General features: G+C 70.3%; 41 protein-coding genes and 1 pseudogene. 18 read left to right on the forward strand and 24 right to left on the reverse strand.

The window, feature by feature from the left end:
• Both NON00_RS13140 and NON00_RS13145 read left to right on the forward strand, forming a co-directional pair.
• On the forward strand, positions 1 to 397 hold a 397-nt coding region (locus tag NON00_RS13140), incomplete at its 5' end, for a thioredoxin family protein (protein ID WP_256021692.1).
• Between the two features lie 30 nt (positions 398 to 427).
• The gene (locus NON00_RS13145) at positions 428 to 1,066 is read left to right on the forward strand and encodes a redoxin domain-containing protein (RefSeq protein ID WP_256021695.1); all 639 of its coding nucleotides are present in this window, start codon (positions 428 to 430) and stop codon (positions 1,064 to 1,066) included.
• A 137-nt stretch (positions 1,067 to 1,203) separates the two neighbouring features.
• Here the strand turns inward: NON00_RS13145 and NON00_RS13150 are convergent, their stop codons facing one another.
• The 5 genes from NON00_RS13150 to NON00_RS13170 form a co-directional block, all read right to left on the reverse strand.
• Positions 1,204 to 1,947, reverse strand: a complete 744-nt coding sequence (locus NON00_RS13150) for an ABC transporter ATP-binding protein (RefSeq protein ID WP_256021697.1) — start codon at positions 1,945 to 1,947, stop codon at positions 1,204 to 1,206.
• The gene (locus NON00_RS13155) at positions 1,944 to 3,095 is read right to left on the reverse strand and encodes an iron ABC transporter permease (protein WP_256021704.1); all 1,152 of its coding nucleotides are present in this window, start codon (positions 3,093 to 3,095) and stop codon (positions 1,944 to 1,946) included. Before NON00_RS13155 ends, NON00_RS13150 begins: the two co-directional genes overlap by 4 nt.
• The gene (locus tag NON00_RS13160) at positions 3,092 to 4,243 is read right to left on the reverse strand and encodes an ABC transporter substrate-binding protein (protein ID WP_256021712.1); all 1,152 of its coding nucleotides are present in this window, start codon (positions 4,241 to 4,243) and stop codon (positions 3,092 to 3,094) included. Before NON00_RS13160 ends, NON00_RS13155 begins: the two co-directional genes overlap by 4 nt.
• 59 nt (positions 4,244 to 4,302) lie before the next feature.
• Entirely contained in the window at positions 4,303 to 4,680 is a 378-nt protein-coding gene (locus NON00_RS13165; RefSeq protein WP_256021715.1) for a hypothetical protein, read from the reverse strand.
• A 183-nt stretch (positions 4,681 to 4,863) separates the two neighbouring features.
• On the reverse strand, positions 4,864 to 6,399 hold the full coding sequence (locus NON00_RS13170) for a UxaA family hydrolase (protein WP_256021721.1): 1,536 nt from the start codon (positions 6,397 to 6,399) through the stop codon (positions 4,864 to 4,866).
• A gap of 192 nt (positions 6,400 to 6,591) precedes the next feature.
• Between NON00_RS13170 and NON00_RS13175 the strand changes: the two genes are divergently transcribed.
• Both NON00_RS13175 and NON00_RS13180 read left to right on the forward strand, forming a co-directional pair.
• Positions 6,592 to 7,581, forward strand: a complete 990-nt coding sequence (locus tag NON00_RS13175; RefSeq protein WP_256021725.1) for a sialic acid TRAP transporter substrate-binding protein SiaP — start codon at positions 6,592 to 6,594, stop codon at positions 7,579 to 7,581.
• 125 nt (positions 7,582 to 7,706) lie between these two features.
• Positions 7,707 to 8,126: a DUF805 domain-containing protein gene (locus NON00_RS13180; RefSeq protein WP_256021727.1), complete on the forward strand. Its 420-nt coding sequence runs from the start codon at positions 7,707 to 7,709 to the stop codon at positions 8,124 to 8,126.
• A gap of 57 nt (positions 8,127 to 8,183) precedes the next feature.
• Here NON00_RS13180 and urtE read toward each other — a convergent pair whose 3' ends face one another.
• The 5 genes from urtE to urtA form a co-directional block, all read right to left on the reverse strand.
• On the reverse strand, positions 8,184 to 8,876 hold the full coding sequence (gene urtE, locus NON00_RS13185; RefSeq protein ID WP_256021730.1) for an urea ABC transporter ATP-binding subunit UrtE: 693 nt from the start codon (positions 8,874 to 8,876) through the stop codon (positions 8,184 to 8,186).
• A gap of 2 nt (positions 8,877 to 8,878) precedes the next feature.
• Positions 8,879 to 9,616, reverse strand: a complete 738-nt coding sequence (gene urtD, locus NON00_RS13190) for an urea ABC transporter ATP-binding protein UrtD (protein ID WP_256021732.1) — start codon at positions 9,614 to 9,616, stop codon at positions 8,879 to 8,881.
• Complete coding sequence (urtC, locus tag NON00_RS13195; RefSeq protein ID WP_256021735.1) at positions 9,613 to 10,713, reverse strand: urea ABC transporter permease subunit UrtC; 1,101 nt, start codon at positions 10,711 to 10,713, stop codon at positions 9,613 to 9,615. Before urtC ends, urtD begins: the two co-directional genes overlap by 4 nt.
• Positions 10,710 to 12,266 (reverse strand): urea ABC transporter permease subunit UrtB, encoded by a 1,557-nt coding sequence (gene urtB, locus NON00_RS13200; protein ID WP_256021736.1) that lies wholly within the window; start codon positions 12,264 to 12,266, stop codon positions 10,710 to 10,712. Before urtB ends, urtC begins: the two co-directional genes overlap by 4 nt.
• Positions 12,267 to 12,534: 268 nt before the next feature.
• Complete coding sequence (urtA, locus tag NON00_RS13205; RefSeq protein WP_370688714.1) at positions 12,535 to 13,716, reverse strand: urea ABC transporter substrate-binding protein; 1,182 nt, start codon at positions 13,714 to 13,716, stop codon at positions 12,535 to 12,537.
• A 247-nt stretch (positions 13,717 to 13,963) separates the two neighbouring features.
• Between urtA and NON00_RS13210 the strand changes: the two genes are divergently transcribed.
• The 10 genes from NON00_RS13210 to pncA all read left to right on the forward strand — a co-directional run bounded on the left by NON00_RS13210 (position 13,964) and on the right by pncA (position 24,268).
• Entirely contained in the window at positions 13,964 to 17,299 is a 3,336-nt protein-coding gene (locus NON00_RS13210) for an ATP-binding protein (RefSeq protein WP_256021742.1), read from the forward strand.
• A complete protein-coding gene (locus NON00_RS13215; RefSeq protein WP_256021744.1) occupies positions 17,292 to 18,212 on the forward strand; it encodes a DNA-binding response regulator in 921 nt (306 codons plus the stop codon). Before NON00_RS13210 ends, NON00_RS13215 begins: the two co-directional genes overlap by 8 nt.
• Positions 18,213 to 18,406: 194 nt before the next feature.
• A complete protein-coding gene (locus NON00_RS13220; protein WP_256021747.1) occupies positions 18,407 to 19,231 on the forward strand; it encodes an urease accessory protein UreD in 825 nt (274 codons plus the stop codon).
• A gap of 62 nt (positions 19,232 to 19,293) precedes the next feature.
• The gene (locus NON00_RS13225) at positions 19,294 to 19,596 is read left to right on the forward strand and encodes an urease subunit gamma (protein WP_256021749.1); all 303 of its coding nucleotides are present in this window, start codon (positions 19,294 to 19,296) and stop codon (positions 19,594 to 19,596) included.
• Between the two features lie 11 nt (positions 19,597 to 19,607).
• On the forward strand, positions 19,608 to 19,913 hold the full coding sequence (locus NON00_RS13230; protein ID WP_256021752.1) for an urease subunit beta: 306 nt from the start codon (positions 19,608 to 19,610) through the stop codon (positions 19,911 to 19,913).
• 3 nt (positions 19,914 to 19,916) lie between these two features.
• Complete coding sequence (gene ureC, locus NON00_RS13235; RefSeq protein WP_256021754.1) at positions 19,917 to 21,629, forward strand: urease subunit alpha; 1,713 nt, start codon at positions 19,917 to 19,919, stop codon at positions 21,627 to 21,629.
• Between the two features lie 135 nt (positions 21,630 to 21,764).
• On the forward strand, positions 21,765 to 22,346 hold the full coding sequence (locus tag NON00_RS13240; RefSeq protein ID WP_256021757.1) for an urease accessory protein UreE: 582 nt from the start codon (positions 21,765 to 21,767) through the stop codon (positions 22,344 to 22,346).
• A complete protein-coding gene (locus tag NON00_RS13245; protein ID WP_256021760.1) occupies positions 22,300 to 23,019 on the forward strand; it encodes an urease accessory protein UreF in 720 nt (239 codons plus the stop codon). The genes NON00_RS13240 and NON00_RS13245 overlap by 47 nt, the downstream gene beginning before the upstream one ends.
• Positions 23,016 to 23,654, forward strand: a complete 639-nt coding sequence (ureG, locus tag NON00_RS13250) for an urease accessory protein UreG (RefSeq protein WP_256021762.1) — start codon at positions 23,016 to 23,018, stop codon at positions 23,652 to 23,654. The genes NON00_RS13245 and ureG overlap by 4 nt, the downstream gene beginning before the upstream one ends.
• Complete coding sequence (gene pncA, locus NON00_RS13255; RefSeq protein WP_256021765.1) at positions 23,651 to 24,268, forward strand: bifunctional nicotinamidase/pyrazinamidase; 618 nt, start codon at positions 23,651 to 23,653, stop codon at positions 24,266 to 24,268. Before ureG ends, pncA begins: the two co-directional genes overlap by 4 nt.
• A 107-nt stretch (positions 24,269 to 24,375) precedes the next feature.
• Here the strand turns inward: pncA and NON00_RS13260 are convergent, their stop codons facing one another.
• The 6 genes from NON00_RS13260 to NON00_RS13285 form a co-directional block, all read right to left on the reverse strand.
• Complete coding sequence (locus NON00_RS13260; RefSeq protein ID WP_256021767.1) at positions 24,376 to 25,218, reverse strand: fumarylacetoacetate hydrolase family protein; 843 nt, start codon at positions 25,216 to 25,218, stop codon at positions 24,376 to 24,378.
• Positions 25,219 to 25,240: 22 nt separating this feature from the next.
• Positions 25,241 to 25,990 carry an SDR family oxidoreductase gene (locus NON00_RS13265; RefSeq protein ID WP_256021770.1) on the reverse strand — a complete coding sequence of 250 codons (750 nt, stop codon included), beginning with the start codon at positions 25,988 to 25,990 and terminating at the stop codon, positions 25,241 to 25,243.
• Between the two features lie 9 nt (positions 25,991 to 25,999).
• On the reverse strand, positions 26,000 to 27,787 hold the full coding sequence (locus NON00_RS13270) for an IlvD/Edd family dehydratase (RefSeq protein WP_256021774.1): 1,788 nt from the start codon (positions 27,785 to 27,787) through the stop codon (positions 26,000 to 26,002).
• Positions 27,788 to 27,962: 175 nt separating this feature from the next.
• A complete protein-coding gene (locus NON00_RS13275; protein WP_256021776.1) occupies positions 27,963 to 28,169 on the reverse strand; it encodes a cold-shock protein in 207 nt (68 codons plus the stop codon).
• A gap of 187 nt (positions 28,170 to 28,356) precedes the next feature.
• Positions 28,357 to 29,394, reverse strand: a complete 1,038-nt coding sequence (locus NON00_RS13280) for an alpha/beta hydrolase (protein ID WP_256021780.1) — start codon at positions 29,392 to 29,394, stop codon at positions 28,357 to 28,359.
• Positions 29,395 to 29,704: 310 nt separating this feature from the next.
• Positions 29,705 to 31,303, reverse strand: a complete 1,599-nt coding sequence (locus NON00_RS13285; RefSeq protein ID WP_256021784.1) for an ABC transporter substrate-binding protein — start codon at positions 31,301 to 31,303, stop codon at positions 29,705 to 29,707.
• Positions 31,304 to 31,613: 310 nt separating this feature from the next.
• Between NON00_RS13285 and NON00_RS13290 the strand changes: the two genes are divergently transcribed.
• On the forward strand, positions 31,614 to 32,954 hold the full coding sequence (locus NON00_RS13290; protein ID WP_256021786.1) for an MATE family efflux transporter: 1,341 nt from the start codon (positions 31,614 to 31,616) through the stop codon (positions 32,952 to 32,954).
• Between the two features lie 82 nt (positions 32,955 to 33,036).
• Here the strand turns inward: NON00_RS13290 and NON00_RS13295 are convergent, their stop codons facing one another.
• The 6 genes from NON00_RS13295 to aspS form a co-directional block, all read right to left on the reverse strand.
• Positions 33,037 to 34,995, reverse strand: coding sequence for a methyl-accepting chemotaxis protein (locus NON00_RS13295; protein WP_256021790.1), 1,959 nt, complete (start codon positions 34,993 to 34,995; stop codon positions 33,037 to 33,039).
• 191 nt (positions 34,996 to 35,186) lie between these two features.
• Positions 35,187 to 36,464, reverse strand: coding sequence for a TRAP transporter large permease (locus tag NON00_RS13300; protein ID WP_256021793.1), 1,278 nt, complete (start codon positions 36,462 to 36,464; stop codon positions 35,187 to 35,189).
• On the reverse strand, positions 36,461 to 37,039 hold the full coding sequence (locus NON00_RS13305) for a TRAP transporter small permease (protein ID WP_256021795.1): 579 nt from the start codon (positions 37,037 to 37,039) through the stop codon (positions 36,461 to 36,463). The genes NON00_RS13300 and NON00_RS13305 overlap by 4 nt, the downstream gene beginning before the upstream one ends.
• Before the next feature lie 217 nt (positions 37,040 to 37,256).
• Positions 37,257 to 38,261, reverse strand: coding sequence for an asparaginase (locus tag NON00_RS13310; protein WP_256021798.1), 1,005 nt, complete (start codon positions 38,259 to 38,261; stop codon positions 37,257 to 37,259).
• Positions 38,262 to 38,400: 139 nt separating this feature from the next.
• The gene (locus NON00_RS13315; protein WP_256021801.1) at positions 38,401 to 39,261 is read right to left on the reverse strand and encodes an EipB family protein; all 861 of its coding nucleotides are present in this window, start codon (positions 39,259 to 39,261) and stop codon (positions 38,401 to 38,403) included.
• Between the two features lie 141 nt (positions 39,262 to 39,402).
• Positions 39,403 to 41,205 (reverse strand): aspartate--tRNA ligase, encoded by a 1,803-nt coding sequence (aspS, locus tag NON00_RS13320; RefSeq protein ID WP_256021805.1) that lies wholly within the window; start codon positions 41,203 to 41,205, stop codon positions 39,403 to 39,405.
• Positions 41,206 to 41,357: 152 nt separating this feature from the next.
• Between aspS and rnd the strand changes: the two genes are divergently transcribed.
• Together rnd and NON00_RS13330 are read left to right on the forward strand one after the other, a co-directional pair.
• A complete protein-coding gene (gene rnd, locus NON00_RS13325; RefSeq protein ID WP_256021808.1) occupies positions 41,358 to 42,542 on the forward strand; it encodes a ribonuclease D in 1,185 nt (394 codons plus the stop codon).
• A gap of 217 nt (positions 42,543 to 42,759) precedes the next feature.
• Positions 42,760 to 43,752 carry a diguanylate cyclase domain-containing protein gene (locus NON00_RS13330; protein ID WP_256021812.1) on the forward strand — a complete coding sequence of 331 codons (993 nt, stop codon included), beginning with the start codon at positions 42,760 to 42,762 and terminating at the stop codon, positions 43,750 to 43,752.
• An 87-nt stretch (positions 43,753 to 43,839) separates the two neighbouring features.
• Here the strand turns inward: NON00_RS13330 and purN are convergent, their stop codons facing one another.
• Together purN and purM are read right to left on the reverse strand one after the other, a co-directional pair.
• Positions 43,840 to 44,496 carry a phosphoribosylglycinamide formyltransferase gene (gene purN, locus NON00_RS13335; RefSeq protein WP_256021816.1) on the reverse strand — a complete coding sequence of 219 codons (657 nt, stop codon included), beginning with the start codon at positions 44,494 to 44,496 and terminating at the stop codon, positions 43,840 to 43,842.
• Complete coding sequence (gene purM, locus NON00_RS13340; protein ID WP_256021819.1) at positions 44,493 to 45,587, reverse strand: phosphoribosylformylglycinamidine cyclo-ligase; 1,095 nt, start codon at positions 45,585 to 45,587, stop codon at positions 44,493 to 44,495. The genes purN and purM overlap by 4 nt, the downstream gene beginning before the upstream one ends.
• A 213-nt stretch (positions 45,588 to 45,800) precedes the next feature.
• Here purM and NON00_RS13345 point away from each other — a divergent pair.
• Positions 45,801 to 46,435: pseudogene (locus NON00_RS13345) on the forward strand (hypothetical protein); the annotation flags it as partial.

Raw genomic sequence — 46,435 nt, forward strand, 5'->3', positions numbered from 1 at the left:
GCTCGGCCCCGCCAGCGCCGCCCCCTCCACGGGCCGCGCCGGCGCGGAGGGCGCCCTGCCCGCCGAGCCGTGGTCCGAGGCGCGGCTGGCCGCGCTGCGCGCCGAGGGCCGCCCCGTCTTCGTCAACATGACCGCCGCCTGGTGCATCACCTGCAAGGTGAATGAGCGCATGGCCCTCTCCGGCGCGGCGGTGCGCGAGGCTTTCGCACAGCGCAACATCGCCTATCTGAAGGGCGACTGGACCGATGGCGGCCCCGCCATCGCCGCCGTGCTGCGCGCCAATGGGCGGGAGGGCGTGCCGCTCTACCTCGTCTATCCGCCCGGCGGCGGCGCCCCCATGGTGCTGCCGCAGATCCTCACCGAGTCCCTGGTGCTGGAGGCCCTGCCTCCGGGCTGACCCCCCCTCTCTCTGACGGAGTGACCGACCATGGCCAAGCTGCTGTCCCGCCGTGCCACTCTTGCCATCCCGCTGGGCGCCGTGCTGATGCCGGCCCTGCCCCGGCTGGGCCACGCCGCCCCGGCGGTGAACGCCCCCGCCCCCGATTTCTCCGCCGCCGACCAGGAGGGGCGCACCCGCTCCCTCGCCGAGTTCCGCGGCAAGGTCGTCGTGCTGGAATGGACCAACCACGACTGCCCCTTCGTGCGGAAGCACTACAACAGCAACAACATGCAGTCCCTGCAACGGCTGGCGGCGGAGAAGGGCATCGTCTGGCTCTCCATCGCCTCCTCCCCGCCCGGCGAGCAGGGGCATGTGACGCCGGAGCAGGCCCGCGCCCTGACCGCCCAGCGCGAGGCCGCCCCCGCCGCCGTGCTGCTGGACCCGCAAAGCCGCATCGCCCGCGCCTATGCCGCCACCACCACGCCGCATATGTATGTGATCGACCCCCAGGGGGTGCTGCGCTACATGGGCGGCATCGACAGCATCGCCTCCAACAAGGTGGAGGACGTGCCCAAGGCCGAACCCCTGGCGAAAAATGCCATGCTCGCCGTGCTGGCAGGACAGCCCGTGGCCCAGCCGGTGACACGCAATTATGGCTGCGCCATCAAATACGCGCCGAGTGTTTAATTATTTTAGAATCTTCTTTTTCTGAAGAAAAAGAAGCAAAAAGACTCTTCCAGTTTAGCGTCCCGCCTCAGGCCTGAAGCGGGACGCCAACTGAAAAAAGTTTTTTGGTTCTTTTTTTAAAAAAGAACGTTTTTTTTCTAAAACACGGCTTCCAGCGGAATCACCGCCGGCAAGCCATCCCGCGCCGGGCGGATCTCCGCCACCACGCCGAACACCGCTTCCACCATGGCCGGCGTCAGCATCGCCGCCGGGCTGGCGCAGCCGCGCAGGCGGCCTTCCTGCATCACCGCGATGCGGTCGGCGCAGCGGGCGGCGGCGTTGAGGTCGTGCAGCACCACCAGCACGGGCAGGCCGCGCGCCCGCGCCGCGCCGCGCACCAGTTGCAGCACATGCAGCCCGTGGCGGATGTCGAGGGCGCTGGTCGGCTCGTCCAGCAGCATGGCCTCGGGCTCGCCGGCCAGCACCTGGGCCAGGAAGGCCATCTGCCGCTGCCCGCCGGAGAGCGCGGCCAGGGGCCGCTCCGCCAGATGGGCGATGCCGATTTCCTCCAGCGCGGCGGCGGCGATGGCCAGGTCCTCCTCCGCCACCACGGCGCCGAGATGCCGCAACCGGCCGAGCAGCGCCACTTCCAGCACCGTCAGCGCGCCGCCGGTGGCGCCATTGTCCTGCGGCATATAGCCCAGCCGCGCCGGCACCGCCCGCCGCCCGCCATGCGGCAGCATCCCCGCCAGGGCGCGCAGCAGGCTGGACTTGCCGCTGCCATTCGGCCCGAGCAGCGCCACCACCTCCCCCGGCGCCACGGCGAGGTCCACGCCCTTCAGGATCTCCGCCCCGCCGAGGCGCAGGGTGATGCCCTCGGCGCGGATGTCAGCCGGGCTCACCAATGCCGCCTCCGCACCGAGAGGATGAGCCACAGGAAGAAGGGAATCCCGATCAGCGCCGTGACGATGCCGATGGGAAACACCGCGCCGGGCGAGAGCGTCTTGCTGGCCACCGAGGCGGCGGAGAGCAGCAGGGCCCCGCACAGCGCCGCGCCGGGCAGGAGAAGGCGCTGGTCCTCCCCCAGCAGCAGCCGCGCGATATGCGGCGCCACCAGCCCGATGAAGCCGATGGTGCCGGTGAAGGCCACCGCAGCCGCCGTCAGCACCGAGACGATGCCGAAGGCGCGCAGCCGCAGCGCCCCCACCTTCACCCCCAGGCCCGCCGCCCGCTCCTCCCCCAGGCGCAGCGCGGTGAAGGCCCAGGCATCGCGCAGCAGCAGCGGCAGGGTCAGCGCCAGGGCCAGCGTCACGAGGCCGAGCTTCTGCCAGTTCGCCTTCAGCAGGCTGCCGAAGAGCCAGAAGACGATCTGCGCCAGCGCCTCGGGCGAGGCGAGGTATTGCAGCAGGGATTGCAGCGCCTGGAACAGGAAGAGCAGCGCGATGCCGGCCAGGACCAGCATTTCCGCCCCCGCCCCGCGCAGCCGGCCAATGCCAGCCACCGCCGCGCAGGCGGAGAGGGCAAAGAGGAAGGCCAGCAGCGGCACCCCCACCGCCTCCGGCCAGGGGAAGGCCGCGGCGGCGACGATGGCCAGCGCGGCGCCGAAGCCCGCCCCGGCCGAGACGCCCAGCGTGTAGCAGCTGGCCAGCGGGTTGTTCAGGATGGTCTGCATCACCACGCCCGAGACGCCCAGCGCCGCGCCCACCACCAGCGCCATCAGCGCCATGGGCAGGCGGATGGAAAACAGGATGACCCGCGTGGTCGGGTCCGCCTCCAGCCCCAGCAGGGCGCGGGCCACCTCGGCGAGCGGCAGCATCGCCGGGCCGGTGGCGGCATCCACCACCAGGGCCAGGGCGAGGGCCAGGCCGAGCAGGCCCAGCAGCAGCAGCCGGCGGCGGGCGGTGCGGCGATAGGCCCGGGCCAGATCCGAGGCCAGATCGGGGGCCAGATGGGGGGCCAGATGGGGGGCGGCGCCCCCTGCCCTGGCCGCCAGAGACCCCGCCGGGGGGAGCGCCTCCCCCCTCACCCTGGCGCGCGTCAGGGCCGTCAAAGCCGCGCCATCCAGGTGCCGGTATAGGGCACCGGCAGCCATTTGTTCTGGTAGTCGCGCAGCGTCGCCACCGGGTCCACCCCGGCGAACTGCGCCGGATAGAGGCGCTGGGCGATGTACTGCATGGGGGCGATGTCCATCAGCGTGCGGCACAGGCCATGCTCCACCGCGTGCAGCTCGCCCTTGCGCAGGGCCGGCAGCGCCGCCCAGCCCTCGCGCGCGGCATAGGGGGCGAGGCTGGCGCGCGTCTCCTCCAGGCTGGCGCCATGGCCGGTGCGCACGCAGTTGGGGCGGTTCACCCAGGAGGAGCCGGCGATGAAGATGAAGTCCGGCTTCGCGGCCAGCACCATCTCCGGGTTCAGCGGCCCCCAGGCGCCGGGGATGCGGCCGGCGGCGATGTTCTCGCCCCCCAGCGTCTCGATGATCCGGCCCCACATCGTGCCGTTATAGGTGTTGCCGATGACGCCCGCGCCACCCTGGCCCAGCTCGACATAGACCTTGGGCTTCGGCGCGCCGGCGGCCCTGGCGGCCTGCACGCGGCGCAGGATGTCCTGGTAGCCGGCCTCGTACCAGGTGGCCAGCGTCTCGGCCCGCGCCGCCGCCTCGCCGCCCAGCGCCGCGCCGAGCAGCCGCGTGCTGGCCAGATGCCGCTCCAGCGTCTGCGCGTTGTAGTCGAGGGCGAGGATGGGGATGCCCAGCGCCTCGATGCGGCCCGGGATATCGCCCAGCGCCTTGTAATGGCCCTCGGAGAGGATCAGCAGGTCCGGCTTCAGCGCGACCAGCTTTTCCAGGCTGAAATTGTTGTCGTCGCTGGCGCCGAAATCGGCCAGCGTCTCCAGATGCGGGTGGACCTTGACGTAGCGCGACCAGATGGCCGGGCGCCACCCGGCCCAGAGGTTGCGGCTGAGGCCCACCAGGCGGGAGAGGCCCTCCGCCCCGCCGATGGCGGTGTATTCCTCGAAATAGAAGCCCAGCGCCACGCGGCGCGGCGGCGCGGCCAGGGTGACGCGGCGGCCCATCACATCGGTCAGCGTGACGGGGGTGAGCGTGACGGGGGCGGCGCCCTGCGCCAGGGCGGGGGCGCGGGTGGCGAGAACCAGCCCGGCCGCGAGCAGCGGCAGGCGACGGCGGGAGATCATGGCGGGCATGGGATGCCCCTTCTTGCAAAGGCCAGAAACGTCGAGGGGTGGAGGCAGCGCGGCCGCGATCAGGCGGCGGGCGGTGCCCTGGCCAGGAAGAAGAAGGGCAGTTCGGCCCGCTCGGCCGGGCCGGAAGGCGCCGGGAGCGGCAGGGCCAGCGCCGGCTGGCGGCGCAGCGGCAGGGCCAGCGGCACGGGCGGCGGGGCCGCCTGCGGCGCCAGCATCAGCGCGCAATGCACGAGGCAGGGCGGCGCCTTGGGCTGAGCCCCGGCCTCACCGCCCAGTTCGATGCTGCGCAGCCCGTCCGGCGTGCAGATCTCCAGGTGCAGGGAGGCCGCGGGCGCCGCCGCCTCCGCCGCCAGGGGCGCGAAAACGGCCAGCCACTGCATCAGCAGGGCCGCCGCGATCAGGCGCGCGAGGCGGGGGGAGAAACGAAAGGCGTGCACCCTTCGCCTAGACCACAAAGCACCCCCCGCCGGCAAGCCCGCCCTGCGTCCTCTTGAGAGGGGCTTCGCCCCTCTCAAACTCTCCCCACCAAAGGCCTGAGGCCTTTGGAAACCCTTTCTGAAGGCGGGTGCAGGGGACCCCGTCCCCTGCTGGGGGTGAGGGGGCAAAGCCCCCTCAAGGCCTCACATCGTGGCGCCGATCGGCCAGGGGGCGAATTCCGCCGTGCCGAAGTCGAACTGCTCGCTCTTCGTCCGCTCGCCCGAGGCCACGCGCAGGATCAGCTGGAAGATGCGTTCGCCGCATTCCTCCACGCTCTCACGCCCCGAGAGGATGGTGCCGCAATTGACATCCATATCCTCCTCCATCCGCTCATACATGGCCGAGTTGGTGGCGAGCTTGATGGAGGGCGCCGGCTTGCAGCCGAAGACGCTGCCCCGCCCGGTGGTGAAGCAGACGAGGTTGGCCCCCCCCGCCACCTGCCCGGTGGCCGCCACCGGGTCGTAGCCCGGCGTGTCCATGAAGACGAAGCCCTTCTCCGCCACCGGCTCGGCATAGTTGTAGACGGCGGTGAGGTTGGTGGTGCCCGCCTTGGCCATGGCGCCGAGCGACTTCTCCAGGATGGTCGTCAGCCCGCCCGCCTTGTTGCCGGGCGAGGGGTTGCTGTTCAGTTCCGCCTGGCCGCGCGCCGCGTATTCCTCCCACCAGCGCATCAGCCCCACCAGCTTCTCCCCCACCGCCTGGGAGGTGGCGCGGCGCGTCAGCAGGTGCTCGGCCCCATAGGTCTCCGGCGTCTCGGAGAGGATGACGGTGCCGCCATGCCGCACCAGCAGGTCCGAGGCATGGCCCAGCGCCGGGTTGGCGGTGATGCCGGAATAGCCGTCCGAGCCGCCGCATTGCAGCGCCACCGTCAGGTGGCTGGCGGGCACCGGCTGGCGGTGGACCTGGTTGGACTCGGCCAGCACCTCCTTCACGAAGGCGATGCCGGCCTCCACCGTCTTCCGCGTGCCGCCCATCTCCTGGATGTCCATGTTGCGCAGCCGCCCGGCCAGGTTCTGCTCGGCCAGCAGGCCGGAGATCTGGTTCACCTCGCAGCCCAGGCCGATGGCGATGACATGGCTGAAATTGGCGTGGCGGGCATAGCCGGCCAGGGTGCGCCGCAGGATGCGCAGCCCGTCATTGTCGCCCATGCCGCAGCCGGTCTTGTGCGTCAGCGCCACCACGCCATCGACATTGGGGAAATCGGCCAGCGGGTCGGTGCCAGTGAAGGGGTTGCGCTTGAAGGCATCGGCGATCAGCGAGGCGACATGGGCCGAGCAGTTCACGCTGGTGACGATGCCGATGTAATTGCGCGTGGCCACCCGCCCATCCGGCCGGATGATGCCCTGGAAGCTGGCCGGCTGCGGCACGTAGAGGGTGGGCCGCGCATCGACGCCCCAGGCATAGTCCTTGGCGAAATCGCCCATGCCGCAATTCTGGGTGTGCACCCACTCCCCCGGCGCGATGGGGGCGGTGGCGAAGCCGATGATCTGGCCATAGCGCCGCACCGGCTCGCCCACCGCATGGGCGCGCGCCGCCACCTTGTGCCCGGGCGGGATGCGCGCGGCGGCCACGACGCCCGGCGCCACCGGCGTGCCCTCCGGCGCGGCACGGCGGGCGATCAGCACGCTGTCCTCGGCGTGCAGGCGGATGAAGGGGGTGGGGTCGGCCAGGACGTCCATTGTTCTGTTTCCTCCAGGGGCGGCGGCCATCCTAGGCCAGCCGGCGGGGGCCGCAACAGCGCGGGCAGGCCAGGCCTCCCCGCCGAGCCTCTTGCGGAATGAAACCGCCTCCATTCATAGTGCCATCATACAAGTCCAGGCCCTCCAGGGCCGGACAAGCACAGGGCCTCGGAAAGAGGCCGGGGGGAGAGAATGATCCGAGCCATCCTGACGGCCGCGGCGCTGGCGGCGTCCACGCTGCTCGCCATGCCGGCCGAGGCGCAGCAGCGCCTGCGCTGGGCCCATGTCTACGAGGCCAACGAGGCCTACCACACCGAGGCGCTGTGGGCCGCGCAGCAGATCAAGGAGCGCACCCAGAACCGCTGGAATATCGAGGTCTTCCCGGCCAGCGCGCTCGGCAATGAGCCGACGATCAACCAGGGCCTGACGCTCGGCACGGTGGATATCATCTACACCGGCGTCGCCTTCGCCGGCGCCACCTACAAGCCGATCTCGATCAGCAACGCGCCCTATATCTTCCGCGACTACAGCCACTTCGCCGCCTACCGCAACAGCGACCTGCTGCGCGACCTGATGGCGGGCTATGAGAAGCAGAACGGCCACCCGCCCGTCGCCCTGACCTATTACGGCGAGCGGCACCTGACGGCGAACCGCGCCCTGAACCGGCCCGAGGATGTGCGCGGCATGAAGCTGCGCGTGCCGCAGGCGCCGCTCTTCCTGATGTTCACCCGCTCCGTCGGCGCCAATGCCACGCCGATCGCCTTCGCCGAGGTCTACCTGGCTCTCCAGCAGGGTACGGTGGACGGGCAGGAAAACCCGCTGCCCACCATCCAGGCCAAGAAATTCTATGAGGTGCAGAGCCACATCATGCTCTCCGGCCATATCACCGAGAGCATCCTGACCATTGTCGGCCGCGCCACCTGGGCGCGGCTGAACGAGGCGGACCGCATCGTCTTCCGCGAGGTGCTGCGCGAGGCCTCGGACCGCGCCAGCAGGCAGATCCGCGACGCCGAGCTGGCCCTGCCCGACTGGTTCCGCCAGCAGGGCAAGACGGTGATCACGCCCGACCGCGCCGCCTTCCGCGCCGCCGCCATCCCGCTGCACAACGACACCGCCGCCGGCGCGGGCTGGACGAAGGAACAGTATGACCGGCTCCAGGCGCTGGGCTCAGCCACCAACTGAAGGCGCTGGGGAGGCTCCGCCTCCCCAGACGGGAAAGAAAACTCTCTGGGGAGGCTCCGCCTCCCCAGACCCCTCCGCCGGGGGAACAGGGTTCCCCCGGACCCCGCCATCTGTAGACTCGTCACATGATCGCGACGATTCGGGACTGGCTGTCCTTCAAGGGAAGGCTGCCGCTGGGGCCATACTGGCGGCGCTACCTGCTGCCGCTGCTGGCGCTGCACATCCTGGCCTTCGTGGCGGATGGCCTGCTCTTCGGGTGGGCCAGCGTCCTGCCCGGGCCCTCCATCCCCAGCGCCGAGGCCGCCACCTACAGCATCAGGATCGCCACCAAGGCCGGCAAGGTGGGGCAGGTGGTCTTCTGGCTGTCCTGGTGGCCCGGCCTGGCGGGGATGGCGAAGCGCTGGCACGACCGGGGCCGCAGCGGCTGGTGGTCGCTGCTCCTGCTGGTGCCTCTGCTGGGCTGGCTCTGGATCTTCATCAGCCTGTGCTGCCGCGATGGCGTGCGCGGCCCCAACCGCTACGGCCCCGACCCCCTCTCCCCCTGACAGCGGGGTCCGGGGGGACCTTGTCCCCCCGGCGGGGGTGCTGGGGCGGCGCACCCGCTACACCGTCAGCAGCCGCCGCACCGATTCCTCATCGAGCGAACCGGAAAGCCCCGCCAGCGCGACTTCCCCGCGCACCATGATGGCGAGCTGATCGCCCAGTTCCCGCGCGAACTCGTAATACTGCTCCACCAGCACGACGGCCATGTTGCGGCTGCGCGCCAGCAGGGCGATGACGCGGGCGATATCCTTGATGACGTTGGGCTGGATACCCTCCGTCGGCTCATCGAGGATGAGCAGGCGCGGCCGTGCCGTCAGCGCGCGGGCGATGGCGAGCTGCTGCTGCTGCCCGCCCGAGAGATCCCCCCCGCGCCGGCGCAGGAACTGCTTCAGGATCGGGAAGAGTTCAAAAATGTCATCCGGCACCTTGGCGCCGCGCGGCGCCGCGGCCAGGGCCGTCTCCAGGTTTTCCCGCACGGTCAGGAAGGGAAAAATCTCCCGCCCCTGCGGCACATAGCCGATGCCGGCGCGGGCGCGGTCGGCGGCGGAGAGGCCGGAGACATCCTTGCCCTCCCAGACGATGCGCCCGCCCCTGATGCGCTCCAGCCCGACGATGGCGCGCATCAGCGAGGATTTGCCGACGCCGTTGCGCCCCAGCACGCAGGTGATGGCCCCCGGATCGGCACTGAGGGAGACGCCGCGCAGCGCCCGGCTGGCGCCATAGAAGAGATCGATGTTCTCGACACGCAGCATGATCAGCGCCCCAGATAGACTTCGATGACGCGCGGGTCGTTCTGCACGTGGTCGATGCTGCCTTCCGACAGCACCGAGCCTTCGCAGAGCACCGTGACCTTTTCCCCCAGCGCGCGGACGAATTCCAGGTCGTGCTCGACCACGACGACGCTGCGCGTGCCGGCGATGCGGCGCAGCAGCGCGGCGGTGTGCTCGGTTTCCTGGTCCGTCATGCCGGCCACCGGCTCGTCCACCAGCAGGAGCTGCGGCTCCTGCATCAGCAGCATGCCGATTTCCAGCCATTGCCGCTGGCCGTGGGAGAGAATGGCGGCACGGTCCTGCGCGCGGTCGGAGAGGCCGATTTCCTCCAGCGTCGCCTCGATCCTGCGCCGCGCCTCGCCGGAGAGCGTCCAGCGCAGGCAGGACCACGGGTCGCGCGGCGCCTTCAGGGCGAGTTCGAGATTCTCGAAGACCGTCAGCGCGTCGAACACCGTCGGCTTCTGGAATTTCCGGCCGATGCCGAGATTGGCGATGCTGGCCTCGTCCATCTTCGTCAGGTCGCGCGCGCCGAAGGTGACGGTGCCGGCGGTGGGGCGCGTCTTGCCGGTGATGATGTCCATCATCGTCGTCTTGCCGGCGCCATTCGGGCCGATGATGGCGCGCAGCTCCCCCGGCTCGACGATGAGGGAGAGGTTGTTCAGCGCCCGGAAGCCGTCGAAGACGACAGAGACGCCATCGAGATAGAGCCGCCCCTCACTCATCGCCCGTCTCCCTTCTGCAGCAGGCCGACCAGGCCGCGCGGCAGGAACAGCGTCACCGCCACGAAAAGCCCGCCGAGCACGAAGAGCCAGAGATCGGGGGCGAAGGAGGTCAGCCAGGTCTTGATCGCATTCACCGAGAAGGCGCCGACCAGCGCCCCCGCCAGCGTGCCGCGCCCGCCCACGGCCACCCAGACCACGGCCTCGATCGAGTTGCCGGGGCTGAACTCGCCGGGATTGATGATGCCGATGAGCGGCACGTAGAGCGCCCCCGCCAGCCCCGCCAGCATGGCGGAGAGCACGAAGACGGAGAGCTTCACCCGCGTGGTGTCGTAGCCGAGGAAGCGCACGCGGCTTTCCGCGTCGCGCACCGCGAGGAGCACGCGGCCGAGCTTGGAGCGCGTGATGTGGCGGCAGAGCAGCAGGGAGCCGCCGAGCGCCACCAGCGCCGCGTAGAACAGCGCCGCGCGCGCGCCCGGCGTGTTCAGCGGCATGCCGAGCAGTTCCTTGAAGTCGGTGAAACCGTTATTGCCGCCAAAGCCCATATCGTTGCGGAAGAAGGCCAGCATCAGCGCGTAGGTCATGGCCTGGGTGATGATGCTGAGATAGACGCCGGTGATGCGGCTGCGGAAGGCGAGATAGCCCACCACCCCGGCCAGCAGCCCCGGCACCACCAGCGCCATCAGCAGGGCGAAGGGGAAGAACTGGAAGCCCTGCCAGTACCAGGGCAGTTCCGTCCAGCCGAGGAAGACCATGAAATCCGGCAGCACCGGGTGGCCATAGACACCGCGCGGGCCGATCAGCCGCATCAGGTGCATGCCGATGGCATAGCCGCCCAGCGCGAAGAAGGCGCCATGGCCGAGCGAGAGGATGCCCGCATAGCCCCAGGCGAGGTCGATGGCCAGGGCGAGGATGGCGTAGCACACCCACTTGCCCGAGACCGAGACGACGAAGTCCGAGACATAGAGCGCGGAGTCCGGCGGCAGGCGGTTGAGCACCGGCAGCAGGGCCAGCGCGGCGAGGCCGAGCAGCAGCAGGCCGCGCAGCAGCGCGCCCTGCCCCAGGCGCAGGCGGTTCTGGATGGACAGGCTGGCGCTCATTGCTCCGCGGCCCTCCCCTTCAGCGCGAACAGGCCCTTCGGCCGCCGCTGGATGAACAGCATGATGCCGACCAGCACGGCGATCTTGGCGAGCACCGCGCCGGCCCAGGGCTCCAGCATCTTGTTGACGATGCCGAGGGTGAGGGCGCCGATCATCGTGCCGGCCAGGCTGCCGACGCCGCCGAAGACGACGACCATGAAGCTGTCGATGATGTAGCCGGTGCCGAGATTGGGCGAGACATTGTCGATCTGGCTCACCGCCACCCCGGCGATGCCGGCGATGCCGGAGCCGAAGGCGAAGGTCATGGCGTCCACCCGCCCGGTGCGGATGCCCATGGTGGCGGCGATGCGCCGGTTCTGCACCACGGCGCGCATCTCCAGCCCGAAGCGGGTGAAACGGATGGCGGCCACGGTCAAACCGAGAACCACCAGACTGAAGAAAATAATCCAGAGGCGGTTCTGCGTCACCTCGATGCCGCCGGGCAGTTGCAGCGTGCCCTGCATCCAGGCGGGGCTGACCACCTCGCGGTTCTGCGCGCCGAAGATCAGGCGCACGGATTGCTGGAGGATCATGCCGACGCCGAAGGTCATCAGCAGGGTTTCCAGCGGGCGGCCGTAGAGATGGCGGATCAGCCCGCGTTCCAGCGCCACGCCGACGGCGGCGGTGACGAGGAAGGCGGCGGGGACGGAGAGCGGCAGCGAGAGCGGCGCGAGGGCCGGGATGCCGCGCAGCGCCTCCTGCACCACGACGGTGGTGTAGGCGCCGAGCATCACCATCTCGCCATGCGCCATGTTGATGACGCCCATGACGCCGAAGGTGACGGCGAGGCCGAGCGCGGCGAGCAGCAGGATGGAGCCGAGGGAGAGGCCCTGGAAGGCGGTCTCGGCCGCGCGCTTCAGCTGCAGGCGGCGGTCGATGGCGGCCACGGCCTGGTCGATCTCGGCGGCGAGGCCGGCATTGGCGGCGCGCGCCTCCAGCAGCACCGCGCGCGCCTCGGGCGAGGAGGAACCACCCAGCAGGATGATGCCCTGGCGCTTCGCGCTGTCCTCGCCGGCGGCGAGGCGGGAAGCGGCCAGCGCCAGTTCCATCACCGGCCTGACACGGGCGGAGGCTTCGCGCCCCAGCGCATCCTCCAGCATGGCGACATTCTCGGCGCTGCGGCTGCGGAACAGGCCATCGGCGGCGGCGAGGCGCTCCGCCTCCACCGGCGAGAGAAGTTGCAGCCGGCCAAAGGCACCGCGCAGCGCGCCGCGCACGCGGTTGTTGATGCGCAGCACCTCGCCCGCCTCGGTGGAGGCGCCGCCGGAGAGGGCTTCGCGCAGGGCCTCGCCCTGGCGCAGCAGCAGCACGCCATCGGCGCGCTTCAGCAGGCGGCCCTCACCAAGCGCCTGGAGGATGGGCAGGGCGCGCGGGTCGCCCAGCGCGCCGAGGCGCTCGACCGCTTCAGCCTGGGCGGTGAAATTGCCCGACAGCCCGGCCAGCGCGGTGGTGAAGGCGTCCTGCGCGCGCGCCGGCACAGCCAGCACGAGCAGGACCAGCAAGACCCTCAACATATCTCTCTCCGGCTGTCGCCGTCTCCCTGCCAGAAATTCGGGATGGGCTGGGGGCTGTTTGAGAAGAGCGGGCGCCTGTTGGCTTGAGGGGGTCCTGCCCCCTCAAACTCTCCCCCTTCTTTCCCTTGGGCAGGGGAAAGAGCCCCCTGCACCCGCCTGCACAGAAACCCCTCAGAAAAGACGCCGCACCGGGCAGGGTTCTCCCGCTCCGGTGCGGCGCCGCCGTGTGGGCCATGGCCGGCGGAACTGGCGGCCATGGCCTTGCACCTCAGCCCTTGCGGCGGTTGGCGTTCTCAGGGATGTAGGGCGACCAGTTCTCGGCGGGGATCGCCGTCGGCGTCTTGTAGACGATGTTGAACTGGCCGTTCTCCATGATCTCGCCCAGCATCACCGGCTTGGAGAGATGGTGGTTCTCGAACATCTGCTCGGTGTAGCCGGAGGGCGCGGCGACCTGCTGGCCATACATCGCCTGGCGCACGGCATCGACCGCGGTGGTGCCGGCCTTGGTGACGGCCTGGCTCCACATCTTGAAGCCGGTATAGGTGGCCTCCATCGGGTCGTTGGTGACGCGCTTCGGGTTCTTGATGTAGCTGGCCCACATCTTCTTGAACTCGGTGTTCACCGGGCTGTCCACCGACATGAAGTAGTTCCACGCCGCCAGATGGCCGACCAGCGGCTTGGTGTCGATGCCGGCCAGCTCTTCCTCGCCCACCGAGAAGGCAACGGAGGGAATATCCTCAGCCTTGATGCCCTGGTTGCCCAGCTCGCGGTAGAAGGGAACGTTGGCGTCGCCATTGATGGTGGAGACGATGGCGGTCTTCTTGCCCTCGCCGGCGAAGCGCTTCACGCGGCTGACGATGCCCTGCCAGTCGGAATGGCCGAAGGGCGTGTATTCCTCGAGGATATCGGCATCGGCGATACCCTTGCTGTTCAGGTAGGCGCGCAGGATGCGGTTGGTGGTGCGCGGATAGACATAGTCGGTGCCGAGCAGGGCGATGCGGCGCGCCTTGCCGCCGTCGTCGCTCATCAGATACTCGACCGCCGGAATGGCCTGCTGGTTCGGCGCCGCGCCGGTGTAGAAGACGTTCTTCGACTGCTCCTCGCCCTCATACTGCACCGGGTAGAAGAGCAGGCCGTTCAGCTCCTCATAGACCGGCAGGACGGACTTGCGGGAGACGGAGGTCCAGCAGCCGAAGGTGACATCGACCTTGTGCACCTGCAGCAGCTCGCGCGCCTTCTCGGCGAAGAGCGGCCAGTTGGAGGCGGGGTCGACGACCACGGCCTCGACCTTGCGGCCGAGCAGGCCGCCCTTGCTGTTGATGTCCTCGACCATCATCAGCACGGTGTCGCGCAGCGCGGTCTCGCTGATCGCCATGGTGCCGGAGAGGGAGTGCAGCACGCCCACCTTGATCGGCGCGCCCTGGGCGAAGGCCGGGCGGATCGCCGGCATGGCCAGCGCGCCGGCGGCGCCGGCCAGCAGGGCACGGCGGGAGACGATGAGCCTCTGGGTCATGGATCGCTTCTCCTGGGTGCCGGGGCTGCGGTGCCGTCCGGCCGGGGTGGCGCGATCCTCGCCCCGCCGCTCGCGGAAGCGTTATACGTCAAATGACGTAGGCCGGGCGCGCTTGACCCCGCCCGCCCCCCTGCCCCACTCTCCGCCCCATCCCGAGAGCAGCAGGCGAGGACCACCAGCCCGCATGGCGACCCGCCAGCGCATCCTCCGCATCCGGCGCGACTACAACCGCTGGGTGGCCGATGAGACGATGGAGGACTACGCCCTCCGCTTCACCGCGGAGAGCGCGCGCAAATGGTCGGCCTTCCGCGTGGCGGGCACGGCGCTCGGCTCCATCTCCTTCCTGGCGCTGGAGGCGATCGGCGGCGCGCTGACGGTGGCGCATGGCTTCACCAACAGCGTCGCCGCCATCCTCTTCGTCTCGGTGCTGATCTTCATCGCCAGCCTGCCGATCTGCCTGCACGCCGCGCGCGCCGGGGTGGATGTGGACCTGCTGACGCGCGGCGCCGGCTTCGGCTATATCGGCTCCACCATCACCTCGCTGATCTACGCCAGCTTCACCTTCATCTTCTTCGGCATCGAGGCGGTGATCCTCGCCGCCATGCTCGACAGTTTCTTCGCCGTGCCGCTGTGGATCGGCTACATCCTCTGCGCCGTGGTGGTGGTGCCGCTGGTGACGCATGGCATCACCTTCATCAGCCGCGTGCAGACCTGGACGCAGCCGGTCTGGCTGGTGCTGAACGTCCTGCCGCTGATCGCCCTGCTGCTCGCCCACCCGGAATGGGTGGAAGGCTGGGCGGACTATGGCGGGGAACAGGGCAAGGCGGGGTTCGACCTGCTCTCCTTCGGCGCCGCCGCCTCGGTGCTCTTCGCGCTGATCACCCAGACGGGGGAGCAGGTGGACTACATCCGCTTCATGCCCCCGCGCGCCAGCCAGAAGCCCTGGGTGTGGTGGGTGGCGCTGCTGGCCGGCGGGCCGGGCTGGATCGTCTTCGACGTGCTGAAGCTGCTGGCCGGCTCCTTCCTCGCCTATGCCGCGCTGCAGGCCGGGCTTTCCGCCGCCCAGGCGGTGCAGCCGGCGGAGATGTACCGCCTGGCCTTCGGCAAGCTGCTCGACTCCCCCGTGCTGGTGCTGGTCATCACCTCGATCTTCGTCGCGCTGTCGCAGATCAAGATCAACGTCACCAACGCCTATGCCGGCTCGCTCGCCTGGTCCAATTTCTTCTCGCGCCTGACGCACAGCCATCCCGGCCGGGTGGTCTGGCTGGTGTTCAACATCGCCGTGGCGCTGCTGCTGATGGAGCTCGGCGTCTACAACACCATCGAGCAGGTGCTGTTCGTCTATTCCAACGTCGCCGCCGCCTGGATGGGGGCGCTGGTGGCGGATCTCGCCATCAACAAGCCGCTCGGCCTCAGCCCGCCGGGCATCGAGTTCAAGCGCGCGCATCTCTACGACGTCAACCCGGTCGGCGTGGGCAGCATGCTGCTCTCGGTGCTGGCCTCCTTCCTCGCCTATTACGGCCTGCTGGGGGCGCTGGCGCAGGCGCTCTCCACCTTCATCGCCTTCGGCGTGGCCTTCGCCGCGGCGCCCGCCATCGCCTGGGCCACCGGCGGGCGCTACTACCTCGCGCGCAAGCCGCGCGCCGCCTGGGCCCGGCGCCCCGCCCTGCAATGCGTCATCTGCGAGCATGATTTCGAGCCGCGCGACATGGCCTATTGCCCGGTCTATACCGGCCCCATCTGCTCGCTCTGCTGCTCCCTCGATGCACGCTGCGGCGATGGCTGCAAGCCGCATGCCCGCCTCTCGGCGCAGATCATGACGCCGCTGCGGGCCAGCCTGCCGGCGCCCGTCATCCAGGCGCTGACCACGCCGGTCGGCTCCTTCATGGTGGTGTTCCTGCTCTTCGCCGGCACCATCTCCATCGTCTTCCTCGGTATCCGGGCACAGACGCCGCCCAGCCACGACCTCGACACCGCCTTCTGGAAAGCCTTCTTCGTGCTCGCCGTCATCGGCGGCATCGTCGCCTGGGCGCTGGTCCTGGCCCGGCAGAGCCGGCTGGTGGCCCAGGAGGAAACCCGCCGCCAGACCAGCCTGCTGATGAGCGAGATCCGCGCCCACAAGCGCACCGACGCCGCCCTTCAGAAGGCCAAGGAAGCCGCCGAGGCCGCCAACCTCGCCAAGAGCCGCTACGTCATCGGCATCAGCCACGAGCTGCGCTCGCCGCTCAATGCCATCCTCGGCTACGCGCAGCTGCTGGAGCGTGACAGCGCCATCCCCGAGCGGCGGCGCGACGGCGTGCGCACCATCCGCCGCAGCGGCGAGCATCTGGCCGCGCTGATCGAGGGGCTGCTGGACATCTCCAAGATCGAGGCCGGGCGGATCGAGCTCTACCGCGATGAGATCCGCTTCCCCGACTTCCTCGACCAGATCGTGCAGATGCTGCGCCTGCAGGCGGAGGCGAAGAGCATCGCCTTCACCTTCGACGCGCCGGAGCGCATGCCGGAGGTGGTGCATGTCGATGAACGGCGGCTGCGGCAGATCCTCATCAACCTGCTCTCCAACGCCATCAAGTTCACCCGCAGCGGCAGCGTCACCTTCCGCCTGCGCTTCCGCTCCGAGGTCGCCGAGTTCGCGGTGATCGACACCGGCATCGGCATCGCCGAGGACGACCTCGCGCGCATCTTCGAGCCCTTCCAGCGCGGCGCCAACTCGCACGCCCCCTCGACGCCGGGTGTGGGCCTCGGCCTCACCATCACCAAGACCCTGGTCGAGGTCATGGGCGGCGAGATCTCGGTGCACAGCCGCCTCGGCGAGGGCAGCACCTTCAAGGTGCGGCTGCTGCTCTCCGGCAAGACGATGCGGCCGGTGGAGGCGGAACGCCCCGTCACCGGCCGCGCCGATGCCGCGCGCGCGCTGCGCGTGGTGGTGGCCGATGACGACGCGGCGCACCGCGCCCTGGTGGCCGACCTGCTGACGCCGCTCGGCTTCCGCGTGCGCGAGGCCGCCAATGGCGCCGAATGCCTGGCCCTGGCGCAGGAGGAGGCGCCGGACCTCTACCTGCTCGACATCGCCATGCCGGGGATGACGGGCTGGGAACTCGCCCGCCGCCTGCGCGAGGCGGAGGGACCGCGCGTGCCGATCCTGATGATCTCGGCCAATGCCCTCGAACTCGGCCCGCCGCGCGAGGGGCAGCACCATGACGACGTGCTGCCCAAGCCGCTCTCCCTCGCCGCGCTGCTGGAGAAAATCGGCCATCTGCTCGGCGTCACCTGGACCTTCGCCGATCCCGTGCCGGCCGCCCCCGCCGCCGGCGGCGCGCGGCTGAGCCCCGCCCAGGCCGCGCCGCTGCGCCAGCTCGCCGCCATCGGCTATGTCGGCGGCATCCGCGAGAAGCTGGACGCGCTGGAGGCCGAGGCGCCCGAACTCGCCGCCACCCTGGCCGAGCTGCGCGGCTATATCTCGGAATACCGGCTGGATGCCTTCATGGCCGCGCTGCCGGAGGAGTCGCCCGATGCCTGACCGTGTCCTCGCCGGCGAGCGCCGCGACATCGTGCTGGTGGTGGACGACGCACCCGGCACGCTTGGCCTGCTGAACGACACGCTGGAAAGCGCCGGCTACATGGTGCTGGTGGCGCAGTCCGCCGCCGCGGCGATGACGGTGATCGACCGCATCACCCCCGACATCGTGCTGATGGACGCGGTGATGCCCGGCATGGACGGCTTCGAGGCCTGCCGCCGCATGAAGCGCAATGCCGCGCTGATCTCCGTCCCCGTCATCTTCATGACCGGGCTGACGGAGAGCGAGGATGTGGTGCGCGGCTTCGATGCCGGCGGCGTCGATTACGTCATCAAGCCGGTGGCGCCGGATGAGGTGCTGGCGCGCATCGGCGCGCATCTCGCCAATGCGCGGCTGACGCGCAGCGCCCATGCGGCGCTCGATGTCGCCGGGCGCTACCTGCTGGCGGTGGATCGCGAGGGCGCCGTGCTCTGGGCCACGCCGCAGGCCACCGCCCTGCTGCGCGCCGTCTGCCCGGAGGACGAGGATTCCCCGGTGATGATGCGCCTGCCCGGCTGGGCGCCGCTGGCCGAACAGGAGGTGCCGCGCCTCGCCCCCGTGGTGCTGGCCGATGCGCGGCAGGTGGAGTTCCACCATGTCGGCCAGATCAGCGCCGAGGAATTGCTGCTGCGCGTGACCGCCACCGCGCCGGGGCGGGATGAGAGCGTCCTGCGCGACCGCCTCGGCCTGACCGCGCGCGAGGCGGAGGTGCTGCTCTGGATCGGCCGCGGCAAGTCCAACCGCGACATCGCCGAGATCCTGATGATGAGCCCGCGCACGGTGAACAAGCATCTGGAGGGGATCTTCGCCAAGCTCGGCGTCGAGAACCGCGCCGCCGCCGCCGCCCTGGCCGTGCGCGTGCTCGGCAATGGCTGAGCACGCGGTGGGGCTGGTGGCCTTGAGGGGGCTTTGCCCCCTCAAACTCCCCCAGCAGGGGACGGGGTCCCCTGCACCCGCCTTCAGAAAGGGTTTCCAAAGGCCTCAGGCCTTTGGTGGGGAGAGTTTGAGAGGGGCGAAGCCCCTCTCATGCCCCCCTGGCCACGGCCCGCGCCTTGCATGATGCTGGCCGCATGAGCCTTGCTTCACCCCGCCACCAGCGCGCCCATGGCCGCGCGGAACTGCATGTCGCGCAGACGCCGCGCGGGCCAGAACTGCGCCACCTCTTCCAGGCCGCGCCGCTGCGCATCCTCTTCCCGCGCCCGGAGCCGGGCGAATGGCCACAGCCCGCGCTGGTCAATGTCGGCGGCGGCCTCGCCGGGGGCGACAGGCTGGAAATGGTGGCGCGGATCGAGGCAGGCGCTGCCGCCACCCTGACCACGCCGGCGGCGGAAAAACTCTACCGCAGCCTGGGCGAGCCCAGCCGCATCGACACCGAGCTGCACCTGGAGGACGGCGCCACGCTGGAATGGCTGCCGCGGGAGACCATCCTCTTCGATGGCGCGCGGCTGCAACGGCGCATGCGCGCGCATCTGGCGCCCGGCGCGCGGCTGCTGGCGGCGGAAATGCTCGTCTTCGGCCGCGCCGCGCGCGACGAGGCCATGACCCAGGGCAGCCTGCTCGATTCCTGGCGCCTCTGGCGCGGCGGCCGGCTGCACTGGGCCGATGCCACCGCCTTCGACGACCCCGCCACGGCCCTCGCCCGCCCCTTCGGCTTTGGCGGCGCCGGCGCCTCGGCCCTGCTGCTGCTGGCCGGCAGCGAGGCGGAAGCCCGCGCCGCGCGCGACATCCTGCGCGAACAGGGCCATGCCGCCACCCTCGCCCGCCCCGGCCTGATGCTGGCGCGCTGGACCGGCGCGGCGACGCCGGTGCGCGAGGCCCTCTGCGCCGCCCTCCCCGCCCTGCGCGCCGGCGTGCTGGGCCGGCCGCCCCGCCTGCCCCGGCTGTGGACGACATGAGCGCGGGCACGGCAGAATGAGCCAGAGCAGATGACAAAACTCACCGGCAGCAGGACCTCCCCATGCTTCTGACCCCGCGCGAGAAGGACAAGCTTCTCATCGCCATGGCCGCGGAGGTGGCGCGCAGGCGCCTGGCGCGCGGCGTGAGGCTGAACTACCCGGAGGCGGTGGCGCTGATCACCGACTTCGTCGTGGAAGGCGCGCGCGATGGCCGCAGCGTCGCCGAGCTGATGCGCGACGGCGCCAGCGTCCTCACCCGCGCGCAGGTGATGGAGGGCATCCCCGAGATGGTGCACGAAATCCAGGTGGAAGCGACCTTCCCGGACGGCACCAAGCTCGTCACCGTCCACAACCCGATCCGCTGAGGAGAGGCGCCATGATTCCGGGCGAGATCATCACCGCCCCCGGCGAGATCGAACTGAATGCCGGGCGCGACAGCATCGAGATCGAGGTCGCCAATACCGGCGACCGGCCGGTGCAGGTGGGCAGCCACTACCATTTCGCCGAGACCAACCCGGCGCTGCGCTTCGACCGCGCCCTGGCGCGCGGCATGCGCCTCGACATCGCCGCCGGCACCGCCGTGCGCTTCGAGCCGGGGCAGAGCCGCAAGGTGCGGCTGGTCGGCTTCACCGGCGCGCGCATCATCCACGGCTTCCGTGGCGAGACGGAAGGGAGCGTCTGACCCATGACCACCCGTATCTCCCGCGCCGCCTATGCCGGCATGTATGGCCCCACCACGGGCGACAAAATCCGCCTCGCCGACACCGAACTCTTCGCCGAGGTGGAGCGCGACCTCACCACCTATGGCGAGGAGGTGAAGTTCGGCGGCGGCAAGGTGATCCGCGACGGCATGGGCCAGTCCCAGCGCACCCGCGCCGAGGGCGCGATGGACACGGTGATCACCAACGCCGTGATCATCGACCACTGGGGCATCATCAAGGCTGATGTCGGGCTGAAGGACGGGCGCATCGCCGCCATCGGCAAGGCCGGCAACCCGGACACCCAGCCGGGCGTGGATATCGTCATCGGGCCGGGCACGGAAATCATCGCCGGCGAGGGGCGCATCCTGACGGCGGGCGGCATCGATCCGCACATCCATTTCATCTGCCCGCAGCAGATCGAGGAGGCGCTGGCCTCCGGCGTCACCTCCATGTTCGGCGGCGGCACCGGCCCGGCGCATGGCACGCTGGCCACCACGGTCACGCCCGGGCCATGGCATCTCGCAAGAATGCTGCAGGCGGCCGAGAGCTTCCCGATGAATCTCGGCTTCCTGGGCAAGGGCAACGCCGCCCTGCCCGCCGGCATCGAGGAAACCATTCGCGCCGGCGCCTGCGGCCTCAAGCTGCATGAGGACTGGGGCACCACCCCCAAGGCCATCGACAACTGCCTCTCCGTCGCCGATGCCTTCGACGTGCAGGTGGCCATCCACACCGACACGCTGAACGAAAGCGGCTTCGTCGAGGACACGGTCCGCGCCATCGGCGGCCGCGCCATCCAGGCCTTCCACACGGAGGGCGCGGGCGGCGGCCATGCGCCGGATATTCTGCGGGTGATCGGCGAGCCGAATTTCCTGCCCAGCTCGACCAACCCGACCATGCCCTACACCGTCAACACGGTGGATGAGCATCTCGACATGCTGATGGTGTGCCACCACCTCGACCCGCGCATCGCCGAGGACGTGGCCTTCGCCGAAAGCCGCATCCGCAAGGAAACCATCGCGGCCGAGGACATCCTGCACGATATGGGCGCCATCTCCATGATGTCGTCCGACAGCCAGGCGATGGGCCGCGTGGGCGAGGTCATCATCCGCACCTGGCAGACCGCGCATAAAATGAAAGTGCAGCGCGGCCGCCTCGCCGGGGAGAGCGGCGACAACGACAATCTGCGCATCCGCCGCTACATCGCCAAATACACCATCAACCCGGCCATCTCGCAGGGCGTCTCCGCCCATGTCGGCAGCGTGGAAGTGGGCAAGCTGGCCGATCTCGTGCTGTGGAGCCCGGCCTTCTTCGGCGTGAAGCCCGACTTCGTGCTGAAATGCGGCAGCATCGCCATGGCGCCGATGGGCGACCCCAACGCCTCCATCCCCACGCCGCAGCCGGTGCATTACCGCCCGATGTTCGGCGCCTATGGCACCGCCATGCGCGCCAGCGCCGTGACCTTCGTCTCCGCCGCCTCGCTGGAGAGCGGCGACCTCGCCGGGCGGCTCGGCCTCGCGCGCACCCTGCTGCCGGTGCAGAACACCCGCGCCATCCGCAAGCGCGACATGGTGCTGAACGACGCCCTGCCGAAGCTGGAAGTGGACCCCGAGACCTATGAGGTCCGCGCCGATGGCGAATTGCTGATCTGCGAGCCAGCCAAAATCCTGCCGATGGCGCAAAGATATTTTCTGTTCTGAGGCAAGGCCGGGGGAATGAATTCCCCCGGACCCCCTTCTTTTTTCTGCCAGTTTCAGACACGCCAAACCACCACGCCGGCCCAGTGGAGCGTCCCGCCTCCCCACCAGACGGCGGCAGCCTGAAAGAAAAATAGGATGGATGATTTGCCACGCGCCACCCAGGTCCTGCCCGCCGGCCACTGGCAGGCGCGCACGGCCCGCGACACCATCCTGGTGGATTTCGACGACCGCCACCGGCGGCGGAAGCGCTATCTCGGGCAGCAGGGCCTCGCCTTCCTGCTAGACCTGCCGGAAGCCACCGTGCTGCGCGATGGCGACGGCCTGCTGCTCGAAGGCGGCGGCGTCATCCTCGTGCAGGCCGCGCCGGAAACCCTGGTGGAAGTGCGTGGCCAGGATGCGCTGCACCTCGCCCGCCTCGCATGGCACCTCGGCAACCGCCACCTGCCGGCCGAGATCAGCGCCGAGCGCATCCTGATCCGCACCGATCATGTGATCGAGCGCATGCTCCAAGGCCTCGGCGCGACGCTGCGCTGGGTGGAAGCCCCCTTCAACCCCGAAGGCGGCGCCTATGGCGAGCACAACCGCCATGCCGGCCACCATCACCACGGCCATGAGCATGACCACGGGCACACGCACGACCATAGCCACGGGCACGAACACGACCATGGGCATGACGGCTGCGGCTGTGGCCATGACCACCCTCACCACCACCACTGAGCCGACGCTCCAGCGCCTGCTCACCTGGCTGTCGCCCGCCTATCCGGTGGGCGCCTATACCTACAGCCACGGGCTGGAGATGGCGGTGGAGGACGGGCTGGTGGTGAACCGCGCCGGGCTGCTCGCCTATCTGCGCGCGGTGCTGGAGGCCGGGGCGGGCCGCGTCGATGGCGCGCTGCTCGCCGCCGCATGGCGCGCCGCCGAAGCGGGCGAGGACGCCACGCTGGACGCGGTGGCCGAACTCGCCGCCGCCTGGCGCGGCACGGCGGAGACGGCGCTGGAGACCATGGCCCAGGGCAGCGCCTTCCTGAAGGTGACGCTGGCCGCATGGCCGGAGCCGCGCCTCTCCGCCTTCGCCGCGCGCCAGGGCGGCAATGCCGCGCACCCCGTCGCCTTCGGCGCGGCGGCGGCGTGGCAGGGCGTGCCGCTGCGCGTCACGCTCTTCGGTTTCCTCTCGGCCTTCGCGGCGAACATCGTCTCCGCCGGGGTGCGGCTGGTGCCGCTCGGCCAGACGGATGGGCAGATCACCACGGCGCAGCTCCTGCCGCATCTGGAGGCCGCCACCGAGGCCGCCCTGGCCGCCGATCTCGACACGCTGGGCAGCGCGGCGCCGCTGCTCGACCACTTCTCCATGCGTCACGAGACGCAATACACGAGGCTGTTCCGCTCATGAGCATTCCCGCCAACGGTCCCTTCCGCGTCGGCATCGGCGGCCCCGTCGGCTCCGGCAAGACGGCGCTGACCGAGCGCCTGTGCAAGCATCTGCGCGACACCCACAACATCGCCGTCATCACCAACGACATCTACACGCGCGAGGATGCCGAGTTCCTGACGCGCAACAACGCCCTGGTGCCGGAGCGCATCATCGGCGTCGAGACGGGCGGCTGCCCGCACACCGCCATCCGCGAGGATGCCTCGATCAACCTCGCCGCCGTGGCGGAGATGAACCAGCGTTTCCCCGGCCTGGAAATCCTGCTGATCGAGAGCGGCGGCGACAATCTGGCCGCCACCTTCAGCCCTGAACTGGCAGACCTGACCATCTACGTCATCGATGTCTCGGCCGGCGACAAGATCCCGCGCAAGGGCGGCCCGGGCATCACGCGCTCTGATCTTCTGGTCATCAACAAGATCGACCTCGCCCCGCTGGTCGGCGCCGATCTCGGCGTGATGGACCGCGACGCGAAGAAGATGCGCGGCGCGCGGCCCTTCATTTTCACCAACCTCAAGGCCCTACAGGGCGTCGCCGAGATCGCCGATTTCATCCTGGAATCCGGCGGCATCGCGAAGCGCGCGCAGCCCGCCGCATGATCACCGCCACGGACCTCCTGCTGATCGTCGATGTGCAGCCGGACTTCATGCCCGGCGGCGCCCTGCCCGTGCCGGAGGGAGATGCCGTGCTGCCAGTGATCAACCGGTTGCAGGAGCGCTTCGCCAACATCGTCGCGACGCAGGACTGGCACCCGGCGGACCATGCTTCCTTCGCCAGCCAGCACCCCGGCAAGGCACCCTTCGACACGGTGCCGCTGCCCTATGGCCCGCAGGTGCTCTGGCCGGACCATTGCGTGCAGGGCACGCCCGGCGCCGCGCTGCACCCGGCGCTGAAGACCGAACGCATCCAGATGGTCATCCGCAAGGGCTTCCACAGCGCGATCGACAGCTACTCCGCCTTCCGGGAAAACGACCGCCAGACGGTGACCGGGCTGAATGGCTATCTGCGCGAGCGCGGCATCACGCGGATTTTCGTGACGGGCCTCGCGCGCGGCTACTGCACCGATTTCTCGGCCGAGGATGCGGCGGATCTCGGCTACCAGGTGGTGCTGGTGGAAGACGCCTGCCGCGGCATCACGCCCGAGGCGACCGCTGCCGGAACCGCGCGCCTGCGCGCCAAGGGCGTTGCATTGAGTCAGAGTTCTTTTTTGTAAAAAAGAACCAAAAAACTTCTTTCAGTTTGGCGTCCCGCCTCAGGCCTGAAGCGGGACGCCAACGGAAAAAGTCTTTTTGCTTCTTTTTCTTCAGAAAAAGAAGATTCTTAGCCCTGATACGTCTTCTGCACCTGCTCGCCCAGCCCCTGGATGCCCAGGCGGATGGTCTGGCCGGCCTTCAGATAGACCGGCGGCTTCTGGCCCATGCCGACGCCCGGCGGCGTGCCGGTGGTGATCACGTCGCCCGGATGCAGCGTGATGAAGTGCGAGACATAGGACACCAGCTTCGCCACGCCGAAGATCATCGTGCGCGTCGAGCCATCCTGGTAGCGGTGGCCATCAACCTCACAGAACATGGCGAGGTCCTGCGGGTCCGGCACCTCGTCCTTCGTCACCAGCCAGGGGCCGAGCGGGCCGAAGGTGTCGTGGCCCTTGCCCTTGTCCCAGGTGCCGCCGCGCTCGATCTGGTGCTCACGCTCCGAGACATCGTTGCAGACGGCATAGCCGGCCACATGGTCCAGCGCCTCGGCCTCCGTCACATTCTTCGCGCGGCTGCCGATGATGACGGCCAGTTCCACCTCCCAATCCGTCTTCACGCTGCCGGGGGGGATTTCCACGTCGTCATTCGGCCCCTGGAGGGCGCCGAGCGACTTGAGGAAGATGATCGGCTCCTTCGGGATCGGCGCGCCCGTCTCCGCCGCATGGTCGGCATAGTTGAGGCCGATACAGACAAAATTCTTCATCCCGGCCACCGGCGCGCCCAGGCGCGGCGTGCCCTCGACGCGCGGCAGGCTGGCGGTGTCGAGCGCGGCGAGCTTCGCCAGCCCGGCGGGGGAGAGCGCCTCGCCCGCCAGTTCCGGCACCACGCCGGAGAGATCGCGGATCGCGCCCTCGGCATCCAGCAGGCCCGGCTTCTCCTGGCCCTGCGGGCCATAGCGCAACAGCTTCATGATCTGGTGTTTCCCTCTGCGCTCAGTTGGTCCAGCCACCATCGATGACGATGGCCTGCGCGGTGACAAAAGCGGATTCCGGTACGGAGAGATAGATCACCAGCGCGGCGATCTCCTCCGCCGTCGCCAGCCGGCCCATGGCCTGGCGCGCGACGAAGGCGGCGCGCGCCGCCTCCACGCTGCCCGCGACAGCGGCATTGGCGGAAATGCGCTCGCCGAGCGAGGGCGTGTCCACCGTGCCGGGGCAGACGCAGTTGCAGCGGATGCCGCGCGTCACATAGTCGGCGGCGACGCTCTTGGTCATGCCCACCACCGCCGCCTTGGTCGCGCCATAGACAAAGCGGTTGGCCACACCCTTCACCGAGCCGGCGGCCGAGGCCATGTTGACGATGGCCCCGCCGCCACGCTCCAGCATGCCGGGGATGACGGCCTGGATCACCTTCCACTGCGCGCGGACATTCAGCGCGAAGGCGAAATCCCAATCCGCATCGGTGCAGCTTTCCGCCGTGTTCTGGTGGACGAAGCCGGCGCAGTTGAACACCACGTCGAAGGGCCCATGAGCGGCGATGGTGGCCCGCACCGCCGCGTCATCCAGCACGTCCAGCGCCTGGGTGGTGATCCCCTGCGCCTCCAGCGCCTTCAGCTTCTCCCCGTCACGGTCGGTGGCGACGACCGTGGCGCCCTCCGCCGCATAGGCCAGGGCGGCGGCGCGGCCGATGCCCTGCCCCGCCGCCGTCAGGAAGCATTTTTTCCCGTCGAGACGTCCGGCCATCTGCGCGCCTCAGTGGTTGTGGCGGCTCTCGCCGCGCGTCTCGAGGATGTTGAGGTAGAGCGTCGCCGGCTCCAGGCAGCCGCCCTGGCTGAGCTGGCCCACCATGGAGCGGTAGATTTCTTCCCACGGCGTCTTGTGCTGCAATTTTGGCGGCGCCCAGGCGGCGCGGCGGGCGGCGAGTTCCTCCGCCGGGATCAGCACATCCACCTTGCGCGTCTTGAGGTCGATGCGGATCGGGTCGCCCGATTTCAGCAGGGCGAGGCCGCCGCCCACCGCCGCCTCCGGCGAGACATTGAGGATGGAGGGGCTGGCGGAGGTGCCGCTCTGCCGGCCATCGCCCATGGTGGGCAGGGTGTCGATGCCCTGCTTGATGAGGGCGGCGGGCGGCTGCATGTTCACCACCTCGGCGCTGCCGGGATAGCCCACCGGGCCGCAGTTGCGGATGACCAGCACGGTGCGCTCATCGACGCCGAGATCCGGGTCCTCGATGCGGTCGTGGTAATCCTCCGGCCCCTCGAAGACGACGACCTTGCCCTCGAAGACGTCTTCCGCGCCGGGGGTGGAGAGGTAGCGCCTGCGGAAGGTCTCGTCGATGACGCTGACCTTCATCACCGCGCTGTCAAAAATATTGCCGGAGAGCACGACGAAGCCGGCCTGCGTCTTCATCGGCGTGGCATAGGCGCGGATCACCTCGCGGTCCGGCTCCTCAAGGCCGGCGAGGTTCTCGGCCAGGCTGCGGCCGCTGGCGGTCTTCACCCCGCCATGCAGCTTGCCGGCCTCCAGCAGCTCGCGCATCACGGCGGGGATGCCGCCGGCGCGGAAGAAGGCCTCGCCCAGGAAGCGGCCGGCGGGCTGGCAATCGACGAGCAGCGGGATATCGGCGCCGATGCCCTGCCAGTCCTCCGTCGTCAGTTCCACGCCCATGTGGCGGGCGATGGCGACGAGATGCGGCGGGCAGTTGGAGGAGGCGCCAATGGCGCTCGCCGTCACAATGGCGTTCTCGAAGGCCTCGCGCGTCATGATGTCGCTGGGGCGCAGATTCTCGCGCACCATCTCGACGATGCGCATACCGGTGGCGTGCGCCATCTGGCCGCGCTCGCGATAGGCCGCCGGAATCGCCGCGCAGCCCGGCAGGGACATGCCCAGCGCCTCGGCCAGCGAGTTCATCGACAGCGCCGTGCCCATCGTGTTGCAATGGCCGATGCTGGTGGCGCTGCTCGCCACCATGTTCATGAAGCCCTCATAGTCCACCTCGCCGGCGGCGAGCTTCTTGCGCGCCTCCCAGACGATGGTGCCGGAGCCGGAGAGGCGCCCCTTCCAATGGCCATCCAGCATCGGCCCGCCGGAGAGCACCAGGGCCGGGATATTCACCGTGGCGGCGCCCATCAGGCAGGCGGGGGTGGTCTTGTCGCAGCCCGTGGTCAGCACCACGCCATCCAGCGGGTAGCCGTGCAGGATTTCGACCAGCGAGAGATAGGCCAGGTTGCGGTCCAGCGCGGCGGTCGGGCGCTTGCCGGTTTCCTGGATGGGGTGGATCGGGAATTCCAGCGGAATGCCGCCGGCATCGCGGATGCCGGCCTTCACGCGCTCGGCCAGGGCCAGGTGGTGGCGGTTGCAGGGGGCGATATCGCTGCCCGTCTGGGCGATGCCGATGATCGGCTTGCCCGACTGCAGCTCACCGCGGGTCAGGCCGAAATTCAGGAAGCGCTCGATATACAGCGCCGTCATGCCCGGGTCGTCCGGGTCGTCGAACCAGCGCTGGCTGCGCAGGCGGAATTTCTTCTGGGTCTGGTCCATACCCGCTTCTCTCCCAATCCAGGCGGAGCCTCGGCCGGGGCGGGAAGAGTGTCAACGGGTCATCGGACAACAGAATGAGAACCGGGGGAAGAATGAATTCTTCCCCCGGACCCCCATCATCTTTTTCTGCCAGCGCCCGCCGCCGCTGGCGGCGGGCAGGCCCGGCGGAAGCGGATCAGGCCAGCTTCAGGTTGCCGGCGGAAACCTTGCCCTCGCGGCCGCGCTGCGGCTCGAACTCAACGCGGGCGCCCTCGTTCAGGCCCTGCAGGCCGGCGCGCTGCACGTCGGAGATGTGCACGAACACATCCTTCGAGCCGTCCTCCGGCTGGATGAAGCCATAGCCCTTGGTCGCGTTGAACCACTTGACGGTACCGACAGCCATTGCGGTGCTCCGTTGCATGAAGTGCCGCCGCGCGACATGCACGGCGGATCAGCCTCGATTGGGAACGGGCACCAGGCACGCTTCGCCCCGCCTGGACGGGGATAGGGAGCAAACGCAGGCCGCACCGAAACAGGTGACATCTCCCATGTAAGCGCAGCGCGCGCGCGGAACAAGCTTGGCGGCGGCCTCAGGCAGCGATTGTCTCCTCCAGGAAGACCTGCACCGCCTGGAACAGGGCACCCCGGTTGCGCTCCAGCATGATGCCATGCGTCCCCTCCCCCAGCAGCACCAGCCGCTTGCCGGGGCTGCGGGTCAGCAGCGGAAACAAGGCGGTGGCCAGCGCCGGGGGGGTGTCCTGGTCCCATTCGGCCAGCACCACCAGGGTGGGCGCGGTGATGGCGGCGGGGTCGTAATAGGGCTTGCCGGCCAGCCATGTCTCCCGCGCATCGGCCAGCACGCCATTGGGGGCGCGCAGCACGGAAGGCACCTGCCGCATCCCCTCCGGGTCCGTCGCGAAGGTCGAATCGGCCCAGTGCTCATACCACCCGGCGGGGAAGAGGCTGGCACGGCGATTCTCCGGCACCCCGGCCATCCAGCGCGCCCGCGCCTGCGCCCGCGTCACGCTGCGATAGGCGCCGAGCGTCTCCCCCGCCCCGGCGGCGGCGGGCGAGGGCGCCTCGCGCAGCCATTGCGGGGCGTAGAGCACCAGCCGCTCCACCAGCCCCGGATTGTCGGCGGCGAAGCGCGCCTGCAGGCTGCTGCCCCAGGACCAGCCCAGATGCACCATGCGGCCAATGCCGCGCTTCTCGCGGATGAAGGCGGCGGCGGCGGCGATGTCCTTCTGCGCCACCTCGCCGCGCGTCAGGGGCGCATGGCCCTCGGCCGGCTGGCCCATCGCCGCCTCACGCGTCGAGCGGCCATAATTGCGCAGGTCCAGGCACCAGACATCGAATCCACGCCCGGCCATGTAGTCCATCCACGACACGCCGCCGATGGCGAGGTCGAAGCTGGTGCTGGCCGGATAGGTGGCGCCATGGACGCAGAGCACGGTGCGGTCCGCCCGCGCCGGGGTGGCCGATTCGGGCCGCTTGTTGCGCAGATAGAGCTGGATGCCCGGATCACCCCCGGGCACCAGGAATTCCTCGAAGACAACGCCGGCCGGCTGCGCCGCGGCCAGCAGGGGCGCGGCCAGGAGCGGGGCGGCGAGCAACACGCGACGATGCATGGCGGTCTCCCGAAACGGCCCGCTTCACCGCGGGCTTTCGGTCACCAGCCTAGAGCGGAATCCCACGCCCTGGCTATTTCAACGTCCTGGGGAGGCTCCGCCTCCCCAGGCTTGGTCTTTGCTCTCTGGGGAGGCTCCGCCTCCCCAGACGGGAAAGAAAACTCTCTGGGGAGGCTCCGCCTCCCCAGACCCCTCCGCCGGGGGGACAGGGTCCCCCCGGACCCCGCCATCAGAAAGCGCCGGCGGATGGCGGGGTCCGGGGTGGCCCTGCCACCCCGGCGGGGGTGCGGGGGCAGCGCCCCCGCAGCTTTCAGCTATTCCCCGGCGTCACATCCATGGCGCGGGTGCGCTCATCCATGCGCGGCGTGTGGTTCAGGCTCTTCTTCACCGCCCAGGTGTTCACCAGCTGGTGCAGCGGGATGATGGCCACGTCGTCCATCGCCATCTTCACCGCCTCACGCAGCAGTTCCTCACGCCTGCCATCGTCCAGCGTGCCGAGGGCGCGCGCCGTCAGCGCATCCAGCGCCGGGTTGGAGTAGCGGCCGGCATTGTTGGCCCCCGTGCGCTTCTCGGTGTCATAGGTGCCGAGGATATTGACCAGCGCATAGGAAGCTTCGCCCGTGGCGCTGCCCCAGCCCACCAGGCGCATGCCGAATTCCTGCCGGCTGGAGCGCACCGAGAAGGCCGACCACGGCAGCGCCTCCACCTGCGTCTGCACGCCAAGGCGCGTCCACATCTGCGCCACCGCCTGGGCGGTGCGGGCATCGTTGGGGTAGCGGTCATTGGGCGTGTGCAGCGTCATGCGGAAGCCGTTGGGGAAGCCGGCCTCGGTCAGCAGGCGCTTGGCCGTCTCCAGATCCTGCTTCGGCGGCGCCACGGCGGGGTTGTAGGAATAGGCCCCGGGCGGCAGCCACTGCCCGGCCGGCTGGGCGGTGCCCAGCATCACGCGGTCCGCCAGCCCCTCGCGGCTGATCGCCAGCGACAGCGCCCGCCGCACCCGCACATCGTTGAACGGGTTCTGCGCCAGCGGCTTGCCATCATTGTCGGTGACGAAAATCGGGTTGTCCGAGCGCGAGCGGTCCGGCGCCAGATAGATGACGCGCAGGCCCTGGATGCTGGTCAGCTTCAGATTCGCCTCGCCCCGCAGCCCCGGAATGTCGGAGGAGGGCACGGTGTCGATGATATCGACATCGCCCGCCAGGATCGCCGCCGTGCGCGCCGGCGGGGAGGAGATCACGCGGTAATCCACCTTCCCCCAGGAGGGACGGCCACCCCAATAGGCCTCGTTGCGCTCCATCTGCACCCGGTTGCCCGGCGCATAGGCGGTGAAGCGATAAGGCCCGGTGCCCACCATGGCCTTGCCGCTGTTGTAATCCTCGGTGGCGGCGTTCTGCCCGGCATGGCGGGAGATGATGGCGACCGAGGCGAAATCCGTCGGCAGCATCGGATAGGGGCCGGGGGTGTGGAAGCGGATGGTCAGCGGGTCGATGATCTCCACCTTCTGCACCGCGCGCACGAAGGCGCCGAAGCCGCCCGGGCTGTTGGGCACATTGGGCGCGCGCTGGATGGTGAAGGCCACATCCTCCGCCGTGAAGTCGCGCCCGTCATGCCACTTCACGCCCCGGCGCAGCTTGAATTCCCACACCGTCTCCGCGACCGGCTTCCAGGATTCGGCCAGCAGCGGGATGAGCTGCGCCTTCTCGTCAAACTCCACCAGCTTGTCGAAGAAGTGGCTGGCCACGCTGTTGTTGGGCGAGGCGTTGTAGAAATGCGGATCGAGCGAGGTGACCGAACCGCCAATGGCGATGGTCAGGTTCTGCGCCTCGGCGCGCGGCGCGGCGGCCAGCAGGGCGAGCGCCGCGGCCCCCAGCATCAGGGCGCGCCTGGGCGCGGACATCCGGACGGTCATGAAGCAAGCTCCCGAAATCTGTTGTTGGGAAGCCGGCAGCAAAAAGCATGCCTGCCCCGCGTCCAGCGTGACACAGCCCCCACCCCCCGGGCTAGCCCCCGCGCAAGCCTAAACTTTACGCAACGTGTCACCGCCGCCAGCACCGCGCGCCAGCCGCGAACCCCAGCCCCCTCCACAACCGCACAAGCCGCCCCTCCGCCGCCCTACACAAGAACGTCGCAGGCTTTTTGCGCGGGGCTGCGCTACAGCCCGCCGCATCATGAGACACGACCCTGAAAGGTCGCGCGGGTGGGGAGGAGAGGCGCGGGCGATGCTGGCGCTCGCCTGGCCCCTGGCGCTGACCAACCTGTCGCAGATCGCGCTGGTGCTGACCGATACCTTCTTCCTGGGCCGCCTGGGCGAGGTGCCGCTGGCGGCGGCCACCCTGGGCGGCAACCTCTATTTCATCGCCATGGCGCTGCCCTTCGGCCTCGGCTTCGCCGCCGCCGCCATGCTGGCGCAGGAGCGCGGCCGGGTGGCGCGCCACATGCGCGAGATGCGCCGCACCCTGCGGCAGGCCGCCTGGCTGATGCTGCCGCTCTTCGCCGTGCTGGGCACCGCGCTCTGGCACACCGGCGCCATCCTGCGCGCCACCGGGCAGGACCCCGCCCTGGCCGAGGCGGCGCAGAGCTACAACCGCGCCCTGCTCTGGGGCATGCCCGCCTTCTACGGCTTCCTGCTGCTGCGCGGCTTCCTGGCGGCGCTCCAGCGGCCGGGGCCGGCGCTCTGCGTCTCCGCCGGGGCGGTGCTGCTGAATGCCGTGCTGGTCTATCTGCTGGTGGGGGGCGGGCTGGACATGCCCTCCTGGGGCGTGGTGGGGGCGGGGCTGTCCAGCGCCCTCGCCAACGGGTCCATGCTGCTCGGCCTCGCGCTCTGGATCCGGGCGGACCGGCGGCTGCGGCGCTTCCGCCTCGCCGGCCGTTTTTGGCGCACCGACTGGCGCCGCATGGCGGAAGTCGCGCGCCTCGGCCTGCCCATCGCCAGCACCATGCTGATGGAGATCGGCATTTTCAGCGCCACCGGCCTCGTCATGGGCTGGTTCAGCGCCAGCGCGGTGGCGGCGCATGCCGTGGCGCTCCAGGTGGCCAGCGCCAGCTTCATGGTGCCCATGGGCATCGGCCAGGCGGCGACGGCGCGGGTCGGCCTCGCCGCCGGGGCCGGCGATGCCCGCGGCGCCTGGCGCGCGGGATGGACGGCCATCGGCCTCGGCGCCGGCTTCATGGTGGCCATGGCGGTGCTGCTGCTGCTGCTGAACGAGGCCATCGCCGCCGCCTTCCTCCCCGCCGAGCGGCCGGAGACCCGCGCCCTGGCGGCGACGCTGCTGATGGTGGCGGGTGTCTTCCAGCTGGCCGATGGCGTGCAGGCCGTGGCCGCCGGCGCGCTGCGCGGGCTGAAGGACACCCGCACCCCCATGCTGATCGCCGCGCTGGGCTATTGGGGGCTGGCCCTGCCGGTGGGGCTCGGCCTCGGCTTCCCGGCGGCGATGGGGCCACCCGGTGTCTGGATCGGCCTGGCCTGCGGCCTGGGCTGCGTCGCCCTGCTGATGACGTTGCGCTGGCGGGCCATGGCGGCACGCGGCGGGCTGCGGGTCCGGCGCATTTTAAAGGCCTGATTTTCTCGGCCCGGGGGAAATTTTCTCCGGAACGGAGAAACGCCCGGGCCTCTCCGGCCCAGGCGGAGACTCGGGCGGAGGCTCAGGCGGCACCGCGCAGGCTGCGCAGCAATTGCTCCAGATTGCCGCGCAGGCGCACCCCCTGCTGGCTGACCTCGCCGGTGGCGCCGCGCATCTGGCGCACGGCGCCATCGGCCTCCGCCATGGCGCCGGCGACGCCGGCGATGCTCTGCGCCGCGGCCTCGGTATGGCTCGCGGCGGCGGCGGCGGCACGGGCGACTTCCCGCGTGGCCACGCTCTGCTCCTCCACCGCCGCGGCGATGCCGGCGGTGATGCCATCATTCTGCGCCACCGTGCCGGCGATGCCATCGATGGCCATGCGGGCCTGCCCGGCCACGGCCTGCATCTGGCTGATCTGCGCGGCGATCTCATCGGTGGCGCGGGCGCTCTGCGCGGCCAGCTGCTTGACCTCGTTGGCGACGATGGCGAAGCCCTTGCCGGCCTCCCCGGCGCGGGCGGCCTCGATGGTGGCGTTCAGCGCCAGCAGGTTGGTGCGGCTGGCGATATCGCGGATCAGCTCCACCACCGATTCGATCTGCGCCGTGCTGCCGGCCAGGGCGCGCACCGTCTGCTCGGTGGTGCCGGCCTGCTCGGCGGCCAGCCGCGCGAGGCTGGCCGCCTCCGCGACGCGGCGGGTGATCTCGCTGACCGAGGCGGCCATCTGCTCGGCGGCGGTGGCGACGGCCTGCACATCCTGCTGCGCCCGCCCGGCCCCCTCGCTGGCGCTGCCGGCGAGGCCGGTGGCGCGGGCGGTGCTCTCCGCCAGCGTGCCGGCCACCGTGTCCAGCGCCCCGGCGGAGTGGCCCAACTGCTCGGCCACGGCGCCCAGGGCCTCCTCCACCTGCCGGGCCAGGGCCAGGGTCTCGGCGCGGCGGCGCTCGGCCTCGCGGCGGGTGGCCTCGGCGGCCTCGGCCTCCAGGCGGCGGGCCTGGCGCGCGGCCTCCCCCAGCGCGGCCAGGCCATGCAGCATGGCCGCCACCTCCGGCACCCGGCTGGGCGGCGGCATGGGCGCGTCCAGCTCGCCCTGGGCCATGCGGCGCAGGCTGGTAGCGACACCGCTGAGCGGCCGCGCCAGCCGCGCCGCGCTGATCCAGGCCAGCGGCAGGGCCAGCAGCAGGATGCCACCCCCCACCACCAGGATGGCCAGACGGTTTTCCGCCCCCATGGCCTCCCAGGGGGCGCGGGTGGCGAGGGTGATGACCAGCCCCTGCGGCCGGCCATCCACGCCGCGCACCGGCACGGGGTAGGCAAGGTATTCCACCCCGCCCAGCGCCAGCGGCGCGGCGGCGGGGGCGGCGCCAGGGGTGAGCCAGCCGGGCGGCAGGGCGGCCGCCTCCACCCCGGGCAGGGTGCTGGCGGTCAGCTTCCCGGCGCCGATCAGCAGCACCGCCGCCTGGGATTGCTGGGCCAGCGCGGCGGCGGTGGCGGCGTTGAAATTGCCCGCCACCTTCAGCGTGCCGAGCACGGCGCCGCCGGCGCGCAGCGGCGCCACCGCCCCCACCGCCAGCGCGCCGCTGGTGGGGGAGACCAGGGCGCCGCGCGCCAGCTCCCCGCGCAGGGCGGCGGCGACATCGGGCACGGCGGATTTGTCATCCCCCGCCTGGGCCGGGTTGTGGGCGCGCAGCAGCACGCGGCCGCGCGCATCCGTCACCTCCAGCACCGCGATGGTGGGGTCCGCCGCGCGCAGGGCCTGGAAGGCCTCCAGCAAGGGCGCGCGCAGCCGCGCGGCATCCGGGAGCGCGGCCAGCAGATCCGGCCGCAGAGCGAGGGCGCTGGCATAGCCGGCCATGCGCGTCTGCATCGCCTCCACCTCCAGCCGGGCCTGGGCGGCGGCGGCTTCGGCGGCGTGCTCCTCCAGCGGGGCACGGGCATGGCGGCCGGCCAGTTCCGCCCCGAGTGCCGACAGCACCACCCCGGCCAGCAGCGGCAAGAGCGCCAGCAGCAGCAGGCGGCGGACAAGGCCGAAGGTCAGGCGAGGCATGGCGGCTCCACTCCTGGGGCAGGCCAGGGTTATGGGCCGTCGGGGATTGAGGAGGATTAAAAAAAAGGGCCGCAGGCAGCGGTTCTTTTTTAGGAAAAAAGAACCAAAAAACTTTTTTCAGGCAGCGTCGCGCCACAATCTTAAGGCGCGACGCCAAACTGAAAAAATTCTTCGGAACAAGAATATTTTTCTTAACGATACATCATCGTCGGCAGCCACATCGAGAGCGGCTCCCAGAAAGTGACCAGCCCCAGGCAGAAGAAGAGCGGGATCAGGAAGGGCGCGGTGGCGCGCGTCGTCTGCTCGAACGTCAGGCCGGAGACGCGGGTCAGGATGAAAAGAACCATGCCCACGGGCGGCGTCAGCAGGCCGATCATCAGGTTCAGCACCATGATGATGCCGAAATGCACCGGGTCCACCCCCACCTGCGTCATCAGCGGCATCAGCACCGGCACCAGGATGGTGATGGCGGCGATCGTCTCCAGGAAGCAGCCGATGAACAGCAGGAAAAGATTCACCAGCAGCAGCACCAGCCACTTCTCGCGCGTGATCGAGAGCACGAATTCGGCGATGCCATCAGTGATGCGCGTGGTGGTGACGAGCCAGCCGAAGATACTCGCCCCGGCGACGATGAGGAGGACGACGGCGGTGGTCTCCAGCGTCTCCATGCTGACGCGCACGAAGCCGCGCCAGGACAGGCTGCGATAGACCACGGCCCCGAGGAAGAGCGCGTAGAAGGTGGCGGCGATGGCCGCCTCCGTCGGCGTGAAGGCGCCGGTGCTCATGCCGCCCACCAGCAGCACGGGCGTCATCAGCGGCAGGAAGGCGCGCTTGAAGCTGTGCCCGAGCCGGGGGAGGGAGAAGGCGGCGTCACGGTCGAACTTCTTGCGCCGCGCCTCCACGGCCACCCACACCATCAGGATGCCGGCCATCAGGAAGCCCGGAATGACCCCGGCGGCGAAAAGCTGGCCGATCGAGGCATTGGCCATGACGCCGAAGATCACCATCGGCAGGCTGGGCGGGATGATCGGCCCGATGGTGGAGGAGGCGGCAGTCAGGCCCACGGCGAAAGGCAGGGGGTATTTGTGGTCCTGCATCGCGCGGATCTCGATATTGCCGATGCCGCCCGCATCGGCCACCGCGGTGCCGGACATGCCGGCGAAGATGACGCTGCCCACCACATTCACATGGCCGAGCCCGCCGCGCAGCCAGCCCACCAGGGCGACGGCGAAGCTGTAGATGCGTTCCGTGATGCCGGCCGAGTTCATCAGGCTGCCGGCCATGATGAAGAAGGGAATGGCCAGCAGCGGGAAGCTCTCCACCCCGCTGGCCATGCGGTGCAGCACGACCAGCGGCGGCAGGGCGCCTTCCGTCCAGACATAGAGCAGAGAGGAACCGCCCAGCGCCACCGCCACCGGAATGCCCGCCAGCAGCAGGCCGCAGAAGGAAAGGAAGAGAAGCGCCGTCACAGCTTCACCCCCGAGAGCGAGGGGTCTACGGGGCCTTCCGGCTCCCCGGCGCGGAAGCGGGTGATGGCGTATTGCACGCTGCGCAGCACGGTCAGCACCAGCCCGGCCAGGATGCCGTAATAGACGACCGAGAGCGGCACCTCGATGGCGACCATGGGCTGGAAGCGCATGGCCTCCGCCACCTGCCAGGTGAGCACGGCGCTGATGGCGAAGAAGCCGGTGGTGGCGAGCGTGACGACCAGCCGCGCCCAGCGCCGCGCCCCGCGCGGCAGCGCGTCGAGGGCGAATTCCACGGCGATATGCGTCCCTCGCCGCGCCGCCAGGGCACTGCCCCAGAAGCACAGCACCATCAGCATGTAGCTGGCGATTTCCTCGGTCCAGGCGATGCTGTTGTTCAGGATGTAGCGGCTGAAGAACTGCAGGAAGACGATCAGCGACATCGCCCAGAACAGGGCGAATCCGATCCAGTCCTCCGCGGCCATCTCGAAGCCCGGCTCCGGCAGGGCGGCTTCCTCGGCCGCCAGGTCGGCGAAAAGCTGCTCGGCATCCCGGCCGTGCGCTGCAAGGTCTTGCACGTCATTCTCCCCAGTCTTTGCCGGCGAGGCTACCGCGCCCGTTCCGCCTGGGGAAGAGAGTTGTCGTATGACCGGAGAAGATCGCGCACGCTCCTGCGAGGCAATGTCTTGCGGCCTTTGGAAACCCAACTAAAGGCGGGTGCAGGGGACCCTGTCCCCTGCTGGGGGAGTTTGAGGGGGCAAAGCCCCCTCAAGGCCCGCCTTTTCAGACCGCGCCTCAGTAAGTGGCGAAGATCCGGGTGATCTCGGCCGGGTCCTGCGTCCGCGTCAGGGCGAAGGCGAGGAGGATGCGCGCCTTCTGCGGGTTCAGGTTGTCGGCTGCCAGGATGCCCTGCTCGGCCATCTTGCTGCCCTGGACGACGCGCCCGGAGCCGACGCGGCAGGACTGCACGACGGTGACGCCCTGCTTCACCGCCTCGGCCAGGGCCTCGGCCTCCCAGGGCGTCGGGTTGCCGGGGGCGAAGCCGGCGGAGACGATGCCCTTCGCCCCGGCGGCGATGAAGGCCCGCACCGCCGTGCCGTCCGAATCGGCATAGGCATAGGTGATATCGACGCGCGGCAGGCTCTCCATGGCGCGCAGGTCGAACTCGGTCTCCGGCGCGGTGCGGCGGGCGGGGCGGCGGTAGAAGGCGACGCGGTCCGCATCGGCATGGCCGAGCAGGCCGAAATCCGGCGTGCGGAAGGTCTGCATCCGCCAGGTGGAGGTCTTGGTGACCTCACGCGCGGCGTGGATCTCATCGTTCAGCAGCAGCATGACGCCCATGCCGCGCGAGTCCGGGTGGCCCGCCACGCGCACGGCGTTCAGCAGGTTCATCGGCATGTCGGAGGACAGGCCGCTGGCCGGGCGCTGCGACCCCACCATCACCACGGGAATGTCAATCTTCAGCCCGAGGGAGAGGGCATAGGCCGTCTCCTCCATGGTCGAGGTGCCATGGCCGATGACGATGCCGGCGAGGCCCGGGATCTCCGCCACCGCGCGGTGGCATTCCTCGGCCAGGGCCTTCCAGTCCTTGAAGCCGATGCGGCTGGAGATGACGGCGCTGTAGGGGCGGGGGAAGACCTCGGCCACCCGCGCCAGTTCCGGCACCCGCGCCATGATCTCGGCCGCGCCCATCACCTGGCCGAGCACCGAATAGTCCTGGATATCAAGCGTGTCACGGCCGAGCGAGGCCATGGTGCCACCCGTGCCGATGAAGGCGACGCGCGGAAGGGGCTGGGTCATGCGGGGCGCTCCTGTGCTGCCGCGCAAGCTGTAGGCGCGGCAGGCGGAACGGCCAAGGGGAAGGAGGAAAGACAGCCCCGCCCGGGGCGGGAGGGTCTTCCCCGGAGAGAAGCCTCCCTTCCGGTCAGCAGGCGGCCGGTCAGCAGGCGGCCGGGACTTTCTCCAGGCTCTGCATCAGGGCATTCACGGCGAAATCGCCGAAATCCATGTTCATCTCATCGGCCACGCCATTGGCGTAGTAGCGCAGCCCGACCTCGTATTCCGGCGCGCTGGCCCCGGCGGCGGCATCCTTGCCGAAGAAGGCGATGCGCATGCGGGCGCTGCCCTGCCCGGCCATCAGCGGGAAGCGCGGGTTGGCCGGCGGCGGCGTCCAGGGCGAGAGCAGGGTGGTGCTCTCCTGCGCCCCTTCCTCGCTGGTGCCGTCGAAGAGCGGGGCATTGAGCAGGCGCGTCTGCCCGGCGCGGGCCAGGTCGAGCGCGTGGAGGGTGTGGACCATCGGCAGCAGCGTGCCCGGCGGCAGCGGCACGGTGGTGGCGGCCGGCTGCTCATAGCGGGCGGTGCCGCTGCCCTGGGGCTTGTCCAGCTCCGCCTCGCCGCTGACGCGCTGGGTCACGGCGCCCTGCGCCGTCTGCGTCAGGGTGAAGCGCAGGCGCTTGCCGTCCTTGCTCTCCCAGGTGGAGTAATCGGAACTGGTCTCGATCTGCTGGCCGGAGCGGTCCACCACGGTCAGCTGCAGGCGCTGGCGGCTGGCCCAGCCGTCGCAGGCGTCGAGCACCTCGAACAGCATGGCGCCCTCGGCCTGCACCACGTCGCCGCCCTGGCGCACGCGGTCGAGTTGCAGGCGGTAGGCGGCGCGATGGGGGACCATGGCGTCCGTGCCCGGCACCGCCGCCGCCCCTGCGGGGGCATGCGGGGCCTGGGCCGCCGCCGGCCCCGACAGGGCCAGCAAGGCCAGGAGCGGGAGGGCGGGGGAGCCGGCCAGGATATCGCGCAGCCGCATGTCGTCTTCCTTCTCAATCGCCCGGCCTCAATCGCCCAGCCTCAATCGCCAGAGCGGGCCGGGCGAGGCGCGGGTGGCCCGGCGGGGGCCGGGCCAGGGCATGGCACGCGGAGGGTATCCCCCGCGCGCCATCGCTCCAAGTTAGGAAGCCTTGGGCGCCGCCGCACCCTTCGCCGGCGGCAGATCGAGCTTGATGGAGAGTTCTTTAAGCCGCGCCGGCTCCACCGCCGCGGGCGCGCCCATCATCAGGTCCTGCCCCTGCTGGTTCAGCGGGAAGAGGATGACCTCGCGGATATTCGGCTCATCGGCCAGCAGCATCACCATGCGGTCGATGCCGGGGGCCGAGCCGCCATGCGGGGGGGCGCCGTAGCGGAAGGCGTTCAGCATGCCGCCGAAGCGCTCCTCCACCGTCTGCTCGGTGTAGCCCGCGATCTCGAAGGCGCGGATCATGATGTCCGGGCGGTGGTTGCGGATGGCGCCCGAGGAGAGCTCGATGCCATTGCACACGATGTCGTACTGGAAGGCCTTGATGTCGAGCGGGTTCATGGAGTTCAGCGCCTCCAGCCCGCCCTGCGGCATGGAGAAGGGGTTGTGGCTGAAATCGACCTGCCCCGTCTCCTCGTTCAGCTCGTACATCGGGAAATCGACGATCCAGCAGAACCGGAATTCGTCCTGTGTGATGAGGCCGAGTTCCTCGCCCAGCTTGGTGCGCACCTTGCCGGCGAATTTCGGCGTCTCGTCCTTCTTGCCGGCGGCGAAGAAAACGGCATCGCCCGGCTGCAGGTTGCAGGCGGCGCGGATGGCCTCGACGCGCTCGGCCTCCAGGTTCTTGGCGATCGGGCCCTTCGGCCCCTCGGCGGCGAACTGGATGTAGCCGAGGCCGCCGGCGCCCTCGGCGCGGGCCCACTCGTTCAGCTTGTCGAAGAAGCCGCGGGGCCGGTCGGCCGCGCCCGGCGCCGGGATGGCGCGCACGATGCCGCCGCCGGCCACCACCTTCGAAAACAGCCCGAAGCCCGACTCGCGGAAGCTTTCGGTGACGTCGGTGATCTTCAGAGGGTTGCGCAGGTCCGGCTTGTCGGAGCCGTATTCGAGCATCGCCGTGTCATAGGGGATGCGCGGGAAGGGCGCGGGCGTCACCTTCCGGCCACCGCCGAACTCCACGAAGATGCCTTCCATCACCGGCTCGATGGCGGCGAAGACGTCCTCCTGGGTGACGAAGCTCATCTCGAAGTCGAGCTGGTAGAACTCGCCCGGGGAGCGGTCGGCGCGGCTGGCCTCGTCGCGGAAGCAGGGGGCGATCTGGAAGTAGCGGTCGAAGCCCGCCACCATCGCCAGCTGCTTGAACTGCTGCGGCGCCTGCGGCAGGGCGTAGAAGGTGCCGGGGTGGTTGCGGCTGGGCACCAGGAAGTCGCGCGCGCCTTCCGGCGAGGACGCCGTCAGGATCGGCGTCTGATATTCAACAAAACCCTGCTCGATCATGCGGCGGCGGATCGAGGCGATGACGCCAGCTCGGAGAAGCATGTTGCGGTGCTGCTTCTCCCGCCGCAGGTCGAGGAAGCGGTAGCGCAGGCGCAGATCCTCGGGGAATTCCTGCTCGCCGGCCACCTGGATGGGCAGCACCTCGGCGGCGGACTGCACCTCCAGGGCGCGGACGCGCAGCTCGATGGCGCCGGTGGGCAGCTTCTCATTGATGGTGGAGGGCTCGCGCGCCACCACCTCGCCGGTGACGGTGATGACACTCTCCGGGCGCAGCGCGTCGGCGGCGGCGAAGACCTCGGACCCGGCGGGGATGACGCACTGGGTCAGCCCGTAATGGTCGCGCAGGTCGATGAAGAGCAGCCCGCCATGGTCGCGCTTGCGGTGCACCCAGCCGGACAGGCGGGCGGTGATCCCCGCGTCGCTGGCGCGCAGCGCGCCGCAGGTATGGGTGCGGTAGGCGTGCATGGATCGAAAACCCCGGGAACTTGCGGAGGGAAAGGGGCCGCAGAAGGGGCCGCCAGGGGGGGGCCTGTCAAGGGCAAGCGGCAGGGCGGGGGCGGAAACCGGTGCCACCCCGGCTTTGCGGCCCGCTCCTGCTTCGCTAGAACAGCAGCACGATGAGCCGACGCAACCAGGCGCAGGACGCCACCCCCGTCCTGATCACCACCACCGAGGCCCTTGCGGAGCTCTGCGCGCGGCTGCGCACGGAGCCCTTCGTCACGGTCGACACCGAGTTCATGCGGGAACGGACCTATTGGCCCGAACTCTGCGTGGTGCAGCTGGCCGGCGAGGACGACGTGGCGGTGATCGACGCCATGGCCGAAGGGCTGGACCTCGCCCCGCTCGGCGAATTGCTGGCGGACCCCAAGGTCACCAAGGTGTTCCACGCGGCCCGGCAGGATGTGGAAATCTGCCTGCTGCGCTTCGGCGCCCCGCCCCGCCCGCTCTTCGACACGCAGATCGCCGCCATGGTGGCCGGCTTCGGCGACCAGGCGAGCTATGACAGCCTCGTCCGCGCCCTGGCCGGGGCCCAGATCGACAAGGCGCACCGCTTCTCCGACTGGGCGGCCCGCCCGCTCTCGGCCGCGCAGATCAACTATGCCGCCGCCGACGTCACCCATCTGCGCCGCGTCTATACCGCGCTGGTGGAGCGGCTGACGCAGGAGGGCCGCCTCTCCTGGGTGGCCGAGGAAATGGCGGAGCTGACCGACCCCGCCACCTATCGCCAGGACCCGGAGACGGCGTGGGAGCGGCTGAAGCCGCGCTCCAGCAACCGCCGCTTCCTGGCCGCCGTGCAAGCCCTGGCGGCGTGGCGGGAGCGCGAGGCACAGCGGGTGAACATCCCCCGCCAGCGCCTGGTGCGCGACGAGACGCTGCTGGAGATCGCCGCCACCAGCCCCACCACGGCCACCGAATTGTCGCGCGCGCGCGGCATCACCAAGGGCTTCGCCGAGGGCAAGACCGGCGCCGGGCTGCTGGCCGCGCTGGTGGCGGCGCGCGAGCTGCCCGATTCCGCCCTGCCCGAGCCGGCGCGCGACAACCGCAGCGGCCCCCCCGCCTCCCCCGCGCTGATCGCCCTGCTGAAGGTGCTGCTGGCCGCCAAGGCGGAGGAGCATGACGTGGCGCCGCGCCTCATCGCCTCCAGCGACGAGCTGGAGCGGCTGGCCAGCGAGGCGGAACCGCAGATCCCGGCCCTGCATGGCTGGCGCCGGCAGGTCTTCGGGCAGGCGGCGCTGGCGCTGAAGGGCGGGCGGCTGGCACTGGGCGTCGAAGGGCGCAAAGTGAAATTGATTCAGAGCTAGAATCTTCTTTTTCTGAAGAAAAAGAAGCAAAAAGACTTTTTCAGTTCGGCGTCCCGCTTCAGGCCCTCTGCGGGACGCTGTCTGGAAAAAGTTTTTTGGTTCTTTTTTTCAAAAAAGAACATGACTTTGTACCATTTTCCTTCCCCCTCCCCGCCCCACCTTTAACCTTTTCCTCAAACTTCTCCCTGCATCCTGAACACAAGCCAGGGAGAAGAGGATGCGGATCCTGCTCGTCGATCCGAGTCGTGGCACCAGGCGCGGCATGGCCGCCATGCTGGGCAGCCGCGGCCACGAGGTGTTCCACGCCGCGGATCGCACCGCCGCGATGGAGAAGCTGCGCCACGACACGGCGCTGGACCTGTTGATCACCAGCCTGGACCTGCCGGAAGCGGCGGGCCTCGAACTCTGCTGGGTGGCGCGGACGCTGACGGATACCAACCGCGTGCTGCATGTCATCGCCATGACCTCCGGCCCCGGCCTCGACCGGCTGGAGGAGGCGCTGGACAGCGGCGCGGATGAGGTGCTGCGCAAGCCGGTGCAGAAGCTCGAACTCTTCGCCCGGCTGCGCGCGGTGGAGCGGCTGCGCCACGCGCAGCGCGAGCTGATCCGCCGCGCCGAGCTGGACGCGCTGACCGAGCTGCCCAACCGCCGCACCTTCTTCGAGCGCGCCCAGCCGCTCTGCGCCCAGGCCAGCAGCCGCTGCGTCTCGCTGGTCATGCTGGATGTGGACCGCTTCAAATCGGTCAACGACACCTACGGGCATGATGTGGGGGATGCCGTGCTGCGCGGCGTGGCCCGCGTGGTGGAACAGCGGCCGGGCCTCGCGGCGCGGCTGGGGGGCGAGGAATTCGCCCTGCTCCTCCCCGGCCTGCCGCTGGATGCGGCCGAGCTGGTGGCGGAGAAGCTGCGCGCCGCCCTGGCGGCCACGCCCGTCCCCACCCCGGCGGGGGCGCTCTCCATCACCGCCAGCCTCGGCGTCGCCACGCTGGAGGAGGATGGCGCGCCGGACACGCTGATGAAGCGGGCCGATCAGGCGCTCTACACCGCCAAGCGGGAGGGGCGGAACCGCGTCGTCCTCGCCCCGATGCCGGAGCCCTCGGCGCAGAAGGCGGAGGTCATCCTGCTGCACGCCAACAGCAATGCCGGCCCGGCGCCGGGCGTCGCGGCCCCCCTGACGCCGGACAATTTCGCCGCCTTCAGCGGCGATTGAATGGGCACACCCCGCCCTTCCCGGGCGGGGCGCCCACACTCAGGCCCCAAGGCAGGCCCAAAGGCAAGCCAAGAGGCAGACCCAGAGTCAGGCCGGGTTGCGCAGGGCCGGGGCGCTGGCCCCCGGCTGGGCGGCGATCACCGCGCGGCCTTCCTCCAGGCGCACGCGCCCTTCCGCCACCCAGGCCAGGGCGGCGGGGTAGAGGCGGTGCTCCTCCGCCAGCACCCGCGCGGCGAGGCTGGATTCGCTATCCCCCTCCAGCACCGGCACCGCGGCCTGGGCCAGGATCGGGCCTTCATCCACCCCCGGCGTCACCAGATGCACGGTGCAGCCATGCAGCCGCACCCCGGCGGCCAGGGCACGGGCATGGGTGTCCAGCCCCGGAAAGGCCGGCAGCAGGGAGGGATGAATATTCACCATCCGCCCCGCCCAGCGCTGGGTGAAGCCCTCGGTCAGCACGCGCATGAAGCCGGCGAGCGCGATCAACTCGACGCCGTGGCGGGCCAGTTCCTGCTCCACCGCCGCCTCGAAGGCGGCGCGGTCCCTGCCGAAGGGGCGGGATTCCACCACGGCGGTCGGGATGCCGGCCTCCGCCGCGCGGGCAAGCCCGCCGGCATCGGCGCGGTTGGACAGCACCAGCACGATCTCCGCCGGGTAGGCGGGGTCGGCGGCGGCGGCCAGCAGCGCCGCCATGTTGCTGCCCCGCCCCGAGATCAGGATGGCGGTGCGGCGGCGCGCCGTCATGCGGCGGGCCAGCGCGGGGAGAGGTTCTCCACCTTCACCTCGGCGGCGGCGCCCGCCGTGCCGGCCTCGATCCGGCCGATGCGGAACACCGTCTCACCCTGGGCGGCGAGGAGCGCGGTGGCGGCCTCGGCCTCCGCCGCCGTCACCACCACGCACATGCCGATGCCGCAGTTGAAGACGCGCAGCATCTCCTCCGGCACCACATTGCCGGCCTGAGCCAGCCAGGCGAAGACGGGCGGCACGCTCCAGGCGGTGGCGTCGAGCACGGCCACGCTCCCCTTGGGCAGCACGCGCGGCAGGTTGCCGGGCAGGCCGCCGCCGGTGATATGGGCGGCCGCCTTCAGCAGCCCGGCGCGGTGCAGGGCGAGCAGCGACTTCACATAGATGCGCGTCGGCGCCAGCAGCGCCTGCCCCATGCTCTGCTCCTCCCCTTGGCCCCCCCCTTGGCTCGCGGCGAAGGGCGCGGGGGCGGCGATGTCCTGCCCGGCGGCGGCCAGGATGCGGCGGACCAGCGAGAAGCCGTTGGAATGCACGCCGGAGGAGGCAAGGCCCAGCACCACGTCGCCGGGGCCGACATCGGGCCTGGGCAGCAGGCCGCCGCGCTCGGCGGCGCCCACCGAGAAGCCGGCGAGGTCGTAGTCATCCTTGGCGTACATGCCCGGCATCTCGGCCGTCTCGCCGCCGACAAGGGCGCAGCCGGCCTGCCGGCAGCCCTCGGCGATGCCGGCGATGACGGCGCGGGCCTGCGCCAGCTCCAGCTTGCCGGTGGCGAAATAGTCGAGGAAGAACAGCGGCTCGGCGCCCTGCACCACGAGGTCGTTCACGCACATGGCAACCAGGTCGATGCCCACGGCGTCATGCATGGCGCAGTCGATGGCGAGGCGCAGCTTGGTGCCCACGCCATCGGTGGAGGAGACCAGGACGGGGTCGCTGTAGCCAGCCGCCTTCAGGTCGAACAGCGCGCCGAAGCCGCCGAGGGACCCCATGGTCCCCGGCCGGTCCGTGGCGCGCGCCAGCGGCTTGATGGCATCCACGAGGGCGTCGCCGGTTTCGATATCAACACCGGCGTCCCGGTAGGTCAGACTGGTCATCAGGGGGCCCGATCGGCTATGCGCAAAAGGCCCGGCCGCGGAGACTTCGCCATGCCGGGCTTCCAAGGGGGCGGAATGCAACACTTTCGGAGGCTGGCCGCAACCATTGTGATGGGGGGTCTGCTCTGTGCTGTCCCTGGGGTAACGCCCCATGGTGGCGCAGCCCCTGCTGGTGCAGCCTGGGCCCAGGCCCTGCCACCGCTTGGCGCCCCGATGGGCGGCGAGGCCCCGGCCGATGCCTATACCCAGCGCGGCGTCCCGGCCGAGGCAACGGCGGAGAACGCCGTGGTGGCGCGCACCCGCGCCCTGGCCGCCGCCCAGCGCCTCGCCTATGACCGCATGGCCGATGCCCTGGGCCTGCCCAAGGGGCTGAGCGATTCCCAGATCGATTCGATGGTCAGCAGCATCATCGTCGAGGAGGAGCGCAGCAGCCGCACCGGCTATTCCGGCCGCCTCACGGTGAATTTCAATCCCTCCCGCGCCGGTGGCCCCGGCCGCGCCGTGGCGGGGATGGGCGCGGGGATGGGCGGCGGCGCGGCCAGCGCCGCCCCTGGCGCCTTCGCCGGCCCGCCGCTCGGCAGCGGCCTGCCGCCGGGGGATGCGGCGGCGCCGGTCATGCCCAGCATCCTGACCACCCCGGCCAACAGCTATATCGAGGCGGAGGCGCGTTTCTCCGGCCTGCGCGAGTGGCTCGACCTGCGGCGGCGGCTGAAGGGCAGCCCGGAGGTCGCCTCGGTGGATATCGTGTCCCTGGCGGTGGATGGGGCGCGGCTGCGGCTCGGGCTGCGGCGCGGCGCGGGCGAGGCGGTGGCCGGGCTCCAGGCGGCCGGGCTGGCGCTGGTGCCGCC

Source organism: Roseomonas sp. GC11 (genome assembly GCF_024437745.1).
Classification (GTDB): Bacteria; Pseudomonadota; Alphaproteobacteria; order Acetobacterales; family Acetobacteraceae; genus Pseudoroseomonas.

Excerpts from the sequence above, each read along its gene's own strand:
- NON00_RS13145 (WP_256021695.1), top strand. The coding sequence starts at position 428 with ATGGCCAAGCTGCTGTCCCGCCGTGCCACTCTTGCCATCCCGCTGGGC.
- NON00_RS13160 (WP_256021712.1), bottom strand. The coding sequence starts at position 4,243 with ATGCCCGCCATGATCTCCCGCCGTCGCCTGCCGCTGCTCGCGGCCGGG.
- NON00_RS13170 (WP_256021721.1), bottom strand. The coding sequence starts at position 6,399 with ATGGACGTCCTGGCCGACCCCACCCCCTTCATCCGCCTGCACGCCGAG.
- NON00_RS13175 (WP_256021725.1), top strand. The coding sequence starts at position 6,592 with ATGATCCGAGCCATCCTGACGGCCGCGGCGCTGGCGGCGTCCACGCTG.
- NON00_RS13180 (WP_256021727.1), top strand. The coding sequence starts at position 7,707 with ATGATCGCGACGATTCGGGACTGGCTGTCCTTCAAGGGAAGGCTGCCG.
- urtE (WP_256021730.1), bottom strand. The coding sequence starts at position 8,876 with ATGCTGCGTGTCGAGAACATCGATCTCTTCTATGGCGCCAGCCGGGCG.
- urtD (WP_256021732.1), bottom strand. The coding sequence starts at position 9,616 with ATGAGTGAGGGGCGGCTCTATCTCGATGGCGTCTCTGTCGTCTTCGAC.
- urtC (WP_256021735.1), bottom strand. The coding sequence starts at position 10,713 with ATGAGCGCCAGCCTGTCCATCCAGAACCGCCTGCGCCTGGGGCAGGGC.
- urtB (WP_256021736.1), bottom strand. The coding sequence starts at position 12,266 with ATGTTGAGGGTCTTGCTGGTCCTGCTCGTGCTGGCTGTGCCGGCGCGC.
- urtA (WP_370688714.1), bottom strand. The coding sequence starts at position 13,716 with ATGCCGGCGATCCGCCCGGCCTTCGCCCAGGGCGCGCCGATCAAGGTG.
- NON00_RS13210 (WP_256021742.1), top strand. The coding sequence starts at position 13,964 with ATGGCGACCCGCCAGCGCATCCTCCGCATCCGGCGCGACTACAACCGC.
- NON00_RS13215 (WP_256021744.1), top strand. The coding sequence starts at position 17,292 with ATGCCTGACCGTGTCCTCGCCGGCGAGCGCCGCGACATCGTGCTGGTG.
- NON00_RS13220 (WP_256021747.1), top strand. The coding sequence starts at position 18,407 with ATGAGCCTTGCTTCACCCCGCCACCAGCGCGCCCATGGCCGCGCGGAA.
- NON00_RS13225 (WP_256021749.1), top strand. The coding sequence starts at position 19,294 with ATGCTTCTGACCCCGCGCGAGAAGGACAAGCTTCTCATCGCCATGGCC.
- NON00_RS13230 (WP_256021752.1), top strand. The coding sequence starts at position 19,608 with ATGATTCCGGGCGAGATCATCACCGCCCCCGGCGAGATCGAACTGAAT.
- ureC (WP_256021754.1), top strand. The coding sequence starts at position 19,917 with ATGACCACCCGTATCTCCCGCGCCGCCTATGCCGGCATGTATGGCCCC.
- NON00_RS13240 (WP_256021757.1), top strand. The coding sequence starts at position 21,765 with ATGGATGATTTGCCACGCGCCACCCAGGTCCTGCCCGCCGGCCACTGG.
- NON00_RS13245 (WP_256021760.1), top strand. The coding sequence starts at position 22,300 with ATGACGGCTGCGGCTGTGGCCATGACCACCCTCACCACCACCACTGAG.
- ureG (WP_256021762.1), top strand. The coding sequence starts at position 23,016 with ATGAGCATTCCCGCCAACGGTCCCTTCCGCGTCGGCATCGGCGGCCCC.
- pncA (WP_256021765.1), top strand. The coding sequence starts at position 23,651 with ATGATCACCGCCACGGACCTCCTGCTGATCGTCGATGTGCAGCCGGAC.
- NON00_RS13260 (WP_256021767.1), bottom strand. The coding sequence starts at position 25,218 with ATGAAGCTGTTGCGCTATGGCCCGCAGGGCCAGGAGAAGCCGGGCCTG.
- NON00_RS13265 (WP_256021770.1), bottom strand. The coding sequence starts at position 25,990 with ATGGCCGGACGTCTCGACGGGAAAAAATGCTTCCTGACGGCGGCGGGG.
- NON00_RS13270 (WP_256021774.1), bottom strand. The coding sequence starts at position 27,787 with ATGGACCAGACCCAGAAGAAATTCCGCCTGCGCAGCCAGCGCTGGTTC.
- NON00_RS13275 (WP_256021776.1), bottom strand. The coding sequence starts at position 28,169 with ATGGCTGTCGGTACCGTCAAGTGGTTCAACGCGACCAAGGGCTATGGC.
- NON00_RS13280 (WP_256021780.1), bottom strand. The coding sequence starts at position 29,394 with ATGCATCGTCGCGTGTTGCTCGCCGCCCCGCTCCTGGCCGCGCCCCTG.
- NON00_RS13285 (WP_256021784.1), bottom strand. The coding sequence starts at position 31,303 with ATGACCGTCCGGATGTCCGCGCCCAGGCGCGCCCTGATGCTGGGGGCC.
- NON00_RS13290 (WP_256021786.1), top strand. The coding sequence starts at position 31,614 with ATGCTGGCGCTCGCCTGGCCCCTGGCGCTGACCAACCTGTCGCAGATC.
- NON00_RS13295 (WP_256021790.1), bottom strand. The coding sequence starts at position 34,995 with ATGCCTCGCCTGACCTTCGGCCTTGTCCGCCGCCTGCTGCTGCTGGCG.
- NON00_RS13310 (WP_256021798.1), bottom strand. The coding sequence starts at position 38,261 with ATGACCCAGCCCCTTCCGCGCGTCGCCTTCATCGGCACGGGTGGCACC.
- NON00_RS13315 (WP_256021801.1), bottom strand. The coding sequence starts at position 39,261 with ATGCGGCTGCGCGATATCCTGGCCGGCTCCCCCGCCCTCCCGCTCCTG.
- aspS (WP_256021805.1), bottom strand. The coding sequence starts at position 41,205 with ATGCACGCCTACCGCACCCATACCTGCGGCGCGCTGCGCGCCAGCGAC.
- rnd (WP_256021808.1), top strand. The coding sequence starts at position 41,358 with ATGAGCCGACGCAACCAGGCGCAGGACGCCACCCCCGTCCTGATCACC.
- NON00_RS13330 (WP_256021812.1), top strand. The coding sequence starts at position 42,760 with ATGCGGATCCTGCTCGTCGATCCGAGTCGTGGCACCAGGCGCGGCATG.
- purN (WP_256021816.1), bottom strand. The coding sequence starts at position 44,496 with ATGACGGCGCGCCGCCGCACCGCCATCCTGATCTCGGGGCGGGGCAGC.
- purM (WP_256021819.1), bottom strand. The coding sequence starts at position 45,587 with ATGACCAGTCTGACCTACCGGGACGCCGGTGTTGATATCGAAACCGGC.